We start from the raw sequence: 57,671 nt of genomic DNA on the forward strand, positions 1-57,671 counted from the left end.
ACGGCGAGATCAACACGCTGCGCGGCAACTACAACTGGATGCGCGCGCGCGAAAAGGGGACGTCGTCGCCCTTGCTGGGCAGTGACCTCGACAAAATCTGGCCGCTGATGTACCCGGGGCAGTCGGATACCGCTTCGTTCGACAATGCGCTCGAACTTCTGGTGATGGGCGGCTATTCGCTGGCCCACGCGATGATGATGTTGATTCCCGAGGCCTGGGAAGCGCATACCCTGATGGACGAGAAGCGTCGCGCCTTCTACGAATACCATGCGGCGATGATGGAGCCGTGGGATGGCCCCGCTGCCGTGGCCTTCACCGACGGGCGTCAGATCGGGGCCACCCTGGACCGCAACGGGCTGCGTCCGGCACGCTACCTCGTCACCGACGACGACATGGTGGTGATGTCCTCCGAGGCCGGAGTGCTGCCGATCCCTGACGAAAAGATCGTCAAGAAGTGGCGCCTGCAGCCGGGCAAGATGTTCCTCATCGATCTCGATCAGGGCCGCATCATCGACGACCTCGAACTCAAGGAAACCTTGGCGCGGCAGAAGCCCTACCAAGAGTGGATCTCGCGCATCAACATCAAGATCGACGAACTGCCGGCGCCGGCCGACGTGCAGTCGCCCGAACTGGCGACCACCGTGCTCGATCGGCAGCAGGCCTTCGGCTATACCCAGGAAGACCTCAAGACCATCCTTGATCCGCTGGCCAAGACGGGCGAGGAAGCGACCGGCTCGATGGGCAACGACTCGCCGCTCGCCGTCCTCTCGAGCAAGGATAAGACCTTGTTCAACTACTTCCGCCAGCTCTTTGCGCAGGTCACCAACCCGCCGATCGACCCGATCCGCGAACAGCTGGTGATGTCGCTCGTCTCGTTCATCGGCCCGAAACCCAATCTGCTCGGGATCAACGAGATCAATCCGCCGTATCGTCTGGAAATCTCGCAACCGGTGCTGTCGCAGGCCGACATGGCCAAGCTGCGCAACATCGAGACTTACACCGACGAGAAATTCCGCTCGGCCGAACTCAACATCTGCTACCCCTTGGCCTGGGGCAAGGAAGGCGTCGAAGCGCGCCTGGCTTCGCTGTGCGCCGAGGCGCAGGACGCCGTCGAGCGTGGTTGTGGCTTGCTGATCGTCTCCGACCGCCTGCTCGACAAGGATCACGTCGCCATCCCGGCGCTGCTGGCCACTTCGGCGGTGCATCAGCACCTCGTTACGCAGGGGCTGCGTACCCGTGCCGGCCTCGTTGTCGAGACCGGTGCGGCGCGTGAAGTGCATCATTTCGCTACGCTCGCCGGCTACGGCGCCGAAGCCGTGCATCCTTATCTGGCGCTGGAAACCATCCAGCAATTGGCCGGAGAGGATGTCGAGGCGCGTGACAAGGCGGTCAAGCACTTCGTCAAGGGCATCGGCAAAGGCTTGCTCAAGGTCATGTCCAAGATGGGCATCTCGACCTACATGTCCTACACCGGGGCGCAAATCTTCGAGGCCATCGGCTTGCAGAAGAGGATGGTCGACAAATACTTCACCGGCACCTCGTCGCAGGTCGAGGGGATTGGCGTCTTCGAAGTCATGGAAGAGGCGATCCGTCTGCACAAGAAGGCCTTCGGTGACGATCAGGTGCTGGCCGGCATGCTCGAAACGGGCGGCGATTACGCCTTCCGTATTCGCGGCGACGAGCACATGTGGACGCCGGATGCGATCGCCAAGCTGCAGCATTCGACCCGTTCCGGCAAGTACGACACCTACAAGGAATACGCGCGCATCATCAACGACCAGTCGCAGCGCCACATGACTTTGCGCGGTTTGTTCGAACTCAAGCCGCTCGGTCCGGCGGTGCCGCTCGATGAGGTCGAGTCGGCTAAGGAGATCGTCAAGCGCTTCGTCACTGGCGCAATGTCGCTCGGTTCGATCTCGACCGAGGCGCATACCACGCTGGCCATCGCCATGAACCGCATCGGCGGCAAGTCGAACACCGGCGAAGGTGGCGAGGATCCGGCGCGCTTCAAGCCGGTCAAGGCCGGTCAACTGGTCTCCGAGGTGCTGGGCAAGGGGCGCATTGAGCGCGATTACGCGCTTCAGGATGGCGACAGTCTGCGTTCTGCGATCAAACAGGTCGCTTCCGGTCGTTTCGGCGTTACGAGTGAGTATCTGGTCAATGCTGACCAGCTGCAGATCAAGATGGCGCAAGGCGCCAAGCCGGGCGAAGGCGGTCAGCTGCCGGGCCACAAGGTCAGCGAGTACATCGGCTTCCTGCGCCATTCCGTCCCCGGGGTCGGCTTGATCTCGCCGCCGCCGCACCACGACATCTACTCGATCGAGGATTTGGCGCAACTGATCCACGACCTGAAGAACGCCAACAGCAAGGCCTCGATCTCGGTCAAGCTGGTCTCCGAAGTCGGCGTCGGCACGGTGGCCGCCGGGGTGACCAAGGCCAAGGCCGACCACCTGGTGATCGCTGGCCACGACGGCGGCACCGGTGCGAGCCCGCTGTCGTCGATCAAGCACGCCGGTTCACCCTGGGAGCTGGGGCTGGCGGAAACGCAGCAGACGCTGGTCCTCAACCGTTTGCGCGGTCGTGTTCGGGTGCAGGTCGACGGGCAGATCAAGACCGGTCGCGACGTGTTCATCGGCGCCCTGCTCGGGGCCGACGAGTTCGGCTTTGCCACCGCGCCCTTGGTGGTTCAGGGTTGCATCATGATGCGCAAGTGCCACCTCAACACCTGCCCAGTCGGCGTCGCGACGCAGGACCCGGAGTTGCGTCGCAAGTTCACCGGCCAGCCCGAACATGTCGTCAATTACTTCTTCTTCGTCGCCGAGGAGTTGCGCGAACTGATGGCGCAGTTGGGCGTGCGTCGCGTCGACGAAATCATCGGGCGCAGCGACCTGCTCGACATGAAGAAGGGCATCGCGCACTGGAAGGCCAAGGGGCTGGACTACGCCCGCATCTTCCATCGTCCGGCCAATCCCTCGGGCGAACCGTTGCTGCACAGCGGTACCCAGGACCACGGTCTCGACAAGGCGCTGGACAACCAGCTCATCGACCTTGCCAAACCGGCGCTGGAGAAGGGCAAGGCGGTGCGCATCAACCTGCCGATCCGCAACGCCAACCGGACCGTCGGTGCCATGCTGTCGTCGCGCGTGGCCGAGAAATACGGCTTCGCCGGCCTGCCGGACGACACCATCCACGTGACCTTGAACGGCACGGCCGGACAGAGTTTTGGCGCCTTCCTGGCGCATGGCGTGACCATGGACCTCGTCGGTGAAGGCAACGACTATGTCGGCAAGGGGCTTTCCGGTGGGCGCATCGTGGTGCGTCCGAACCCCGATTTCTCGGGCGAGACGACCCGGAACATCATTGTCGGCAACACCGTGCTTTACGGCGCGATCCAGGGTGAGGCCTATTTCTCGGGCGTTGCTGGCGAGCGCTTCGCGGTGCGCAACTCGGGCGCCACGGTGGTGGTCGAGGGCGTCGGCGATCACGGTTGCGAGTACATGACGGGCGGCACGGTGGTGGTGCTGGGCATGACCGGGCGCAACTTCGCGGCCGGGATGTCAGGCGGTGTGGCCTACGTTCTCGACGAGGAAGGCAGCTTCGCCTCGCGTTGCAACATGGCCCAGGTGGCGCTCGAGCCGGTCGAAGAGGAAATTGCCGCACGCAAGGGCAGCGCTTCGGGCGACGAGCTCGAAAGCCACGGCAAGGTCGACGTGCGTCACCTCGGAATGGCCGACGAAGCCCTGCTCAAGGGCTTGATCGAGAAGCACGCCGAGCTGACCGCCAGCCCGCAGGCGCGCCGGATCCTCGACGACTGGGCGACGTTCCGCGCTCGTTTCGTCAAGGTGATGCCGCATGAATACCGCCGCGCGCTCAGCGAAATGGCCGCGCAAAAGCAATTGGAGACCGCATAAATGGGAAAGCCGACTGGATTCATGGAGTTTGAGCGCCTCTCCGAGGCCTACGAGCCGCCGAAGGCGCGCCTGAAGCATTACCGCGAGTTCGTCGCCACGCTCAACGACGACCAGGCCAAAATTCAGGGCGCGCGCTGCATGGACTGCGGCGTGCCGTTCTGCAACAACGGCTGTCCGGTGAATAACGTCATCCCCGACTGGAACGACCTCGTTTATCGCGGGCAGTGGAAACAGGCGCTCGAAGTGCTGCATTCGACCAACAATTTCCCCGACTTCACCGGCCGGATCTGCCCGGCGCCCTGCGAGGCGGCCTGCACGTTGAACATCAACACCGAGGCCGTGGGCATCAAGTCGATCGAGCACGCCATTGTCGACAAGGGCTGGCAGATGGGCTGGATCCTGCCACAGCCGCCCAAGGTCAAGACCGGCAAGACGGTGGCCGTCGTCGGCTCGGGGCCGGCGGGCCTCGCCGCCGCGCAGCAACTGGCGCGCGTCGGGCACAGCGTGACCGTGTTCGAGAAGAACGACCGTCCCGGTGGACTGCTGGGCTACGGCATTCCCGACTTCAAGCTGGACAAGGCGTTGATTGCGCGCCGTGTCGAACAGATGGAAGCCGAGGGCGTGGTCTTCAAGACCAAGACCATGGTCGGCTGCAAGGCGCTTCCGGCCGGAGTGGCCTTTGATGCGACCGAGTTCGTCGCCGCCGAGCAATTGCTGAAGGACTTCGACGCGGTGGTTGTCGCCGCCGGTTCGGAAGTGCCGCGCGACTTGCCGGTGCCGGGGCGCGAGCTCAAGGGCGTCTATGCCGCCCTTGAGTTCCTGATCCCGCAGAACAAGCAGGTGGCGGGCGGCAAGGCCAACCCAATCAACGCCAAGGGCAAACACGTGGTGGTGATCGGCGGCGGCGATACCGGTTCTGACTGTGTTGGCACCAGCTATCGCCACGGTGCGGCCTCGGTGACTCAGCTCGAGCTGATGCCGCAGCCGCCGGATGAGGAGAACCGGCCGCTGACCTGGCCGTACTGGCCGCTCAAGCTGCGTACCTCCTCCTCGCACCTTGAAGGCGACACGCAGCGCCGCTTTGCCGTTGCCACCAAGGAGTTCATCGGCGAGAAGGGCGTGCTCAAGGCGCTCAAGACCGTGAGCGTCGAGTGGCAGGGCGGGCAAATGGTCGAAGTGCCGGGCAGTGAGCAGACGCTCAAGGCCGACCTGGTGTTCCTGGCCATGGGCTTTCTCAACCCGGTGGCCGGTCTGCTCGACGCTTTCGGCATCGAAAAGGACGCGCGTGGTAACGCCAAGGCGACGACCGACGGCCCCGGTTGTTACGCGACCAGCGTGCCGCGGGTTTTTGCTGCGGGCGACGCCCGTCGCGGCCAGTCCTTGGTCGTCTGGGCGATCCGCGAAGGCCGCCAGTGCGCGCGCGAGGTGGATGCCTTCCTGATGGGCGAGAGCGCATTGCCGCGCTGAGTCGTTGATTCGCTGACGCAGGCTTCTCTTCCGGAAGGTCTTGACGCCGGGCTTTGCCCGGCGTTTTTTCGTCCGAAATCCGTGGCTTGCCACGTCCCGTCGCTTTGGCTTGGCGCCCGGCTATGGCATAGTAGCGGCTGTTCAGCGGGGGGATAACAATGAATCCGGAATTGCAGAAGTCGATGCAGGTGACGGCGCTGTCGACCACGCTGGACGGTCACATGCTGATCATTCTGTTGATCATGCTCCTGGCCGGCGTGCTCGGCGGTGTGGCCAATTACTTCCTCAGTGACCGCCCCGAGCGCATGCGTGATGGCCGCGATTGGGCGCGCTATCCGGTGCTCGGTGTGATTTCCGCGCTGACCGTGCCGCTGTTCCTGAACATGATTTCGAGCAACCTGCTTGAAGCGCCGCGCACCCGGCCGGTGGATTTTTTTGTTTTCGCCGGTTTCTGCCTGTGCTACGTCGTCGCCTCGCGCCGCCTGTTCGAGAACGTCGCCAACCGCCTGCTTGGTCAGGTGGATCAGGTGCGGCGCGAAGTCGCGGCACTCAAGCAGGCGCGCAGCGAGGCCGTGCCGGTCGCCGAGCCGTTCGCCGCCTCGGAAACGTCGAACGGCCGGGCCGAGGCGACGAAAGAAACCCTGGCGTACAACGACGTCGAGATTTTGCGCGCCCTGGCGGCCGAGCCTTACGTTTACGGCAACCTCGCCGGCCTGACCGAGAAAACGGGTCTGGCGCGGGAAACCGTCAGCAGTCGTCTGGCCCTGCTCAAGAGCCTGGGCATCATCGAAACCCGCATCAACGACAAGAACATCCTGCACTGGTGCGTTTCGCCCCGCGGCAAGCAATTGCTGGGCGAAATCCTGTCGGGGCAGGAGGAGCGTGCCTGAACGTTCCGAGCTTGAGTCGTTCCATCTTTTCTTTACCGCTTATCACATGAATATCGTCATCCTCGCCGCCGGCCAGGGCAAGCGCATGCACTCCAACCTGCCCAAAGTGTTGCATCCGATCGCTGGAAAATCTCTGCTCGGGCATGTCATCGACACCGCGCGCAGCTTGCGCCCGAGTTCGCTCAGCGTGGTCTACGGCCACGGTGGCGACGCCGTGCGCGCGGCCTTCCCTGATGCCGACCTCAACTGGGCGCTGCAAGCGCCGCAGCTCGGTACCGGCCATGCGCTGCAACAGGCGATGCCGCACGTCGTTCCGGGGGGGGCGACGCTGATGCTCTACGGCGATGTGCCTCTGATCCGGGCAGAGACGCTCCAGCGCCTGTTGCATGCGGCGCAGGACGCGCTCGCCATCCTCACCGTCGAGCTCGACGATCCGAGCGGCTACGGTCGCATCGTGCGCCAGGCCGATGGAACGGTGGCGCGCATCGTCGAGCAGAAAGATGCGACGCCCGACGAGCGCGCGATCCGCGAGATCAACACCGGCATCATGGCCTTCCCGACCGCACGCCTGGCCGACTGGCTGGCGCGCCTGTCGAACGACAACGCACAAGGTGAGTATTACGTCACCGACCTCGTCGCCATGGCTGTCGCCGACGGGGTGCCGGTGCGCACCGCGCAGCCCGACGCCGAATGGGAAGTCCTCGGCGTCAATAGCAAGGTGCAGTTGGCCGAACTCGAGCGCGTGGCCCAGTTGAACACCGCTGGACGCTTGCTTGAGCAGGGGGTGCGTCTGGCCGATCCGGCCCGCCTCGACGTACGCGGCGAACTCGCCTGTGGGCGCGATGTGTTCATCGACGTCGGCTGCGTCTTCGAAGGCTCGGTCGAATTGGCTGAAGCGGTCGAGGTCGGCCCCTACTGCGTCATCAAGAACGCGCGCATTGCCGCCGGTGCGCGGATCGCAGCCTACACCCACATTGAGGACGCGGTCGTCGGCCCGGACGGGCGCATCGGCCCCTTCGCCCGCCTGCGTCCGGGAACGGTGCTGGCCGAAGACGTGCACATCGGCAACTTCGTTGAAGTGAAGAAGAGCACGATCGCCGCGCACTCCAAGGCCAATCATCTCGCCTACCTCGGCGATGCCGAGATCGGCGCGCGGGTGAACGTCGGTGCCGGAACGATTACCTGCAACTACGATGGTGCAAACAAACACAAGACGGTGATCGAGGACGACGTTTTCATCGGCTCGGACACCCAGCTCGTGGCGCCGGTCACCGTCCGTCGCGGCGCGACGCTCGGTGCCGGGACGACGCTGACCAAGGAGGCGCCCGCCGATACGCTGACCTTGTCGCGAGCCAAACAAATGTCGATTCCGGGCTGGACGCGCCCGGTGAAAACCAAGAAATAACTCAAGGAATTCTCGTATGTGTGGCATCGTCGCCGCGGTCGCCGACCGCAATATCGTTCCCCAACTCCTCGAAGGCCTGCGCAAGCTCGAATACCGAGGCTATGATTCGGCCGGTCTGGCCTTGATCGATGCTTCCGGGCTGCGCCGCCTGCGCGCGGTCGGGCGTGTCGCCGAACTGACGGCGCAGGTCGACGAGACCCAGGCCGCCGGTGCGACCGGCATTGCCCATACGCGTTGGGCGACGCATGGCGTGCCGTGTGAGCGCAACGCCCATCCGCACATCTCCGATTGTCTGGCCGTGGTGCATAACGGAATCATCGAGAACCACGAGGAGCTGCGCACCCGCCTGCAGGCGGCGGGCTACGTGTTCACCTCGGACACCGACACCGAAGTCGTCGCTCACCTGATCGCGCTGGAATTGCGCACGCAAAACGACCTGTTCACCGCGGTGCGGGCCGCCATTGCACAGCTGCAAGGCGCTTACGCGATCGCCGTGCTGCGCGAGGATGACCCCGAGCGCATCGTCGTCGCCCGCGAAGGTTCGCCCTTGCTGCTCGGCATCGCCGAGCACGGGCATTACGCAGCATCCGACGCCTCGGCGCTGATCCAGGTCACGCGGCGCATCGTCTACCTCGACAACGGCGACTGTGCCGAACTCACCCGCAGCGGCTATCGCATCACCCGTGTCGACGGCACGCCGGTCGAGCGCCCGGTGAGTGAGTCGCACCTCTCGGCCGATGCCGTCGAGCTCGGCCAGTACCGTCACTACATGCAGAAGGAAATCTTCGAGCAGCCGGTGGCGCTGTCCAACACGCTGGAGATGCTGGCCGCCGCGCGCAGCATCCAGCCCGGACTGTTTGGCGCCGACTGCGCCGAGGTGCTCGATGGTGTGCGCCAGGTGCTGATCATCGCTTGCGGAACGAGCTACCATGCCGGACTTGTCGCTCGCTACTGGCTTGAAGAGATCGCCGGGGTGCCGTGTTCGGTCGAAGTGGCGAGCGAGTATCGCTACCGCGAATCGGTCGCCGATCCCGATACCCTGGTCGTTACCCTGTCGCAGTCGGGCGAGACCGCCGACACGCTGGCGGCGCTGCAGCACGCCAAGGCGCGCGGTATGACGCGCACGCTGTGCATCTGCAACGTGCCCGAGTCCTCGCTGGTGCGCGAGAACCGCCTGCGCTTCGTCACCCGTGCCGGCCCCGAGATCGGCGTAGCCTCGACCAAGGCCTTCACCACCCAGCTCGCTTCGCTCTACTTGTTGACGCTGATCTTCGCCAAGCTGCGCGGCCGCCTCACCGAAGCGCGCGAGGCGGCAGAGCTTCAGGCCCTGCGCCATTTGCCGGTGGCAGTGGGCAAGATCCTCGAACTCGAACCGCAGATTCAAGCCTGGGCCGAACACTTCGCGATGAAGCGTGACGCGCTCTTCCTCGGCCGTGGTCGGCACTACCCGATCGCCCTCGAAGGCGCCCTGAAGCTCAAGGAAATCTCCTACATCCACGCCGAGGCTTACCCGGCGGGTGAACTCAAGCATGGCCCGCTGGCGCTGGTCGACAAGGACATGCCGGTGATTGCCGTGGCGCCCAACGATGCGCTGCTCGAAAAGCTCAAGTCCAACCTGCAGGAAGTGCGGGCGCGCGGCGGCGAGCTCTACGTCTTCGCAGACGCCGACAGTTCGATGGAAGCCTCGCAGGGCGTGCATCTGATGCACCTGCCCGAGCATTACGGCCAGCTTTCGGCGCTGCTGCATGTCGTCCCCTTGCAACTGCTGGCCTATCATGTGGCGCTGGTGCGTGGAACCGACGTCGACAAGCCGCGCAACCTCGCGAAATCGGTGACCGTCGAGTAAATCCGCGTCGTCCGGGGGCGCACCGTGCTTCTTGTCTGAGCGTGAACTGAAATGCGGATGATCAGGCGTTTATTGGGAGGCATGCTGTTCATGACGTCGTTTGCCGCATTTTCGGCCGACGAGGCGCCGCCTTCGGTTCCGGCCTATGGTCTGCTGCCCGCGGCGGATTTCCGCCTAGTGCGCGGCGACTGCGCCGATTGCGCCGGGCTGCCGCAGGCGATGTGGTTCTTCCGCAAGGAAACCATCGCCATTCCGCGCGAAGGTTTGCCGCAAGCCAGCTATGCGCGGGAACTGCGCGCGGTCGACGATCTGCGCAGCTGGCATGCGGCGACGCCGCTTGGGCAGGTGCCCGATTATCCGAGCCTGGTCTGGGCTGCCTCACCGGATTCTCTGCCGAAGGCGCGTCTCGATCCCGAGGGGCGCCACTGGCAAACGCCGACCGCGACGCTGGACTTCGCCTTGGCCCCGCAGTTGGCATCCAACCGTTCGTATTACAACGCCGCGAGCACGCGCTACTTCGCCGGACGCGAGTTGCGCCTGCGCGGAACGTTTGGCGACGATGGCCGGCGTTTCGTTGCCCGCAGCCTCTGGCCGGCCGACTACCGCTTGCCGCTGGCGCCTGCGCTAGCCCCTTTGCCTGGTGCAGCGGAAACCCTGCCGGCGGCCTTGCGCGATGCCGTGCGCAGCGAAGCGCATGGGGGCTTCGACGCCCGTCTGCTCTGGCAGCGCTCGCCGGAAGCGGCGTCGCCACGCCCCGGGCAAGCCGTTCTAGGGCTGATGCTCAATGGCGCTCAGGGCGATGACGACGAGGCGCACGGCGGGCATTTCGCGCTGCTCACCGGTCGCGTCGGGGCTCAGGGCGAGATGCACGATTGGCTCGTCGCCAACTACTACACGCTCGACTCCGAGAGCGAAAAAGGCATCATCGCGGCCTTGCAGCCGCTCGACGGCTACCTCGGCGACCTCAACAGCGGCCAGTCCTGGTATCGGCCATCGTGGATGCTGGTCGTCACCCTGCGCGAATCGCGCACAGCCGACCACCTGCACTCAGCCCTGGCGCGCGTCTTCAACCAGTTTTACCGGCACCAGTTCGTCTATCAGCATGCGGTCGCCAACTGCACCGGAATTAGCGTCTCGACGCTGCGCAGCCTCGACTGGCAGGTTCCGGCGCAGGGCGCCACGAGCTGGTGGAAAGCCGCGCTGGCCTTGCCCGGCGGAGCGTTGGCCACTGGCAGCCTGGAAAAGGGCAAGGCGCTGTTCGACTACCTGACCGAAGACCAGACACGGCTCTTTCCGGCGCAAGCCTTCGAGCAGGCCGGTGCTGACCTGCTGCGTCTGGCCAGCGGCCAGACGGGGCGTACGCTGTCGCCGTTCGAGCGCGCCTTGGCCGAGGACATCGAGGCCATCCACCTTGTCCGTGTACCGCAGTTTCCCTCCAGCCGTGCCTTTGGGACCTATCCCGTGGCCGGAGTCGACGAGTACCGTGCGCGTCTGCCACAAGATCCGGCGCAGCGGCAGATCGTCCCGGTCGGGCCGCGTCCCTTCCCTGTCGAGCTTAAGGATCCTCTGACGCCCGAACGCCGCTTGTTGCGTTCGGATTACGCGTTGGCGGTCGGCAGTGTCCTGCTTGCCGGGCTGGCGGCGTGGGCGCTGCGCGCCTGGCGCCGTCGCCGACCGGGATCGCCGCGCCCCTGAGCGCCATGGAAACCCGCAGCGTCTTCGCCTACCCGGGCCTGCTGATCGAGTTGATCGATCGCCACTGGGAGCTGTTGTACACCCTCCTGGTCGTCGTTGGCCTGGTCATTTACGTTGTGGCGTCGCACAGCCTGCATCAGCGCCGTCACCCCGCGGCGGCGATCGCCTGGGTGCTCGGCATCCTGCTCATGCCCATCGTCGTGCTGCCGCTTTACCTCGCTTTCGGCAGCCGTAAGGTGCACCTGCGCCAGGCCAACCACGGGGCAGTGCGCAAGGCCGCCGCTGCGGTCGCGCCGCATTACGCCAACTCGCGCCAAACGACCGCCAACCGCTCGCAGCAGCTCGGAGTGGCGATGGGGCTCCCGCCAGCCGTCGCCTACGACGCGCTGCAGGTCCATGCCGACGGCGAGCAAGCCCTTGCCGCATTGCACCGGGTCATCGACGGGGCGCAGCAAACGCTGGAAGTGAGTACGTTCATTTTTTCCCGCGACGCGCTTGGCGAAGCCGTGGCCGAACACCTCAAGCGCAAGGCCCTGGCCGGCGTGCGGGTGCGGCTGTTGATCGACGGGATCGGCATTTACCTCGGGGGGCTGCCGGACATCGCCGGTTTGAGCGCCGCCGGCGTTGAAGTGGTCCGCTTCGTCCCGCCTTTCCGTTCGCCCAAGCGCGGCCGCACCAACCTGCGCAACCACCGCAAGCTGGTCGTCGCCGATCGCCAGATCCTCTGGTGCGGCGGGCGCAACCTCGCCGGCGAATACTTCACCGCCGACCTGCGCCCGCTGATCGGCGGGCAAGCCTGGCTCGACCTCAGCTTCGACTTGAGCGGCGAACTCGCCGCCCAGGCCGCGCTGCAGTTCGAGGAGGACTGGGCCTTTGCCACCGAGCGCCTGCTGCCCGAGATTCCGCTCGCGCCGCCGCTCCCGCCCGCCGAGAACACCTCAGCCCTGGCGCAGTTGGTGCCGAGCGGTCCCGACCGGGTCGATGACACAATCCTGACGCTGCTGGTTTCGGCCGGCTTCACCTCGCGCCGACGTATCCTGGCCGTGACCCCGTACTTCGTTCCGGATCCCTCGCTGATCAGTTCGCTGGCCCTGGCGGCCCGACGTGGCGTGCAGGTCGACCTCGTCCTGCCGCGACGCTCGAACCACCGTTTGGCCGACTTCGCGCGTCACCGGGGCTTGCGCGAGCTGGTGGCGGCTGGCGCGCGTGTCTGGTTGCACCCCCGGATGGTGCATGCCAAGGCGGTGGTGGTCGACGAGGAGTTGGCGCTGGTCGGTTCGGCCAATCTCGACGGGCGTAGCCTCTTCCTCAATTACGAGTTGATGGTGGCGTTCTACGACCGTCGCGCGGTGCGCGATTTTTCCCGCTGGATCGATGAACGGCGGCGCGAATCGACGGTCTATCACGCCGAGCGGCCCGGGGTTCTGCGTGAACTGGCCGAGGGCCTGCTCCTGTGGCTGGCGTTCCAGCTTTGATGTCGGGCCGCAAAGACGAATGTGGATGTGAGCGGCAGCAGGGTAGCCGCTTTCAGGAACCGTTTACTTCAGGAAATCTTCCATGCTGACCATAGACGATAAAGCCCTGGCCATGATCCAGGCGAAGAACCAGCCGCTGTCGATCGACCCGGTGCGCGAATTCAGCGGCTGCTGCATCTCGGTGACCGAATCGCCGGGTGTGCATTTCGGCGCCCCCAAGGTCGATCCCGACAAGTACGCCCAGCATTCGGTCCAGGGGGTGACGGTCTATGTTCCGAACTGCTTTCCAGACGGAAATTACGTGATCAAACTGCGCAACCTGTTCGGCTTCCGCCAGCTGTTCATCGACGGCTGGAAGCTCTGCTGAGTACCCCCTCCGGCTGACGGGCGCGGCGGCTTGCTCGATTCAACGGGTGGCGGCGGTTAAGCCGCCTCCTGGACAGGGGCGGAGCGACGGGCTATTGGGGCGCGGCGTTGCCCCCCGGCGCCGCGTTCGGGCGCGACTCCCCAGTGGTCGATGCGGTTGACGTCCCTTCCGGCCAGCCTCCGCCCATTGCCTTGTACAGGTCGATCATGGCCTGCAGCAGTTTCTGCTGTGTCTGCGCGTACTGCAATTGCGCCTGGAACAACCCGCGTTCGGCGTCCAGCACTTCCAGATAGCTGGTGTACCCGTTGTCGTAGCGCAGGCGGGCGGTGTCGGTGTACTCCTGCAGCGACTTGACTTGCTGACCTTGTGCTTCGAGTTGGGCGCGGGTTCGATCCTGTGCGATGAGCGCATCGTTAACCTCGCGGAAAGCGGTCTGGATCGCCTTCTGATAACTGAACAGTGCCTGCTGTTGTTGCGCTTCGGCGATTTCGACCTGGCTGCCGATCTTGCCGGCAGTGAAAATCGGGAGATTGACCGCGCCGGCGTATTGCCAGACCTTCGATGCGCCCGAGAACAGGTTCGACAGGCTGCCGCTGGCGACGCCGAATACGCCGGTCAGCGAAATGCTCGGGTAATAGGCGGCGCGCGCTGCGCCGATCAAAGCGTTGGCGGCGATCAACTGCTGTTCTGCAGCGCGCAGGTCGGGGCGGCGTTCGAGCAACGTCGATGGCAAGCCCTCCGGGATGACCGGTGGTGTGAGCTCGTCGATGTTCTTGCCGCGTGCGATAGGGCCTGGGTTCCGTCCGAGCAGGGCGCTGAGCGCGTTTTCCTGCAAGGCGATGGACTGTTCGAGGGCCGGGATGCGCGCCAGCGCTTCGTCGTATTGCGACTTGTTCTGGCTCAGTTCGAGGATCGAAATCAAGCCGCCGGCATAGCGATCCTGGAACAGACGGTACGAGGCTTCGCGGGTGCGGGCGGTATCGCTGGCGATCTCGAGTTGCCGGTCGAGGTCGCGCAGGTTGACGTAAGCCCCGGCAACGCCGGAAACCAGCGTGAGCAGCACCCCGCGTCGCCCCTCTTCGCTGGCGATCAGCTGCGCACGTGCGGCTTCGTCCTGGCGGCGCAGTTTGCCCCACAGGTCGATTTCCCAGCTGGCACTGAGCAAGGTGTCGTAACTGTTGTAGATCCCCTTGGTCGTCGTGCCGGGTAGGGTGTTTCTCTGCCGGGCGACGTCATAGCCGAGCCCGATCTGAGGAAACAGGTCGGCGCGGGTAACGCCCAAGCGTCCGGCGTATTCGTCGATGCGCGCCGAGGCGATGAGGAGGTCCTTATTCTCGCGCACGGCCTCGTCGATCAACGTGTTGAGCAGCGGATCGCCGAACTGCGACCACCAGGCGGTATTGGCCGTGTCGCGCGCCTCGCTTTCGTTGATGCGCCAGGTGGGCGGCGTGTCGACGACCGGCCGGACATAATCCGGGCCGACCATGCAGCCCGTGACGAGCAACGCCAGCGTGCAGGCGGTGAGCGTCTCACGCATGCTGATCTCCTTTATCTCCGGGGACTTCCGCCGGCGAATCCGCTGGCGGCGCCTGGCGGTGCGCAAATTTTTCGACCACGAAGAAGGTGACCGGAATGATGAAGATCGCGACGAAAGAGGCCGCCAGCATGCCGCCGATCACCGTGCTGCCCATCACCTGCCGCGAGATCGACCCGGCCCCCGAGGCGATGGCGAGCGGCACGCAGCCGAGGATGAAGGCGAAGGACGTCATCAGGATCGGGCGCAGGCGCAGGCGCGCACCTTCGAGCGTGGCTTCCAGCAAAGGTTTGCCCTTGTCGTATTCCATCTTGGCGAATTCGACGATCAGGATGGCGTTCTTGGCCGCCAAGCCGATCAGCATGACCAGGCCGATCTGCGCGTAAATGTTGTTTTCCTGCCCACGTAGGAACAGGGCACCAAAGGCTCCGGCAACCGCAATCGGAGTACCGAGCAGTACCGAGAACGGTAGCGCCCAGCTTTCGTACTGCGCGGCCAGGATGAGGAAAACGCAAAGCAGCGAGAAGGCGAAGATGACCATCGGCGAAATGCCCTGCTGGGCGCGCCATTCCTGATAGGACATGCCCATGTAGTCGTAGCCCATGTCTTTGGGCATCGTTTCGGCGAACACCTCTTCGAGTGCGCGCATGACCTGTGCCGAGCTGTAGCCGGGGGCGCCGGAGGCGTTGATCTGCGCCGAACGGTAGAGGTTGTAGCGCATCGTGAACTCGGGGCCGGTGATGTTGCGGATGCTGGTCAGCGCGGAGAGCGGAACGGACTCGCCTTTGGCGTTGCGCACGTAAAACTGGCCGATGTTCTCGATGTTCGTCCGATAGTCGCCTTCGGCCTGGATATAGACCTGCCATTGGCGGCCGAAGCGGTTGAAGTAGTTGACGAAGCCGCTGCCGAGAAAACTCTGCAAGGTCTTGTAGACGTCGTTGATGTTGACCCCTTGCTTGAGCACTTTGTCGCGGTCGACATCGACGAAAATCTGCGGCACGGTTGGGCGGAAGGTCGTCGTCACGCTGGCCAGTTCTGGCCGTTTGCGCGCCGCCTCGACGAATTTATTGGTGTTGACCGCGAGGAAGTCGATGTCCTTGCCGGCGCGATCCTCAAGAATGAAGGTCGCCCCGCCCGAGGTGCCGACGCCAGGAATCGCTGGAGGCGGGAAAGCGAAACCGATGGCGCCGCTCAGGCTACCGAGCTTTCGCGTCAGGCTCGTCTTGATCGCCTCGTACTTTTCTTCCGGAGCCTTGCGGTCCTTCCAGTCCTTGAGGGTGACGAAAAAGAAGGCGCTGTAAGTGTTCTGCACCTGGCTCAGCATGCTGTAGCCGATGACGGCGGTCACGTGCTCGATCCCCGGCGTGGCCTTGATCATTTCCTCGGCCTGGCGGGCGATTTCGCTCGTGCGCTGCAGCGAGGCGGCGTCAGGCAGCTGGATGCCGGCGAAGACGTAGCCCTGATCCTCTTCGGGCAGAAAGCCGGTCGGCACATGCTTGCCAAAGAAGCCCGTGGCAACGGTCACCCCGACCAGGAACAGCAGGCTGAGCAGCGTCTTGTGGATGGCGAAGCGGCAGACGCCAACATACGTTTGGGTGGCCCGGCCGAAGGCGCGGTTGAAGGCGTCGTAGAAGGCTTGCAACGGCCCGCGCTTCTGGCCCTTGGGCTTGAGCAGCAGTGCGCACAGGGCAGGGCTCAAGGTCAGGGCATTGAAGGCCGAGAGAATGACCGAGATGGCGATGGTCACCGCGAACTGTTGATAAAGCTGACCGGTGATGCCGGGGATGAACGCGGTTGGAACGAAGACCGCTGAAAGGATGACGGCGATGGCAATGACCGGCCCGGTGACTTCCTCCATGGCTTTCAGTGTTGCCTCGCGCGGCGACAGTCCATGTTCCATGTGGTGCTCAACGGCTTCGACCACGACGATGGCATCATCGACCACGAGGCCGATGGCCAGAACCAGGCCAAACAGCGACAGGGTGTTGATCGAGAATCCGAAAGCCGGGAAAAAGATGAAGGTCCCGACCAGTGAAACAGGCACCGCCAGCAAGGGAATCAAGGTCGCGCGCCAGCCTTGCAGGAACACGAAGACGACGATGATGACCAGCACCAGCGCTTCGATCAGGGTCTGCTGGATTTCCTTGATCCCTTCGGTGACGGCCTTGGTGGTGTCGAGGGCGATGACGTAATCGAGATCAGGAGGGAAACTTTCCTTCAGCTCGGCCATCAGTTTTTTGGCGCCGGCGGCCGATTCGAGGGCGTTGGCGCCTGGCATTTGGTACAGCGCCAGCACTGCCGCCGGTTTGCCGTTCAGGCGGCCTTCCATGCTGTAGGTCTGGGCGCCGAGTTCGATGCGCGCGACGTCGCGTACCCGCACCATCGAGCCGTCTGGATTGGCGCGTACGACGATGGCACCGAATTCCTCAGGCGTTTGCAGCCGGCCTTGGGCGCGGACGGCGTAAGTGAATTCCTGCCCGCGCGGTACCGGCTCGGCGCCGACCGTGCCGGCCGGATTGACGGTGTTCTGCGCGTTGACCGCGTTGACGATCTCGGGAATCGTGATGTTGAGTTTGGCCAGTTGGTCCGGATTGACCCACAGGCGCATGGCGTACTGGCCGGCACCGAAGATGGTGACGCTGGCGATGCCCTTGACCCGGGTGAGTTGATCGTTGAGGTTGATGTAGGCGTAGTTGGCGAGAAAAACGTTGTCATAGGTGTTGTTCGGCGAGTAAATGCCGAACAGGAGGAGCGGCGAGGCGGTTGATTTCTGCACCGTGACGCCGAGGTTGCGCACGTCCGCAGGCAGTTGCGCCTCGGCCTGGCCCTTGCGCATTTGCGCCAGCAGCTGATCGGTGTTCGGATCGGTGGCGATGTCGAAGTTGACGGTCAGTGTCGATTGCCCGTTGTTGGCGTTGATCGAGTACATGTAGTTCATGTTGTCGACGCCGGACATCTGCTGTTCGATCGGGGTGGCCACGGCCTGTTCGACCGTCTGCGCATCGGCGCCGGTGTAGGTGCTGTTGACCTTGATTTCCGGCGGCACGATGTTCGGGTACTGGGCGATGGGCAAGCCGCTCATCGCCACCAGGCCGACGATGGTCATCAGGATCGAGATGACCATCGCCACGATCGGGCGGTTGATGAAAAACTTGGACATGGTCGCTTACCCTTTCGCTTCGGGGGCGGGCTTTTCCGTCGGCGCTGCGGCAGGAGGGGCGTCCTTCGGCGTCGCATCGCCCGTTGCAGCCCCCGGCTGGGCCGGGGCGGGGTGGCGCGGAACGACCGGAGAACCCGGGCGAACTTTCTGCGTGCCTTCGACGACGATCACTTCACCCGCTTTCAGCCCTTTCATGATCACCCACTCGCTGCCGATGCGCTCGCCCGGGACGACCGGGCGCAACTCGACCTTGTTGTCTGCGCCGACGACGGCGATCAGGTAGCGCCCCTGGATTTCGGTGACGGCGCGTTGCGGCACCAGCAGCGCGTCCTGCAGCGTGCCGACCGTGGCCCGCACCTTGCCGAACAATCCCGGCCGGAGAAGCAGGTGCGGGTTGGGGAAGATCGCGCCGATCTTGAAGGTGCCGGTGGTCGTGTCGACCTGTCGGTCAAGCAGCAGGAAGCGCCCTTTTTCGCCATGGACACTGCCGTCGGCGAGAATCAATTCGAGCGGGACGTCCTCGGCCTTGGCGTTGGGCGCGCTGCGGATGTGGCGCAGGTATTCCTGTTCGCTCAAGCTGAAATAGACCTTGACCGGGTGATGCGTGAAACCGTCGTCAGCTCGGTCTGCGCCGAAGGACTGAGCAGGTCGCCGATCTGGGCCTTGGCGATGCCAGCGATTCCGTCGATCGGCGAGCTGATTCTGGTGAACTCGAGGTTCAGTCTGGCTGTCTCGAGCGCGGCCGTCGCCTGTTCCAAGGCGGCGCGGGCCGACAACTCGCTGCCGACGGCATCGTCGAGGTCCTTGCGGCTGACCGCGTTCTTGGCGGCCAGCGGTTTGATGCGCGCCAGATTCGCGGCGGCGGTGGCGTGCAAGGCCTGCTGCTGAGAGCGGACGGCTTTGGCCTGGTCCACGGCGGCCTGGAAGGTGCGCGGGTCGATCTCGAAAAGCACCTGCCCCTTCTTGACGAGGTCGCCCTCGCGGTAGTTCTGCTTGACGAGGTAGCCAGTGACCTGCGGTCGGATGGTGGCGTTGATTTCGCCGTCCAGCGTCCCGACCCATTCGCGGTGAATGGGGACGTCGCGCGGGGCGACGGTCAGAACGTCGACGGTCGGCACTGGCGGGGGCGGGGGCGCGGCCGTTTCGCGGCAGCCGCCGAGGAGAAGGGCGAGACCGAGAACGGCATAACGCAGTGAAAGGGGGGCGAGTGCGGTCGCCGGCGCTTTGTGTTCCATCCAGGTTCCCCCGAACTTTATGGATCAGTCAGAATGTCAGCATAGGCACCCGGAATGACTTTCATCAAGCCTCTCATGCCGAACGCAAGCAGACTTTGTGCCGCCCTGTTGCGCAAAGGCCAGAGGCCTTCTGTTACGATGCGCAGCGCCGTGCCTTCGTGCGGCGTCCCATTTCTCGACCATGTGGTGTCCCATGATTTCGATGCGTGCGTTGTCGCTGCTCGCGCTGGCATGTCTTAACTTCGTCCTGCAGCCGCTGGCGGCCGAGGAGGTGGTTCGACCAAAAGTCGGCCTGGTGCTCGGCGGTGGTGGCGCGCGCGGTGCGGCGCACATCGGGGTGCTGGAAGTGTTGCGCGAATTGCGCGTTCCGGTCGATTGCATCGCCGGAACCAGCATGGGCGCGCTGATCAGCGGCGCCTACGCAGCCGGCTTGGCGCCGAGCGAGATGCGCTCGGCCATGGCGGCGGCCGACTGGAACGACATGTTCCTCGACAACCCGCCGTATTCCGAGATCAATTACCGCAACAAGGCGGTGTCGCGGCGCTTCATGCCGGGGTCCGAAACCGGCGTCACGGAGGCCGGCGTTTCCTACAAGGGTGGGGTCGTGGCGGGGCAGAAGATCAAGCTCTTCTTCAACCGCCTGGTGCATTCGGATCAGGGCGAACGCTATCTCGAGGACCTGCCCTTGCCGGTGGCGATGATCGCCACCGACATCGGCAACGGCGAGCGGGTGGTGCTGCGCGAGGGCAGCCTGACCATGGCCATGCGCGCCAGCATGTCGGTCCCGGGGCTGCTGGCGCCGGTCGATCACCAGGGGCGCAAGCTGGTCGACGGCGGCCTGGTGGATAACGTGCCGATCCAGGAGGTGAAGCGGCTGTGCAATGCCGACGTGGTGATCGCGGTCAACGTCGGTTCGCCGCTGCTCAAGGCCGAGTCGGTCGGCTCCCTGCTGACCGTGACCGCGCAGATGGTCAACATCCTGACCGAGCAGAACGTCAGCCAGTCGCTGGCGCAGCTGACGGCACAGGACATCTACATCAAGCCCGACCTGACGGGCATCACCGCAGGCGATTTCCAGAAGAACGGCGAGGCCGCCGACCGCGGTCGGGTCGCGGCAGCGGCTCAGACCGAGCGTCTGCAGGCCTTGTCGGTCGATGAGGCGACGTACGCGGCCTGGGAAGGGAAGCTACGTTATGCGCGCGGCAAGGCCAGGCAGGTCGACGAAATCCAGATCGCGGGGCTGCGGCGCGTCAATCCCGAGGCGGTGCGCCGCCACCTGAGCCTCAATCCCGGCGACGAAGTGAATGCCGAGCAGCTCAACCGGGACATGCTGCGCATGTACGGCGACGGCTGGTACGAGACCGTCGATTACACCCTGCTCTCGGCGCGCGACCGGAACATCCTCCGGGTTTCGCCGGTCGAGAAGCGCTGGGGGCCGGACTACCTGCGCTTCGGCATCAACCTCGACACCAATTTCAAGGCCGATTCGTCCTACACCCTGCGCGGCGCCTACGACAAAACCTGGATCAATAATCTGGGCGGGCAATTCCTGATCGGTGGCGAGATCGGCCGGCAGAACCGGCTCGGGGTCGATTACTACCAGCCGCTCGATTCGCGGCAGCGCTATTTCTTCGAGTCCTCCCTGTCGTACAGCAAGGAAAACCAGGGTATCTATCAGGATGGGCACCGGCAGGCCGAGTACGCCAAGACGACGCGCGAAATGTCCTTCGGGGCCGGCGTCAATGTCGGTGTACTCGGGCACGTGCGTACCGGCTGGCGTTATCAGTGGCTGGAGTCTCAGATCCGCACCGGATCAGCGACCGGCCTCCTGCCGGCCGAGGCGAAGGAAGCCTATGGGGGGGCGTACGTCGCCTTCGATTTCGACCAGATGGACCGCCTCTATTTCGCCACGCGCGGCTGGTCGAGCCGGATCGCCTACTTCAACGCGCCGACGCGCGATTACAGCAAGTTGTTCGTCGACCTGCGCGGGGCGCATGCCATCGGCGACTACGTGATGAACGCCAAACTCAGCTATCAGGGGTCGCCGCGCGGCAGTCTGCCGACCTACGACGCCGGGGCGCTGGGCGGTTTCCTCAACCTGTCGGGCTTCGCCAGCGGGCAATTGATCGGCGACGACATCCGTTACGGCAGCCTGCGTTTCGAGAAGATCATCGGCCGTCTGCCCTTGGGTTTGCGCGGCGATATGCGGGCCGGCTTGGCGCTCGAAGCGGGCAAGGTCGGGACGCCCTATACTGAGACCAACCGGACCGGATGGCTCAAATCGACGACCGTGTATCTCGGCGGCGAAACGCCCATCGGCCCGGTGTACCTCGGCTATGGTCGTTCCGATGCCAGTTCGTCCAACCTTTACCTGTTCATCGGAACCCCGTGACGCGTCATCTTTGAATGGAGGTGGTGAATGGCTTGGCTGAAACCCTGGCTCGCCCTGTTGTGCTCCGCGTTGCTCTGCCTGGCCGTGCCGACGGTGGCCGCGGCCGAGGCGGACAAGGCCACGAAACAGGCCGAGATCCGCAAGAACAGCGAACGCATCCTCGACGCCCTGTACAAGGCCCACCCGTCGGCGCGCGCCACCATCAAGTCGGCGGCAGGCTACGCGGTGTTCAGCAATGTCGGGGTGAAGATTCTCGTCGCCGGGGGCGGTAAAGGCGCCGGCATGGCCGTCGAGCGGGCGAGCGGGCGCGAAACCTTCATGAAGATGGTCGAGGTGCAGGCCGGCCTGGGGTTCGGGGTCAAGAAATTCCGGCAGGTCTTCGTTTTCGAAACGCAGGCGGCCTTGCGCGGCTTCGTCGAGTCGGGCTGGGAGTTCGGCGGCCAGGCCACGGCGGCGGCGACCGATGGGCAGCGGGGCGGCGCCTATCAAGGCGCGCTTCTGGTCTCGCCCGGTGTCTGGGTCTATCAACTGACCGAAAAGGGACTCGCGCTCGAACTGACGGGCAAGGGAACGAAGTATTACAAGGATGAGGCGCTGAACTAGGTCGGTGCCCGGAGGAGGCGCGATGAACGAACCCGGCTTGGATCGGACGCAGACGGGCTTGGCGACGGTGATCGTCGAGCGGCTCGAACAGCAGCGCCTGCCGCGCGCGCTTGATCTGCAGGAAAAGGTCGAGCGCGGGGAACGGCTCGACGACCTGGACATCGCCTTCCTCGAGCAGGTGCTCGACGATGCCCAGTCCCTGCGCCCGTTCCTGGAGACGCATCCCGCATATCAGACGCTGGCGGCGCGAACCTTTGCGCTGTACAAGGCGATCGTTGCGCGGGCGGCCGAGAACGAGGCCGCGGCGCGCGGCTGAAGGTACGCCGGGCTGAACACAGCGCACAAAAAAGCCGCCTGGAGCCTCGCTCCGGCGGCTTTTGCGCGGCGCTTGCCGCTTAAGGCTTAGCGTTGCCCAGTTGTTCGAGCTTCTTTTCGATCTGCGCCAGCGGCACCGCGCCCGGGATGCGTTCGCCGTCGATGAAGAACAGCGTCGGCGTGCCGTTGATCCCGAGTTGATGGCCGAGTTCGACGGTGCGCCGCACCGCCGTCGTGTCGCAGTCGCTGCGCCCTTCGGGCTCCTTGCTGTCCAGCATCCAGTCGTTCCAGCTCTTGGCCTTGTTGGCCGAGCACCAGATGCGGTTCGACTTCTCGAGTGAGTCGGGCGAGAGGATGGGGTAGAGGAAGGTGTAGACCGTCACGTTATCGAGCTTCTGCAAATCTTTGGCGAGCTTCTTGCAGAAACCGCAGTTGGGGTCCTCGAAGCTGGCGATGATGCGCTTGCCGTTGCCGCGCACCTGCTTCACCGCGAGGTCGAGCGGCAGATCGGAGAATTTGATCGCGGTGAGTTTCTGCATCCGCTCGGAGGTCACGTTCTTCATCGTCTTGGCGTCGAAGAGCGGGCCGCCGACGATGGCTGTGACCTTCTCGTCGGTGTAGACGATCTGGCCTTCGGCGTAGACTTCGTAGAGGCCGAGGTAGCCGCTCTTGGCGACGCTGCTGACTTTGACGCCGAGCTTGCTTTCGATGGCCTTGCGGACGGCGGCTTCGTCGGCGCGCGCCGGCTGGCTGAACGAAACGGCCAGCAACGCGGTGGCGGCCAACGGAAGGAGCAGTTTCTGCATGGGATGACTCCGGGAACGGTGTAAGACAGAAAACGAAATCGGGCTGCCGGGCGCAGGGGCTAGACGAGGCCCATCGCGTAGCGCGCGAGCCGGTTCTTGAGCGGAGGCAAGGCGTTGGTGAGCGACAGGCCAGCGTTGCGCAGGGTCGGCAAAAACGGGAGTCTCTCACGAAACAGACGGCGCAGCATATCTGTCGTCTCCTGCATCAGAACCGTCTCCTCGCGTCGGGCGCGCTGGTAGGCCTGCAGCCGGCGCAGCTGGCCGACGTCCTCCCAGGCCGGTGTTTCGGCGAGAAGACCGGCGAGGACACGGGCATCCTGAAAGCCGAGGTTGATGCCGTGTCCGGAGAGCGGGTGGATGCCGTGCGCGGCGTCGCCGATCAGCGCGAGACGCGGTGCGACGACCTGCGGCACCTGCATCAGGCGCAGGGGGAAGGCCGCCGCCGGCGTGAGCGGCTCGAAGTCGCCGAGCACGCCGCCGCCGGCCGCGGCGACCCGCGCGCACAGTTCTTCGGGCGGCAAGGCGAGCAGTTCGGCGGCGTGCGCGTCGGGCGTCGACCAGACGATCGAAATCCGGTTGATGCCGTCGGCATCGGAGAGCGGCAGCCAGGCGAGAACGCCGTCGGCGCGGAACCACTGGCGGGCGATGCCACGGTGCGGGCGGGCGCAGGTGAAGTTGGCGACGACGCCCATTTCGCCGTAAGGCGCGTTGCGGGCGACGAGCCCGGCCTCGCGGCGCACCCAGGAATCGCGGCCGTCGGCGCCGACCAGAAGGCTGGCGCTCACCCGGCGGCCGTCGGCGAGCGTCAGCTCGGCAGCTTCAGGACTGAAAGCAAGGGCCTGCGGGGCGCTTGGCGAGAGCAGGGTGAGGCGGTCCTGACGGCGCACGCTTTCCCATAACTCGCAGGCCATCAGTGAGGCTTCGAGGATCCAGCCGAGTTCGCTGACGCCGCATTCGTAGGCCGAGAATTCGAGTTCGCCGCCGGCGTCGCCGCGCACCTGCATGGCCCGCAACGGGGCGATGCGGTTCGCGTCGAGGTGCGCCCAGGCGCCCAGCTCGGCGAGAAAGGCCGCGTTGGCCGGGGTCAGCGCGTAGACGCGCGCGTCCCAGCCTGCCGGGGGGCGTGGCGGGTGGTTTTCGATCAGGGCGACCGAGAGGCGGGTGTCGCGCAGGGCTCGGGCCAGCGAAAGGCCCGCCAGACCGCCGCCGACGATGATCACGTCAAAATGCATGCTTTGGCTCCACGAAGCCGCGATTGTGCCGTGCCGCCCCCGGCTTGTGCAAACCGGTGCCCAAGGTGTGCGGTGCCGTGGGCGAGCCCCGGGGGCGATGGTAGGATGCCGTTTTGATGTCCGCTGCGGCGCGAGGTTCAGGCCGTGCGGAAAAATGCCGTTGCGATCATCCCATGAAAAAAATCCTCATTGTCCTGCTCGCCGTGGTGGCCACCAGTCTCGGCCCCCTGGCTGCGCCCGCGCGGGCCCAGATCGCGCTGCCCGGGTTGAGTGCCGGTGGCGACGCGAAAAAAGCGCCAGCGGCCGAGCAAGTGCCCAAGCGCGAACGCATCCTGGCGCAGATCGAGGAGGCCGAGCGGCGGCGCAACGAGGCCCTGCGCCTGCGTCCGACCTACACCGGCGAAGACGCGGTGCATGCCACCGAGGTGCAGCATCTGCTCGACCGGTTGACCGTCGTCGAGCGCGACAAATTGAAGCGTCTCAACGAACTGGAGATGGCGCAGAAGGCGATGCCGCCGTCGATCGAGACCTGGCCGGTGGTGCGCGAGCTGAGCGGGCCGCCGCCGTATTCGGCGTTGCGCGTCGATGCGCTGCGCGATGCGCTCGACAGCCAGAATGACAAGCTGCAAGCCATGAGCGCGCGCTGGCAGTCGCTGGAGGCGGAGAAGATCGACCTGACACGAAGCCGCCAGCGTTCAGCCGAAGCCGTGCGCCTGGCCGAGGACCGGCTGGCGCGCAGCACCGAGAGCGAAGGTGAGCACCAGCAGGCGCGCCGGGCGCGCGAGTTGGCGGCCCTGCAGCAGCAGGTCTCCGACGCCGAACTGGTGGCGCAGAGCATGGGCCAGGAGGCGCTCAAGCTGCAGATGGCGGCGCAGCGGCGGCTGATCGATGAGCTTGACCGCGTGGTCGAACGGGTGCTGCCGCATCAGCGCCTGAGCGAAGCCGACATGGCTTTCGTGCGGGCGCGCGCCAAGGCTGGCGCCGAGAAGCTCAAGGCCGAGATCGACGCCTCGGTGAGCGCCCACAACAAACGTCTCGCCGAGCGCGACCGCCTGGTGCGCGACGGGGCCAAGAACGCCGCGGGTAGCGAAGAGCGCAACCTGCGCCTGCGCTTCCTCGACGACGCGCTGGAAACCGACCTCGTGGTGTTGCGTGGATTGTCCTGGCTGCAGCTGATCGGCCAGCAGTGGAGCGAGGCGATCGAATTGCGCTTTCTTTCGCTCGGCGGCGATGCGCAGGCGCGTGAAGCCGCGCTGCCGGCGCTGCAGAAGATCAAGAGCGGGCTCGACGACCGTCTGAAAATCGCCAAGGAACAGCGGCGGGCCTTGAACCTCTCGATCCGCGAACAGGAAGGGCGTCTGGCCAGCGCCGTGCCGGGTTCGATCGAGTACCGCTACACCAACGAGATGCTCGGCCTGCTGCAGAAACGCAACCTGATGTTCGATCGCGTCGAGGCCTTCGTCGCCAACTTCGAGCGCCAGATCGGGCGCTGGGAGCGTGATCTGGGCGGCGGCGGGGCCAGCTCGCTCGGCGAGCGCCTGACCGCCGGCTGGCGTGCCGCAACGCGCTGGCTGAGCGTGCTCTGGCACTACGAGCTGTTCTCGGTCGAGGACAGCGTCGAGGTTGACGGCAGCCGGGTGCCGGTCAGCTACGGCGTCACCGTCGACAAGAGCGTCGGCGCGCTGTTGCTCTTCGTTCTCGGCTACTGGGCGCTGGCGCGCCTGTCGCGCGTCGCGCAGCGGGTGCTGGTGACCCGTTTCGGGATCGAGGCGCAGCTGGCGCAGGTGATCCGGCGCTGGCTGGTGATCCTGTTCACCCTCGGGCTCGTCGTCTTCGTCCTCAACCTCGCGCGCATCCCGCTCACCGTTTTCGCCTTCCTCGGCGGTGCGCTGGCGATCGGCGTCGGTTTCGGGACCCAGACCATCATCAAAAATCTGATCAGCGGCATCATCATCCTCTTCGAGCGCAAGATCCGCGTCGGCGACATCGTCAACATCGGCGAGACCACCGGCAACGTCGTCGCCGTCGACCTGCGCGCGACGACGATCAGCGGCTTCGATGGCGTCGAGGCGCTGGTGCCCAACTCGACCTTCCTCGAAAACACGGTGACCAACTGGACGTACTCGAGCCCGTCGATCCGGCGCGAACTGCGCATCGGCGTCGCCTACGGCTCGGACACCCGGCTGGCGGCCAGCCTGCTCGCGCAGTGCGCGCGCGAACACGCGCACGTGCTGCGCGACCCGATCCCCGAGGTTTTCTTCGAAGACTACGGCGACAGCGCACTGCAGTTCGTCCTCGTCTATTGGGTCCAGCTCGGATTGCAAGTCGGCCCGCGCCGCGTGGACAGCGACCTGCGCCATGCCATCGGCGACCGCTTCGCTGAGGCCGGCATCGGCGTGCCCTTCCCGCAACGCGACATCCGCCTCGAAGTGAATGGCCCGCTGCCGGTGCAGGTCTCGCACGGCGAACCGGGGCGATGAGCCTGCGCTACCTGCCGGTCGTCGTCTGCAGTGAGCACGACTCGCCGCTCGATGCGCTGCTGGCGCTGCACGTGGCGCAGGACGACGCGGCCGACGCCGTCGCCGCCGCGCTGCATGCCTGCGATGGCGACTTCGCGCCGGGTTTTGCCGTGCTCGCCGAGACCGACGGCGGTCGCCCGGTCGCTGCAGTGCGCAGCGAAACCGGCCGCTGGGTCGCGGGCAACGCCTTCCCCGACAAAGCCTGTGCCACGGCCGCCGGCGCCGAGCGCGAACTGACGCGCCTCGTCAAACGCGGTCGACGCGGCCTCGTCGCGCAGATTTAGGTCGGCCTGCCGGCCCCATTCGGCGGCCTCTGCAGCCGGCCTGGAGGGCGCATCCAGGCGCCCTTTCCGGCCTGCATCGAAGGCGCGCGGCGGGCAGCCGGTATAATCCCGGCTGACCTTCCGAGATGCTCCCGATGTCCGACTTGCTTGCCCACCTCAACCCGCAACAACACGCCGCCATCACCCTGCCGCCGCAGCATGCGCTGATCCTCGCCGGCGCGGGCAGCGGCAAGACGCGCGTGCTGACCACGCGCATCGCCTGGCTGATCTCCACCGGCCAGGTCGGGCCGCAGGGCGTCCTCGCCGTGACCTTCACCAACAAGGCGGCCAAGGAGATGCAGACGCGGCTCGCCGCGCTCCTGCCGATCAACACCCGCGGGATGTGGATCGGCACCTTCCACGGCCTGTGCAATCGCCTGCTGCGTGCGCACCACCGCGAGGCCGGCTTGCCGGCGTTGTTTCAGATTCTCGACTCGGCCGACCAGCTGGCGGCGATCAAGCGCCTGCTGAAAAACCTCAACGTCGACGACGAGAAATTCCCGCCGCGCGAGCTGGCCCACTTCATCAACGCGCACAAGGAGCAAGGTATTCGCGCCGCGCAGGCCGAGGCCTACGACGACTTTACCGCGCGCCGCGTCAGCCTCTACGCCGAATACGAAGCGCAGTGCCAGCGCGAAGGCGTGGTCGATTTTGCCGAACTGCTGCTGCGCTGTTACGAACTCCTGCAACGCAACGAACCGCTGCGCCGCCACTACCAGGCGCGCTTCCGTCACATCCTGGTCGACGAGTTCCAGGACACCAACCGCCTGCAGTACGCCTGGCTCAAGCTGCTCGCCGGTTACGGCGAGGCCGCCGCCGACGGTGGGCCGGGCGTGCCGATGGGCTGCATCTTTGCCGTCGGCGACGATGACCAGAGCATCTACGCCTTCCGCGGTGCCGAGGTTGGCAACATGCGCGACCTCGAGCGCGAGTTCGGCATCAGCGAAGTCATCCGCCTCGAACAGAACTACCGCTCGCACGGCAACATCCTCGACGCCGCCAACGCGCTGATCCAGAACAACCGCGGCCGCTTGGGCAAGAACCTGTGGACCGACGCCGGGGCGGGCGAGCCGATCCGCGTCTTCGAAGGGTTCTCCGACCTCGACGAAGCGCGCTTCATCGTCGACGAAGTGCGCGAGTTGATCCGCGACGGCGTCGAGCGCACCCAGCTCGCCATCCTCTACCGCTCCAACGCCCAGTCGCGCGTGCTCGAACACCAGTTGTTCACTGCCGGCGTGCCTTACCGCGTCTATGGCGGGCAACGCTTCTTCGACCGCCAGGAAATCAAGCACGCTCTTGCTTATTTACGCCTCCTCGCCAACCCCGACGACGACACGGCGTTCGCGCGGGTGGTGAACTTCCCCACCCGCGGCATCGGCGCGCGCAGCGTCGAAGCCTTGCAGGAGGCCGCGCACCGCGCCAATTCCAGCCTCTACAACGCGGCCGCGAGCCTGGGTGGCAAGCCCGGCGCGGCGGTCGGCAATTTCGTACGCCTGATCGAAACCCTGCGCACGGATTGCGCGCCGCTGTCGCTACCCGAGAAGATCGAGCTGATCCTCGAGCAGAGCGGCCTGCGCGCCCATTATCTCGGCGAGAAGGAAGGCCAGGAGCGGCTGGAAAACCTGGACGAACTCATCAACGCCGGCGTCGCCTTCCAGCAGGAGGCGATCGATAATCCCGGCGACATTCCATTGGCCGACGACGAACTCGCCGCCTTCCTCGCCCATGCCGCGCTCGAATCGGGCGAGCACCAGGCCGGCGAAGGCCAGGACGCGGTGCAGATGATGACCGTGCATGCCGCCAAGGGCCTCGAGTTTGACGTGGTCTTCATCTCCGGCCTCGAGCACGGCCTCTTCCCGCACGAGAACGCGACGCAGGAGCGCGACGGCGTCGAGGAAGAACGGCGGCTGATGTACGTGGCCGTGACGCGGGCGCGCAAACGCTTGTACCTCTCGCACGCGCAGACGCGCATGTTGCATGGCCAGACGCGCTACTGCGTGCCCTCGCAGTTTCTCGAGGAACTGCCCGAAACCCTGCTGCGCAAGGTCGGCGGCGGCGCGGCGAGCACGTCGCAGCGCGCTTACGCGGGCAGCGGCTATGCTGGGAATGCCGGGGGCTACTCGGGCGGCTATTCCAGCACCGGCTACGGCGGGCAGGCTGCGGCCCCCGCCGCGGCGCGCAGCGCGGCCTCCGGCGGCGCCGAGAGCGCCATCCCGGGCGGGCTGCGCATCGGCCAGAACGTCGAACACGCCAAGTTCGGGCAAGGCGTCATCGTCGGCGCCGAAGGGCGCGGCAACGAGGCTCGGGTGCAGGTGAACTTCCGCGGCCACGGCATGAAGTGGCTGGCTTTGCAGTACGCCAAACTGACGCCGGTCTGAGCGGCGACGGGGAACGCCGGGCGTCGGCCGCGGTCTGTTTTCCGGGTTTGTTGATCTTTGCCGAGAACGAAAGGAAGCGATGAAAGCAGGCGTGCACGCCATCCACTGGACCACTCTCGCGCCCTTCGTCGGCGCCGGCCTTCTGCTCGCCGCCGTGCATCACGCTGAAGTCGTCGCCCACCGCGTCGGCGAACCCTTCGGCACCCTGCTCCTGGCCGTCGCGGTGACGGTCATCGAAGTCGCGCTGGTCGTCTCGATGATGCTCGGCGGCGGCCCCGAGAAAGCCTCACTGGCGCGCGACACGGTTTTCTCGGCGATCATGATCGTCTGCAACGGCATCGTCGGTCTCTGCCTCTTGCTCGGCGGCCTGCGCCATCGCGTGCAGGGCTTCCAGCTGCACGGTGCCAACGCCGCGCTCGGCGTGCTGGTGCCGCTCGCAGTGCTCACCCTGATCCTGCCCAACTACATGCTCAGCGCCCCCGGCCCGGCGCTGGACACCACCCAACTCGCCTTCGTCGGCCTCGTCTCGCTCGCCTTCTACGGCGTTTTCGTCTTCGTCCAGACGGTGCGCCACCGCGACTACTTCCTCGTTCCGGGCAGCGATGAAGACGAGCACGCCGCCCCGCCCAGCGGCTGGGCGGCACTGGCCAGCGCCATGCTGCTGATGCTGGCGCTGGTGGCCGTGGTCGGCCTGGCCAAGCTGCTCTCGCCCACCGTTGAAGCCGGCGTGGCGCAGATCGGCGCGCCGGCCTCGGTGGTCGGCATCGTCATCGCCGCGCTGGTGCTGATGCCCGAAGGGCTGGCCGCGGTGCGCGCGGCGCGCGCCGACCGCCTGCAAACGAGCCTCAATCTGGCTTTGGGTTCAGTCCTCGCCAGCATCGGCCTGACCATCCCCGTGCTCGCCGCGATCCATGTCGCACTCGGCGAAATGCTCGTGCTCGGGCTGACCGAACGCGACGCTATCCTGCTCGTGCTGACCCTCTTCGTCAGCACCATGACCTTGGCCACCGGGCGCACCACCGTGCTGCAAGGCATGGTGCACCTGCTGCTCTTCGCCGTCTTCCTCTTCCTCTCGGTCCTGCCATGAGCGCTCAAGACGCCGCCCTCGCCGAATCCGCTCACCGCACCCCGGTCTTCCAGCAACTCTGCGCGCGGCTCGACGCCGCTGGCGCGCGCTACCGCGTCGTCCGCCACCCGGCGGCAGGAACCTCGGAAAGCGTCGCCCAGGTGCGCGGCACCGAGGTGGGGCAGGGCGCCAAGGCCATGCTCTGCCGCGTGGGCGGAAAAGGGGGAAAGGGCGGCCACGCGGGCGCCTTCGTGCTCGGCGTCCTGCCCGGCGATCAGCGCCTCGACTTCAAGAAGCTCGGCGCCGCGCTCGGCGGCGGCAAGGCCAGCCTCGTCTCCGCCGAAGACGCGCAGGCACTCACCGGCTGCGTGATCGGGGCTATCCCGCCCTTCGCCCCCTCGCCCGAGGTGACGCTGATCCTCGACCCGCAACTGACCGAGCGCTACGCCGAGATCGCCTTCAACGCCGGCAGCCTCGAAGCCTCGATCGTCCTCGACGCCGCCGACTACCTGCGCATCGCGCAGCCGCGGGTGGTGGAGATTGTGGCGGGGTGAGCCGAATTAGGGGGGCTGGGAGGTGTGGTTTATCGGCCTGAGCTGTCGTTGATCTGCCACGTTGTCTCGCTCCGCAACGTTCCAACCAATGGCCATTTGGACTAAAACCACACGGAAGGACAGTCGCAGTAATCTATAAGCCGAAAGGGAGGTTGTGCAGAGCACAACAATCTACGCTTAAGCAGTGATCTGAATCATCCGATTCGCCTTGAAAATTGGCAACGCAACCCTGTCTTACCGTTCTTCAGAGGGTCTGAACTGGGGGGGGCAGCGCCAGCCAGACTGAAGTCATGCCCTGTTTGATGGCGAAAGCCCATTTCACCACGATGTTGCCGCCTCTTTCCCCGTCTATGAAAACCGACCGCCACCTCTTGATCCGCTCACTTTTCGACGAATACATCCAAATGTATGCGACCCGAGACGACCGGCTGACATCGAGGTTCAGCAAGAATTTCAGTGGCTTTGCGGGCGGTGGTACTCGCTTGGTGAAAGACGTTGGGCAATGGATCGATATCACCCGTCAAGATTTTGCCCAGATTACCGAGCCTCTGCGGATTGAAATGCTGGACGTGAGTCTCCAGGATCTGTGTGAACAGATCGTTGCCGTTACGGCCTTTTTCCACATTCATCTGCCAATCCCTGACCACATCCTCTCTCGGGAGGTTGCGCGGTTAACCCTGATTTTTCGGCTGGAAGGCAACGACTGGATGATTGTCTACAGCGGGATATCCATTCCCTATCATCTTGTTCAGGAAGGTGAGGTCTATCCGCTCAAAAGTCTTGTCGAGAGAAACGCTGCGCTTGAAAGAGAGGTCGCTGATCGAACCTTCGAATTACGAGAAGCCAACTTTAAGCTGGAACTTCTGAGCAATACAGATGGTTTGACCGGTGCTGCGAATCGGCGCTGCTTTGATCGCGTGCTGAGCGAAGAGTGGAACCGCGCGCAACGGTCTGGATTACCGTTAGCGCTGATCTTGATCGATGTCGACCATTTCAAGGCATTCAACGACGGTTATGGACACCTGGCGGGCGACGATTGCCTCAGAGCGGTCGCCATGTCGATGTTGAAGGAAGTACGGCGTGCGGCAGAGATCGTCGCGCGCTTTGGCGGAGAAGAATTTGTCATCTTGATGCCAGATAACAGTGAAGAGCAGGTGTTGGCGACCGCCAAACGTATTCAAGACGCGGTGGCCAAACTATCCATCAAGCATTCATGGTCGCCGACCGGACAGGTCACCCTGAGCTTCGGCGTGGCTTGCTCTGTCCCAGCCTTTGGACGCTCTCCGGAAGGTCTGATTGCAAGCGCTGATGCGGCGCTATATCGAGCTAAATCACTGGGGCGTAATCGTATCGAAGTTGCTGCCTTGGCCTAGCAACATAAAGCGACTACCGGCCAAACCGTGCGGCCGCTTCCTGTCATTATGACAAAGGCGTGATTCCGGAAGAGGCCACAGGCAACAGCCGAGAGATAATTCGCCATTCAGAACCAATCCCTGGATTGGTCGATCAACGGCCTTCACCCGTGCTCTCCCTTGGTTCTTGCTTTGTTCGCAACAGTTCCATATTATTGGAATTATGGAAAATAAAGATGCCATCACCGCCTTTGCCGCGCTGGCGCAGGAGAGCCGTCTGGCGGTCTTGCGTCTGCTGGTCAGGCACGCGCCGGACGGGCTGACGCCCGGCATGATGAGCGAGACGCTGGCGATGCCGGCGCCGACGCTTTCGTTTCACCTCAAGACGCTGGCGCACGCCGGTCTGGTGGTCTCGGTGCAGGAAGGGCGCTTCGTGCGCTATCGCGCCGAGATGCCGGCCATTCGCGCGCTTGCGTCGTTTCTCACCGAGGACTGCTGCCAAGGGCAGGCCGCGCGGTGTTTGACCGATGAGGACAATTCATGACCGCAACGCAGATCAAGGTGCTGGTGCTGTGCACCGGCAATTCGGCCCGCTCGATTCTCGGCGAGGCGCTGTTCAACCATCTCGGGCAGGGGCGGGTGCGCGCCTATTCCGCCGGCAGCCGGCCGTCGGGCCAAGTCAATCCGGTGGCGCTCGAGACGCTGGAAAAGCACGGTGTGCCGCTGCCCGCCGAGGTGCGCAGCAAGTCGTGGGAAGAATTTTCCGCGCCCGGTGCGCCGCATTTCGATTACCTCTTCACCGTCTGCGCCAGTGCCGCCGGTGAGACTTGCCCGGTGTGGCTGGGGCATCCGGTGACGGCACACTGGGGCATCGCCGATCCGGCCCATGTCGAGCCGATCGAGGCCCGGCGTGCGGCGTTCGAGCAGGCGTTCATCGCGCTGGAGAAACGCATCCGCGCCTTCCTCGCGCTCGACCTCGCGGCGCTTTCGGCGCAGGAGGTGGCGACCGCGGCCCAGTTGATTCATGTCGCCGCCCAGGAGGGTGAGCAATGAGCGCGCAGTGCGAAGTCACGGCCAAGGCCGCAGGCGGGGCCTCGATGAGCGTCTTCGAGCGGTACCTGAGCCTGTGGGTGTTCCTGTGCATCGTCGCCGGCGTCGGGCTGGGCCAGCTCTGGCCGGGCGCTTTCCAGGCGGTGGCGCGGTTGGAGTATGCGCAGGTCAATCTGCCGGTCGGGCTGCTGATCTGGGTGATGATCATCCCGATGCTGGTCAAGGTCGATTTCGGCGCGCTGCACGAGGTGCGCCAGCATGTGCGCGGCATCGGCGTCACGCTGTTCATCAACTGGCTGGTCAAGCCCTTCTCGATGGCCTTCCTCGGCTGGCTGTTCGTGCGCCAGTTGTTTGCGCCCTACCTGCCGGCCGACCAGCTCGACAGCTACATCGCGGGGCTGATCCTGCTGGCGGCGGCGCCGTGTACGGCGATGGTTTTCGTCTGGAGCCGGCTGACCAAGGGCGACCCCTTGTTCACGCTGTCGCAGGTGGCGCTCAACGACACCATCATGATCTTCGCCTTCGCCCCGCTGGTGGCCTTCCTGCTCGGCCTCTCGGCGATCACCGTGCCGTGGGACACCCTCTTCGCTTCGGTGGTGCTGTACATCGTCATCCCGGTGATCCTCGCCCAGCTCTGGCGCCGGCACCTGCTCAAGGGCGGGCCGGCGGCCTTCGACGCGGCGATGGAAAAGATCGGCCCCTGGTCGATCGGCGCGCTGCTGGCGACGCTGGTGCTGCTCTTCGCTTTCCAGGGCAAGGCCATCCTCGAGCAGCCGCTGGTCATCGCGCTCCTGGCGGTGCCGATCCTGATCCAGGTGCTCTTCACCTCCTCGCTGGCCTACTGGCTCAACCGCAGGTGCGGCGAAAAGCATGCCGTGGCCTGCCCGTCGGCGCTGATCGGAGCATCCAATTTCTTCGAGCTGGCGGTCGCCGCGGCGATCAGCCTGTTCGGTTTCGAGTCGGGGGCGGCATTGGCGACCGTGGTCGGCGTGCTGATCGAGGTTCCGGTGATGCTCCTGGTGGTCAAGGTGGTTAACACGAGCAAGGGGTGGTATGAACGCAAGGAACATTGAGTTGCGCCGGGCCTGTGGCGCTGACCTGCCGGCCATCGTGGCGCTGCTGGACCGTTGTGCGCTGCCGACCGGCGACCTGGATGCGCCGCTGCTGGCGGGCTTCTGCGTGGCTGAAGGGCGCACCGATTCTGGCCCCCAGCTGGTCGGGGTGATCGGCTGGGAGCGCCTCGGCGACGGCGCGCTGTTGCGTTCGCTCGCCGTGGCCGTCGAGCAGCGCGGCGCCGGCTTGGCGGCGCGCCTCGTCGAGTGGAGCGAAGCGGCGGCACGCGCGCAGGGGGCGGCCACCGCCTACCTGCTGACCACCACGGCCGCCGATTACTTCCTGCGCCGCGGCTACGCCGAGGTGGCGCGTGCCGACGTTCCGCCCAGCGTGGCGGGGCACGCGCAGTTCCGCAGCCTGTGTCCGGCGAGCGCCCGCTGTCTGGCGCGGCCGCTGGCGTAGCCGCGGCGCATCCGAGTCGGCGATGCCGACCTACGATTGCCACCTGCGCGCCTGGCGGCAGCATCGGGACGAGCTGAAGCGCTTTCTCGCGCACCGCTCCGGCAACGCCGCCGAGGCCGACGACCTCTTGCAGGAGGTGTTCCTGCGCGTTGTGGCGCAGGCCGGCGCGTTCTGCCGCGTCGAGCATCCGCGCGCCTGGCTGTTCCATGTGGCGCGCAACCTGCTGCTCGATCGTTTGCGGATGACCCAGGCGCACGTCCCGCTGCCCGACGATCTGGTGGCTGAGCCCTCGCCGGAGGTCGATCCGGTCGAGCGCCTGAGCCAGTGCCTGCCGCGCGTCCTCGCCGAACTGGCGGTGGAGGATCGTACGGCGATCGTGACGTGTGACCTCGAGGGCGCCTCGCAAAAAGACTACGCCGCACGCAGCGGGCTCACGCTCGCCGCTGCCAAGTCGCGCCTCCTGCGGGCGCGGCAGCGCCTGCGCGCCCGCCTCGCGGAGGCCTGTCAGCTCAAGTACGGCGAGGACGGGAAGATCTGCTGCTTTACCCCGCGCGCGCCGTCGGCGGGCGAGCCGGAGCCCTCCGCTTAAAGTCGTCGCGGCGCCGCGGCATCGTGGCGGTGCATCCTTTTGACTCCGCTTTCGTCTTCTGCAGAGAGGGGCAACGGCCGGAATCCCTCCGGCCGCCCCTGAATCCAACTGCGGGAGTGCGACGTGTCTTTTTCAACTTCATCTCAATCGCCCTCGGTCTCCCCTTTGCGGCGCTGGCTGCTCGGGCTGGCCGTGGCCGCCGGAGCCTGGTTCCTGGCCTACAGCCAGTTGTCGGCCTTTGCCGATGCCGTCGTACTGGCCTTGGGCGTGTCGCGCGACACTCGCCTGGGCGAGGCGGTGCATTTCTTCGTCTACGACACGCCCAAGGTCGCCCTGCTGCTCGTCGGCGTCGTTTTCATCGTCGGTGTCGTGCAAACCTTCTTCGCCCCCGAGCGCACCCGCGCGCTGCTTTCCGGGCGGCGCGCCGGGGTGGGCAATGGGCTGGCCGCGCTGCTGGGCATTGTCACCCCCTTCTGCTCGTGCTCGGCCGTGCCCCTGTTCATCGGCTTTCTCTCGGCCGGCGTGCCGCTGGGGGTGACCTTCTCCTTCCTGATCTCGGCGCCGATGGTCAATGAAGTCGCGCTGGCGCTGCTCTTCGGCATGTTCGGCTGGCAGGTCGCGGCGCTCTATCTCGCGCTGGGCCTCGCGGTGGCCGTCGTCGCCGGCTTCGTGATCGGCAAGCTCGACATGGAGCCGCACCTCGAGGACTGGGTGCGGCAGATCCAGGCCGGGCAGGCGGCGCCGACGGTCGGCGTGCGCCTGGGCTGGGTCGAGCGCTTCGAGGTCGGTGTGCGCCACGTGCGGACGATCTTTGCCCGGGTGTGGCCCTACCTCCTGCTCGGGATCGGGCTCGGCGCCGGCATTCACGGCTACGTGCCGGAGGACTTCATGGCGCAGTTCATGGGCAAGGAGGCGTGGTGGGCGGTGCCGGCCGCTGTGGCGCTGGGCGTGCCGATGTACGCCAATGCCGCCGGCATCATCCCGGTCGTCGAGGCGCTGATCGGCAAGGGCGCCGCGCTGGGGACGGTGCTGGCGTTCATGATGGCGGTGATCGCCCTCTCGGCGCCGGAGATGATCCTGCTGCGGCAGGCGCTCAAGCCGAGACTCATCGCCACCTTCGCCGGCGTGGTGGCGCTCGGCATCATGCTGGTCGGGTATGTGTTCAACGCGGTGATCTGAGAAGGTAAGGAGAGAACGATGTTCGACACGGTCGGTTTTATCGGTTCAGGACGGATCGCCCGCATCATGGTCGGCGGCTGGAAGAAAGCCGGCGCCATGCCAGCGACGATTTTTGCTTACGATGCTAACCCCGCTGCCGTGGCGGCTTTGCGGGAAGACGATCCGGGCGTGAAGGTGGCTCGACTCGATGAGGCCGCCGGCGCCGATCTGGTGTTCGGCGCGCTGCATCCGCCGGCCTTGCTCGAGGTGCTGCCCGCGGTCGCCGGTTTGCTGAAGGACGACGCGCTGTTCTGCTCGCTGGCGCCGAAGGTCAAACTGGCGGCGCTCACGGCGACGCTGGGCGGGTTTTCCCGCGTGGCGCGGATGAATCCGAACTCGCCCAGCATCATCGGCCAGGGCTTCAACCCCCTCGTGTTTGGCGCTGACCTGCCTTCCGCCGCGCGCGAAGCCCTGCTGCGCGTGCTGGCGCCGCTCGGGCAGTCGCCGCAGGTCGACGAGCGCTGGCTGGAAACCTACGCCGTGATCAGCGCCATGGGGCCGACCTATTTCGGCTTCCAGTTTGCCGAAGTCGAGCGACTGGCCGAGTCCTTCGGCCTGACGCCGGACGCTGCGCGAGCGGCCTTGCGGCAGATGTTGCACGGCACGGTCGATCTGCTGTTCGTCAGCGACCTGCCGCGGCGCCAGGCCCTCGATCTCGTTCCGGTACGGCCTTTGGCCGAACAGGAGGCCGAGATCGTCGGCATGCTGCAAAAGCAGATCGGCGGCATGCACGCCAAACTGACGGGGTGATTGAGTCCCGGGCGGGGCTCGGAATCGACCGGACAGCGATCCGCCAGCGATGACGACATTGCGATTTTTCGCCCACTGGACGCGCGGTGGGCCAAGACGAGGAGTACAGATGAAACAGGTGAAAATTCTCGGGACGGGCTGCGCCAATTGCCGCCATACGCTGGCGCTGGTCGAGCAGGTGGCGCGCGAGAAAGGCGTGCCGATTGAACTGGAGAAGGTCGAGACGCTGCCGGAAATCCTGCGTTACGGCGTGATGTCGACGCCCGGCGTGGTCATCGATGGCCAGGTCGTGCATGCCGGCGGCGTGCCGGCGCGGGCGGCGGTCGAGGCCTGGTTCTAAGGCGTGCGGGCGGGCTGCGGCGCCGAATCTTCGGACAGGCAGGTGCGGTTGCGGCCGCTGCTCTTGGCACGGTAGAGCTGGGCGTCGGCGAGTTCGAGCAGGGCGTCGGCATGGTTGTCGTCGACCGGCGTGGTGATTGCCGCGCCGATGCTGATGGTGACGACCGGGGTCGTGGCCGAGGCTTCGTGCGTGATCGCCAGCGCCTGCACGGCCAGGCGCAGCTCTTCGGCCTTGGCGAACGCGCCCTTGGCGTCGCAGTCGGGCAGGAGGCAGACGAACTCCTCGCCGCCGTAGCGCGCCACCAGGTCGTGCGAGCGCCCCAGGCAGGCTTTGATCGTTGTCGCCACCGCGCGCAGGCATTCGTCGCCGGCGTGATGGCCGTAGCGGTCGTTGAACTGCTTGAAGTGGTCGACGTCGATCATCAGCAGGGTCAGCGGCACGCCGTCGCGGCGGCAGGCCCGCCATTCGAGCGGCAGCATCTCGTCGAAGCGACGCCGGTTGGCGACCTGGGTCAGGCCGTCGATGAAGGCCATCTGCCGCAATTGTGCCTGTTGCCGGAGCAGCTGTCGGTTGGCGCGATAGACGAGCCAGGAGAGGGCAAAGGTGCTCAGCGAGAAGATCGCCATCAGGCCCGACAGCTCGAGCACCTGGCTGCGCCAGGGGGCCAGGTACTCGTCTTTCGCCAGGCCGACAAAAACGTAGAAGGGCTCGTTCTCGAACTTGCGGAACGAAAATTTGCGCTGCACGCCGTCGATCACGGTGATCGCGTCGTAGGTGCCGACGCTGACGCCGGTCTTTGCAAGATCGAGGAAGGTTTGCGACAGCCGTTTGCTGCCGATTTCGGCGCTGCTGGCCAGCGGCTGGCTCACCACCAGGCCCAGCTCGGCGTCGCGCAGGGTGACGACGCCTCGTGCCCCGATGCTGATCGAGGAAAAGAGGGCGGAGAAGCGCTCCAGCGTGATGGGGGTAAACACGACGCCGGCAAACGTTCCGTCCGGCAGGCTCACGCGTCGGGCGAGGACGACGATCCACTGGCCGCTCAAGCGGCCGCGCACCGGTTGGGAAATGATCGTCGATGTTTCCGGGTGGTCGCGCAGGCGGATGAAGTAGTCGCGGTCCCGGATGCTGATGTTCGTCTCGGCGTCGACGCCGGTGCCGTAGGCGACGCTGCCATCGGCCTTGGCGATGCGCAGGCTGTCGTTGAACGAAAGCTGCGTAAATTCGGCCTCGATGTGCCGATTGAGCGCCCGCAAATCGAAGCGCGGGGCGGTGAGCTGCCTCAGGTACTCGTGCGCCGTCGATGCGAGGACGGCATTGGAGGTGGTGAGCGTGCCGCTGATGGCACTCTCCAGAACCAGGGCCAGGTTCTGGCTGGTCTTGGCGGCACTTGCCTCGTATTGCGCACGGCTTTGCACGAGCGAAACGCCAAGCAACGCCGCCACCAGGGCGTTGATTACCAGGACGGTCAGAAGCAGATAGGTTCTCGGGCGCATCGGTCATCCACTGTCGTGGGGGCGCCGTTCATGGCCCGTCGTCTTGGGGCGGTGTCGTGCTCGGGCGCGGTCGGTGTTTACTGGCCATAGTAGGCCTCCATGATCTGCTGCCGGGTGCCGTCGGCGTGCATCTTGCGCAAGGCGGCGTTGAGGCGCTTTACCGTTTCGTCGGGCGTTGCCCGGTTGCACGCGGCGTAGGAGTCCTGGTTCTCGCGGAAGACGAAGACCTGGCGGATTTTGATGCCGAGCTGGCGAGCGTTCCAGGGGCCGGAGACGGAGGTTGCCGACCACAGGTCGACGCGCCCGGCGGCGAGTTTTTTGAGGCTTTGCTGTTCAGTGTGAGCCTCGTCGACGGTGAGGCCCTTGGTCTTGAGGTAGAGCGTGCGTGCGTCGCCCTGGTAGCCGCCGATCACATAGGGCTTGAGTTCTTCGAGCGTGTGCACGGGCGGGATGCGGCTGTCGGCGCGGGCGAAGAGCACCCATTTGCCGTCCGAAAGCGGCCCGATCCATTTGAACAGCGGCTCGCGTTCCGGAGTGCGCGAGGCGGAGAAGACGCAGGTGTCGGCGTCGTCGAGTGCCCGTTTGTAAGCGTTACGCCAGGGCATGAGGGCGATTGTCGCGGGCGTTTCGGTGCGTGCCAGCGCCTCGCGCATGAGGTCGACCGAAATTCCGACGACGGTTTCCCCGCCGTCGGGGGAGTAGCTGAGCGGGGGAAAGTCCTCGGTAAGCAGGGTCAGCGCTTGCGCCGGTAAGGCGAACAACAGCAGCAAAACGGAGAGAGGACGCATGACGGACTCCGGCGCGACAACGAAAACGCTTTTTTTCAGCCTAGTCTTCTCAGCGGCCGACTGCAAATGCCGTGGTGCTGAGACCCCGCCGGGCGGGCGAAAAAAACGTAAAATTCCCCGTCATCAATTTCATGTCACGGAGCCGATCATGCCTGCAGCCATCCGTTTTCACCGCACCGGCGGTCCCGAAGTGCTGTGCCTCGAAGAGGTTGAGATCGGCGCGCCGGCGCCGGGCGAGGCGCGTGTGCGTCATTACGCGATCGGCTTGAATTTCATCGACACCTACCACCGCAGCGGCCTTTATCCGTTGCCCTTGCCTTCGGGCATCGGCCTGGAAGGCGCAGGCGTCGTCGAGGCCGTGGGCGAGGGCGTGCGCGACCTGGCGGTGGGCGACCGCGTCGCCTATGCCGGCGGCCCGGTCGGTGCCTACAGCGAGGTGCGCTGCCTGCCGGCTGAACGCCTGCTGCGCCTGCCCGAGGCGCTGTCGTTCGAGACCGGCGCGGCGATGATGCTGCAGGGGCTGACCGCGGCCTACCTGCTGCGCCGTACCTACCGGGTGCAGCCGGGCGACGCGGTGCTGATCCACGCCGCGGCCGGCGGCGTCGGGCTGATCGCCTGCCAGTGGGCGAAGGCGCTCGGGGCGACGGTGATCGGCACGGTGTCGACCGAGATCAAGGCCGAGCTTGCGCGCCAGCACGGTTGCGATCATGTGATCCTCTACACCCGTGAGGACGTGGCCAAGCGTGTGCGCGAAATTACCGGCGGCGAAGGCGTGGCGGTGGTCTATGACGGCGTCGGCAAGGACACCTTCATGGCCTCGATCGACAGCCTGCGCGTGCGCGGCACGATGGTTTCCTTCGGCAACGCTTCGGGCCCGGTGCCGCCTTTCGAGCCGCTCCTGCTGTCGCAGAAAGGCTCGCTGTTTTTCACCCGGCCGATCCTTGCGCACCACACCGCCAAGCGCGACGAACTGCTCGACCTTGGCGGCGAACTCTTCGAGAAGGTGCTCGCCGGCCAGGTGAAGATCGAGGTCAATCAACGCTATGCCCTGGCTGAGGCGGCGCAGGCGCATCGCGATCTCGAAGCGCGCAAGACCACCGGTTCCACCGTCCTGGTGCCCTGATGCGGGCGCTGCGCGCCAAATTTGTCTCGCTGCGCGACTTGCTCGCGACGGCGTGGCCCATCGTTCTCGTTTCTGCGGTCGCGCTTTACGTCGCTTACCAGTTCGTCGAACCGGCGCCGCCCAAGCGGATGGTCGTCTCCACCGGCAGCGAGGACGGCGCCTACCATGCCTTCGCCACGCGCTACGCCGAACTGCTGGCGCACAACGGCATCGAGCTGGAGATCCGCAGTTCGAGCGGATCGAGCGAGAACCTTGAGTGCCTGCGCCGCGGCGAAGCCGATCTGGCCTTTGTCCAGGGCGGCATCGACGATCCGGCGCGGCCGGCGCCCTTTGCCAAGCTGGTGCCCGGCGAAGTGCGCCTCAAATCGCTGGGCAGCGTTGCTTACGAGCCGGTGTGGGTGTTCTATCGCCATGACCGGCGCATCGACACCCTGCACCCGCTGGCCGGCAAGCGGCTGGCGGTGGGCGAGCCGGGCAGCGGCGTGCGCGGGGTGGTGAATCAGTTGCTGGCGGCCAATGGTTTGCCGACGCACGGCCGCAACCTGCTGCCGCTCTCCGGGCTGGAGGCGGCCGAAGCGCTGCTGCGCGGCGAGGTTGACGTGGCCTTCATCGTTTCCGCGCCCGAGGCTGCGGTGGTGCAGGCGCTGCTGCATGCGGTCGGGGTGCGGGTGATGAGCTTCGGCCAGGCCGAAGCCTACGCCCGGCGCTTCCCCTTCCTCTCGCGCATCGTGCTGCCGCGCGGCGTCGTCGATCTGGAGCGCGATATTCCGCCGCGCGACACGGCGCTGCTGGCGACCACGGCCAACGTGGTGGTGCGCGAAACGCTGCACCCGGCGCTCGCCAGCCTGCTTCTGCAGGCGATGAGCGAAGTGAACGGGCAGACCGGTTTCTTCCAGCGCGCCGGCGAGTTCCCGGCCTACAAGGACCGCAGTTACGAGCTTTCGGACGACGCGCAGCGTTATTTCAAGTCCGGCCCGCCCTTCCTGCAGCGCTACCTGCCGTTCTGGCTGGCGGTGCTGGTCGAGCGGCTGCTGGTGCTGATCGTGCCGGTGCTGGTGCTGATCGTTCCATTGCTGCGCATGGCGCCGTCGATCTACAGCTGGCGCGTACGTTCGAAGATCTTTCGCTGCTACGGCGACCTCAAGTTCCTCGAGAACGAGCTGCGCGAGAATTACGACGGGCTGCGGCACGGCGAGTACCTCGAACGGCTCGACCGGATCGAGGACGAAGCCTACGCGCGCAGCATCCCGCTCGCCTTCAGCGACCTGCTCTACACCCTGCGGCAGCACATCGATCTGGTGCGCGACCGCCTGCGCCAGCTCGAACGCCGCCATTTGCCGGAGCGCACGCGATGAAATCCTTCCTGGTCGCCAATCCCAAAGGCGGGGCCGGCAAGTCGACGCTGGCCACCAACCTCGCCGGTTATTTCGCCCGCCGCGGCGGGCGGGTGATGCTCGGCGACGTCGACCGGCAACAGTCCTCGCGCGCCTGGCTCGACATCCGGCCGGCGGGGCTACCGCCGATTTCCGGCTGGGAGATCAAGGCCGGCGACCCGGCCCGGCCGCCGGCCGGGACAACGCACGTCGTCCTCGACACCCCGGCCGGACTGCACGGCAAACTGCTCGAACGCGTGCTCAAGCCCGTGCGGCGGGTCATCGTGCCGGTGCAGCCGTCGCTTTTCGACATCCTGGCGACGCGCAGCTTCCTCGCCGAATTGCTGGCCGAGAAGGCCGTGCGCAAGGAAAAGACCTTCGTCGCCGTGGTCGGCATGCGCGTCGACGCGCGCACCCGCGCCGCTGGCGAGCTCGAACGTTTCCTTGAACAGTACGAGTTGCCGGTGCTCGCCTACCTGCGCGACACCCAAGCCTATGTGCAGGCCGCCGCGCACGGGCTGACGCTGTTCGATCTTCCGGCCGCGCGGGTCGAGAAAGACCTGGCCCAGTGGCAACCCATCCTCGATTGGGTCGAGGCCGACTGACGCTGCGGCTCTGGCCATGGCCGCTTCGTGCAGCGGGCGCGGCAGGGAGCTGAAATCCCGCATGCTTTCGTCCTGAACGCGGTCTTCTCGCGGCGGACGGTCGAGCGCCGGGGCGCTCGCCGGGGTAAAATTCACCCCCTATGTCCGATCCCCGTTTTGTCCATCTTCGCCTGCACAGCGAATACTCCGTCACCGACGGCATCGTGCGCATCGACGACGCCGTCGAGCGCGCCGTCGAGCTCGGCATGCCGGCGCTGGCGCTCACCGACCTCGCCAACCTCTTCGGCCTCGTCAAGTTCTACAACGCCACCCGCGGCCAGGGCGTCAAACCCGTCTTCGGCTGCGACATCCACCTCGCCAACGAGACCGATCCCGACCGGCCGTACCGGCTGCTGCTGCTCTGCCGTTCGCGCCAGGGCTACCTGCAGCTGTGCGAAATCCTCTCCCGCGCCTACCTCGCGCCGCGCGTGCGCGGTCGCGCCGAGGTCACGCGCCAGATGCTCGACGACGTCGGTGTCGACGGGCTGGTCGCCCTCTCCGGCGCCGGCCTGGGCGACGTCGGCGAAGCGCTGGCGCAAGGCAACGCGGTGCAGGCCGCGGCGCGCGCGCGCTATTGGGCCGAGCGTTTCCCGGACGCGTTTTATCTCGAAGTGCAGCGTACCCACCCCCGAGGCACCGCCGGATACGGTGCGCAGGAGGCCCTGATCGCAGGCACGGTGGCGCTTGCCGGCGAGCTCGACCTGCCGCTCGTCGCCACCCACCCGATCCAGTTCCTCGCGCCTGACGACTTCAAGGCGCACGAGGCGCGGGTGTGCATCGCCGAAGGCTACATGCTCGGCGATACCCGCCGGCCGCGGCTGTACACCGAAGAACAGTACTTCAAGTCGGGCGAGGAGATGGTCGAGCTGTTCGCCGACCTGCCCTCGGCGCTGGTCAATTCGGTCGAGATCGCCAAGCGCTGCTCGATGACCATCACCCTCGGCAAGAGCTACCTGCCGAACTTCCCGACCCCGGAAGGCATCACCCTCGACGAATTTCTGGTGCTGGAGGCCGAGCGCGGCCTTGAGCGTCGCCTCGACCAGCTCTATCCCGATCCGGAGGAGAAGGCCCGGCGTCGCCCGGTCTACGACGACCGCCTGAAGACCGAGACGGCGACCATCATCCAGATGGGCTTCCCCGGCTACTTCCTGATCGTTGCCGACTTCATCAACTGGGGCAAGCACAACGGCGTTCCGGTTGGCCCGGGCCGGGGTTCCGGCGCGGGTTCGCTGGTCGCCTTTTCGCTCGGCATTACCGACCTCGATCCGCTGCAGTACGCGCTGCTTTTCGAACGCTTCCTCAACCCCGAGCGGGTGTCGATGCCCGACTTCGACATCGACTTCTGCCAGGACAACCGCGGCCGGGTGATCGAGTACGTGCGCGAGAAATACGGCAAGGACGCCGTGTCGCAGATCGCCACCTTCGGCACCATGTCGTCCAAGGCCGTGATCCGCGACGTCGGTCGCGTGCTCGACCTGCCGTACAACTTCTGCGATTCGCTCTCCAAGCTCATCCCGCTCGAGGCCAACAAGCCGCTGTCGCTGGCCAAGGCGATCGAAGCCGAGCCGCAGCTCAAGGAGAAGATCGAGACCGAAGAAGAGGTACGCGACCTCTTCGAACTCGCCGGCAAGCTCGAGGACTTGACCCGCAACATCGGCATGCACGCCGGCGGCGTGCTCATTGCGCCGGGCAAGCTCACCGATTTCTGCCCGCTCTATTCGGCCGACAACGGCGAGACCGTCGTCTCGCAGTACGACAAGGACGACGTCGAGAAGGTCGGCCTCGTCAAATTCGACTTCCTGGGCCTGCGCAACCTCACCATCATCGACCTCGCGGTGCGCTACGTCGAGCGCCTGACCGGCGAGAAGCCCGACCTCAACGCGCTGCCCTTCACCGACCCGGGCGCTTACCAGATCCTCAAGGACGCCAACACCACGGCGATCTTCCAGGTCGAATCGGAGGGCATGAAGAAGCTGCTCAAGAAGCTGGCGCCCGACCGCTTCGAAGACATCATCGCCGTGCTCGCCCTCTACCGTCCCGGCCCGCTCGGCTCGGGGATGGTGGACGACTTCATCCTGCGTAAAAAAGGGCAGCAGGCGATCGACTACTTCCACCCCGACCTCAAAGCCTGCCTGGAGCCGACCTACGGCGTCATCGTGTACCAGGAACAGGTGATGCAGATCTCGCAGATCATCGGCGGCTACACGCTCGGTGGCGCGGACATGCTGCGCCGGGCGATGGGCAAGAAGAAGGCCGAGGAGATGGCGCTGCACCGGGCGACGATCGCCGAGGGCGCAGCGAAGAAGGGCTACGACCCGGCGCTCGCCGAGCAGCTCTTCGACCTGATGACCAAGTTCGCGGAGTACGGCTTCAACAAGTCGCACACCGCCGCCTACGCCGTCGTCACCTACCACACGGCCTGGCTCAAGGCGCACCACTGCTCGGCCTTCATGGCCGCGACGCTGTCCTCGGACATGGACAACACCGATTCGGTGAAGATCTTCGTCGACGACGCGATCAAGAACCGCATCAAGATGCTCGGGCCGGACGTCAATGCCTCCGATTACCGCTTCGTTCCGGTCGACCGCGCAACCATCCGCTACGGGCTCGGCGCGGTCAAGGGCACCGGCCAGCAGGCCGTCGAGTGCATCCTCAAGGCGCGCGAGAGCGACGGCCCCTTCAAGGACCTCTTCGACTTCTGCCGCCGCGTCGACAAGCGCCTCGTCAATCGGCGCACCATCGAAGCGCTGATCCGTGCCGGTGCCTTCGATGCCCTCGACGACCACCGTCATCGTCTTCTGGCCTCGGTCGGCATCGCCATGGAGGCGGCCGAGCAGGCCGAGCGCAACGCCCTGCAGGTCAGCCTGTTCGACGTTTTCGACAGCGACGAGAGCGCCGCGCACGGGCCGCAGTACGTCGAGGTGCCGCGCTGGAAGGAGCGCGAGCAGCTCGCCGAGGAAAAGACCGCGCTCGGTTTCTTCTTCTCTGGCCACCCGTTCAGCGCGGTCAAGGCCGAGGTCTCGCGCTTCGTGCGCACCACGCTCGCCCAGTTGCAGCCGCGCAAGGAGCCACAGTTCATGGCCGGGCTGGTGCTCGGCATCCGGGTCAAGCTCACCGGGCGTGGCAAGGTCGCCTTCGTCACGCTCGACGATGGCACGGCGCAGCAGGAGGTCGCGGTCTACAGCGAAGTGCTCGACGCCGAGCGCGACAAGCTGCGCGAGGACGAGGTGCTGATCGTCGAAGGCAAGGTGTCGAAGGACGACTTTGCGGGCGAGGGCAAGGTGCGGGTCAGCGTCGAACGTTTGTTGACCATTCCCGAGGCGCGCGGCCGTTTCGCCCGCCACCTGCGTCTGACGCTGAGCGGCGACCCGGCCGCCAAGCCTGGCGCCAAACAGGCCGTGGCGCAGCGCCTGCGCGAGTTGCTGGCGCCGTTCTCGCCCGGCAACTGCCCGGTGCGCATCGTCTACAGCAACGGTGTCGCGCGTTGCGAACTGCAGCTCGCGGACGGCTACCGGGTGCGCCTCGAAGACGACCTGCTCGGCGTGCTCGGCGACTGGCTGGGCGCCGAACGCGTGCGCATCGAGTATTCCTGAAGCCGGGGACGGTGCGATGGGGCGCCGGGACGGTCCGGGCGCCCGCCGAAGGGCTTAGCGCAGGGCGGCGAGAATGGCGCCGTTGATCGTGCCGAGCGCCAGCGCGGCAATCATCAGGATGGCGGTGTAGCTCAGCGTGCGTTCGGGATTCGAGCGCATCAGCACCGGGATGCCGCGCGCCAGGATGAGCGCCGAATACAGCGTGGGGGCGAGGCCCAGCCCGGCCCAGGTCGGGACCGTGGCGAAAACGCCGCCGAGCAGGGCGGCGCTGCTGCTGTAGGCGATCAGGCGCAGGGCGGCGAGGCGGTCGGACTGGCCGCCGAAATTGGGCGCCAGACGGTCGGCGAAGCGCGCGAGCAGGTGGATGGCCACCAGGCTGAGAACGAGGCTGGTGGCGGCGTTGAGCAGGCCGCCGAGCGGCGAGAGATGGACCGCGGCGCCATCGACGGTATACCCGACGACGGAAAGGCCGAACCAGGCGGCGAGCGCCGCGAGCGTGGCGAGCGGCAGCAAAAAAGCGGTGTAGAGCGTGCGGGCGTCAGTCGTTTCCTCGGCGACCTGGAGCCAGGTGGCCGAGGGCGCGAGGAGGATGTCGCGCAGGCGACGGAAGGGAAACATGGAGCGATCCTCGGAGGATGGGTTGCGAAAAAAAGACGAAAAGCGGTGACGAAAAAAAAGCGACGTGACGTCGGCGCAGGGCGCCATTGTAGCGGCTTCCCCGTTGTTCACGTCGTTCGCGGGCAACGCGGGGCGAAGCTTTGCGGCCCGGATGCGAGGAAGCGACTGGCTTCGCGGCGAGGTTTTCATTATCCTGAAGGTAGCCTGATCCACGGAGATGCACGATGAGCGAGCAGCCCCCGCACGACGACGACCTCTTCTTCGCCGAGGAGGGCGAGGAGGTCGGCAAGGTGCCGCTGCATCCGTGGCGCATTCTGGTCGTCGATGACGATCAGGACGTCCACGAAGCGACCGTCCTGGCCTTGCGCGGGCTGGAAGTGCTCGACCGCCCGATGCAGCTCCTGCACGCCCACTCGGCGAACGAAGCGCTCGATTGCCTGCGCCGCGAAACCGACATCGCCGTCATCCTCCTCGATGTGGTGATGGAGACGCTGACCGCCGGGCTGGACATCGTGGCGACGATCCGGGGCGAACTGGGACTCGTCAATCTGCGCATCGTGCTGCGCACCGGTCAGCCCGGCTATGCGCCGGAAATCGAGACCATCCGCCGCTACGACATCAACGACTACAAGGCCAAGAGCGAGCTGACGCGCAACAAGCTGTTCACCGTGCTCTCCTCGGCCTGCCGGACCTACGACCAGCTTTGCCGCGGCGAGGCCAGCCGGCATGGGCTCGAGCGCATCGTGACGGCCAGCCGCCAGTTGATGCGCGAGCGCGAGATGTCGCAGTACGCCGAACGCGCGCTGGAGCAGCTCGCGGCCTACCTGAAAGTGCCGAACGACGGCTTCATCTGCATGGGCGAGACGGCGGAGGTGCGTCGTGCCGGGCTGTTCATGCTGCGCGCCGCCAGCGGCCGCTATGCCCGCGCCAGCGGCAAGCCCCTGGCCCTGACCGCGCCCGAACTCCTGCTGCAGGTCGAGCACTGCCTGGAAACCCAGGCGTCCAGCGTGACCCCCGACGGGGTGTTCTTCTACTTCGGCGGCAGCGAAGGGCGGCGCGGGGCGGGGTTTCTCCATGTCGCGCAGATGCACGCGCCCGACCTCCAGCAGCTGGAAGTCTTTTGCGCCAACATCGCGCTGGGCAGCGACAACGTCGTGCTCTTCGAGCGTCTGCGCAAGGCGGCCTACACCGATTCCCTGACCGGTCTTGTCAATCGAACGGCGCTGATCGACGCCATCGACCAGCGCCTGATCGTCGAAGGCGGCGCGGGGCAGGCGCTGGCGCTGATCGACATCGACCAGTTCTCGGCCTTCAACGATCTTTTTGGGCACCGCTACGGCGACCGCCTGTTGCAGGCCGTTGCCCGGCGCGTCGAGGAGACCTTCGGTCAGGCGATGCAGTGCCTGGTGGCGCGAGTGAGCAACGACACCTTTGCGGTCCTCGGGCCCGACAGCCTGATTGTTCCGGCGGCCTTGCAGTCCGTGTTCTCCACGCCGTTCGCGTTTGACGAAGGTGAGCAGGCCTTGAGCGTTTCGCTCGGATTGCTGCATCTCGTCGATTCGAGCGGCACGGGCGGGGCGGATTGCCTGAAGGACGCCTGGATCGGCATCCGCCGCGCCAAGGCGCTCGGTCAGGGGCAGCATGTCTGGTATTCGCGCGCCATCGGCACCGAGACGCGCGAGCGCACGCGCCTGCTCAATGCCCTGCGCCAGGAATTCGAGAGCAATCGGCTGTACATCGTCTATCAGCCGCAGGTGACCTTGACCGACCAACGGGTGATCGGCGTCGAAGCTTTGCTGCGCTGGCGGGCCGAGGACGGTACTTTCATTTCGCCGGCGAGCTTCATCCCGGTCGCCGAAAGCTCGGGCTTGATCGTCAGCCTCGGCGAATGGGTCCTGCGGCGCTCGCTCAGCGTGCCCGGCGAACTGCGCGCGCTCGGCCATACCGACCTGGTGATGGCGGTGAATGTCTCGGCGATGCAGTTCCGGCGCAGCGATTTCATCGACGTCGTCGAGTGGGCGCTGGCCGACACCGGCATGCCGGCCGATCGCCTTGAACTGGAAATCACCGAGTCGGCGGCCATTCTCGGGGCCGGGCTCGTCGAGCAATACCTGCATGAACTCAAAAAGCGGGGGGTCGGCATCGCCATCGACGACTTCGGCACCGGCTTTTCCTCGCTGTCCTACCTCGACCGCCTGCCGGCGGACCGGATCAAGATCGACCGCGCCTTCGTCAATGCGCTCGATAACGGCGATCCGGGCGCGCGTGGCGCACGCATCGCCGAAATGGTCGTGCCGCTGGGGCGGAAGCTGGGAATGAAGGTCCTGGCCGAAGGCATCGAGACCGAAGCGCAGGCCCGGCGCCTGGGCGAACTGGGCTGCGACGACGGGCAGGGGTTCCTGTACGCCCGGCCGATGCCGATCGAAGAACTCAAGCTCTGGCTGGCCGGACGCGCCTCGACATGAGCGGCCGTCGGCGCTTCGGCGCCCTGCTCGTGGCCCTCGCGGGGCTGCTGTGCGTGGCCTGCATTCCCTCCAAGCCTTTGCGTCTCGGCTTCATCGGCGGGCTTTCCGGGCCGGTGGCCGACCTCGGCGAATCCGGACGCGACGGTGCGCTGCTCGCGGTCGAGGAAATCAACGCGGCGGGAGGCATCGGCGGGCGCCGCGTCGAATTGCATCTGATCGATGACGGCCAGGACGAGGAGCAGGCGGCGGCGGCCGTCGAAACCCTGGCACGCGAAGGCGTCGAGCTCATCATCGGGCCGCTGACCAGTGCCATGGGGGTGGCGGCGTTGCCGGTTGCCGAGCGTCTGGGCGTCCTGCTCTTGAGCCCGACGATCACCGCCAGCCGTTTCGTCGGCCGCGACGACCAGCTGCTGCTGGTCTCCCCGCATGTCGGCGAGATCACCCGCCGTTTTGCCGTCCATCTCCACGCCCAAGGGGTGCGCCGTCTGGCACTGGCCTACGACACACGTAACCTGGCCTTCTCCGCCGACTGGGCCTTGCACCTGCGTGAAGCCTTGCGCGCGCTCGGGACGGAGGTGGTTGCCGAAGTGCCTTTCGTCTCCGGGGAGTTTGCGAGCTACGAGACAAGCTTGCGCGAGCTGCTCGCGGCGCATCCCGATGCCTTGCATTTCGTGGCCAGCGCTGTCGATACCGTGCGTCTGCTGCAAGTGGTCCGGCTGTTGCACGTGGATCTGCCGAGCAGCGCCGCGGCCTGGGCGGCGACCGAGCACCTGATCCAGCTCGGCGGGCGCAGCGTCGAGGGTTTGGTGGTCAGCCAGCTTTTCGCGCGCGACGACGCGCGGCCGCGCTTCCAAGCTTTCCGTACCGCGTTTCGGGCCCGCTTCAACCAGGAGCCGGGCTTCGTCGCGGTGGCGGCCTACGACGCGACGTGCGCTGCGTTGACCGCCTACGCGAAACGGGCGCCAGGGGCCTCGCTCAAAGCGACCCTTCTGTCCATTCCCGCCTTCGAAGGGGTGCAGCAGACCTGGTCATTCGACGCGCAGGGCGATGCGACGCGCCAGGTGAGCGTCGCGCGAGTGCATGACGGGCGCTTCGTGGCGCTTGAGGATCGTTTTCCGTGAAGGCGCTCCCGCGGCTGTTGAGTCTGCGCACCTGGGTGGCGCTGTTGCTGGTGACGGCGGTGCTGCTGACCCTGCTCGGGGTGAGCGCGGTGCTCATGCTCTATCGCCTGCCGCAGATCGAGGCTTTGCAGCGGGGCGAGATCGCCGAGCGTGCCGCCAGCGTGGCCGGCTTGCTCGACCATTACTCGGCGAGTCTGGAAGCGCAGCTGATGGCGCTGGCAGCGATGCCGCGCCAGCGCGACGGGCGCGAACTCGAGGATTACCTTGAGGCCACCGTCGGCGACGGACGCCTGTTCGAGGTCGCCTTCCTGCTCGACCATTCCGGCCGGGTGCGCGGCGTCGGCTTGCCGCCGGCATCTCGCCAGGCCGCGCCAATCCTGCGTGGCGTTGATTTCGCCTTCAATCCGCTGTTCCATGAGGCCCACGCCGCGCTGAACAAGGCCGGCGGGAAGACCGTCACCGTCTGGAGCGACCGTTACCTCTCGGTGCTGACCGGCAAAAATACCGTCAGCGTGGCGGTGGCCAGCGAACAGCGCATCGTGGTCGGCGAGGTGGCCCTCGAGCGCCTGCTCGAACTCTTGTCGTCCGCCTCCCCTGGGGACGAGGCGCTGGTCACCATCGTCGACCGGCGCGGGCAGTGGCTGTCGTCGTCGAGTTCGCAGGCGCCGGGGCGGCACCTGAACTACGCCTCCTTACCGGTATTCCCGGCCATCCTGCGCGGCGAGGCGCCGCTCGGGCGGGTCGATTTCCTGGGGCGCTCCCAGATGCTCTTCGGCGTCGTCTCCGAACGTCTACACTGGGTAATTCTCGCGGCCAAGCCCGCCGGGCTGGGCGATCCGCGCATGCGGCTGGCCGTCGAAACCGTGGTCTCGGCGCTGCTCGTCGCGCTGCTGCTGAGCATGGCGCTGGCTCGGCTGATTGCCCCGCTGGTCGGCCGCGGGGTTCAGCCGCTGATCGAGAACAGCCGCTGCATCGCCAGCGGCACCTATCCGGAACACTGGCCCAGCGGCGGGCACATCCGCGAGTTGTCCGAGCTTGCGGGCGACCTGCAGCGCATGGCGGGCGCCCTGCGCGCACGCGAGGAAGCGGTGCGCCAGAACGAGGAGAAGCTGGAAACGGTGTTCCAGGCCTCGCCCACGCCCATGCTGGTGGCCGAATACCGCCAGGAGGCACCGGTAATCGTCGACGTCAATGCCGCCTGGGAGCGGCTGTTCGGGCTGGCGCGCGCGGCGGTGGTCGGGCTCGAGGCCGTTCGCCTCGAACTGTGGTGTGACCTCCAAGACGGCGAACGTTTTAGCGACAGCGTGCGCGCGCTGGGCTGTGTCGAGGGGCAGGAATCCTGGTTGCACTGTGCCAACGGGCAGCGCGGCTTGATCCGCATCGCCGCGCGCAAGGTGCGCATCGGCGACGCGGTGTTGCTGATCGTGACCCTCAACGACATGACTGCGCAACGGCGCATCGAACGCGAAATCCTGGAGCTGAACGCCGAACTCGAACAGCGCGTGCAGCGGCGTACCGAGGAGCTCTCGCAAGCCAATGCCGACCTTGCCGCCTCGCTCGAACATCAGCGGACGATGCAGGAACAACTGGTGCAGTCGGAGAAAAGCGCGGCACTCGGCGGCATGGTGGCGGGCGTGGCGCACGAACTCAACACCCCGGTCGGCAATGCGCTGATGGCGGCGACGACCATGCAGCAAAGGGCGCAGGATTTCCGTGCCCGTCTGGCGCGCGGGGTGCGCCGCAGCGAATTCGAAACCTTCCTCGAAGTGATCGGCGAGGCCAGCGATCTGGCCGAGCGTAACCTGCGCCGCGCGGCCGACCTGATCGGCAGCTTCAAGCAGGTGGCCGTCGATCAGGCCAGCGACCAGCGCCGCCGTTTCGACCTCTCCGAGGTTGCGCGCGAAATCCTGCTCACCCTGCAGCCCTCGTTGCGCCTCACGCCCTACGAAGTGCGCAACGAGATCGAACCGGGGTTTGGCTTCGAGAGCTATCCCGGCCCACTTGGGCAGGTGCTGACCAACCTGATCAGCAACGCCGTGCTGCACGCTTTTCCCGGTCGCGAGCGGGGACTGGTCCGCCTCACGGCGCGCGATTCAGGCGATTGCGTCGAGGTGGCGGTGAGCGACGACGGTTGCGGCATGCCGCCGGAGGTGCTGCGCCGGATCTTCGAACCCTTTTTCACCTCGCGCCGGGGGCGCGGTGGAACGGGCCTCGGCCTGCACATCTGCGAGAGCGTCGTCAGCCGCGTCCTGGGCGGGACGATCACGGTGCTGAGCCGGGTCGGCGAGGGCAGCGTCTTCACCCTCCGTCTGCCGCGCGTGGCGCCCCGCCGCGACGAAGCGGCGGAAAACCACGCTGTGGCCGCGGCTCAGCGCCCGGCTTCGGGGGTGTAGCCGAGGGCGCGCGAGATGTCCTCGGCGGTGCGCTTGAGCAGGGGGACCCAGTTGGGGTTGTGACGTTCGGTCGGGGCCGAGATCGAGAGGCCGGCGATCAGCCCGCCTTCGTCGTTTCGGATCGGCGATGCGACGCAGCGCAGGCCGATCTCCGCTTCCTCGTTGTCGTACGCGAGGTCGTGGCGACGGATCTTGTCGAGCTCGCGCTCGAGCTGGGCCGGATCGGTCAGCGAATGCGGCGTCTTGCCCGGCAGGCCGGTGCGCTTGGCGTAGGTGCGTACGGCGTCGTGGTCGTCCGCGGCGAGGAAGAGCTTGCCCAGCGAGGTGAGGTGCAGGGGCGCCCGGCCGCCGACGAGATAGACGACGCGCACCAGCGCGCGGCCGCTCGAAGTGCGTTCGACGTAGACGATTTCGTCACCGTCGCGCACGCCGAGGTTGATCGCCTCGCCGATGGTTTCGTGCAGGTGCTGCATGAACGGCAGGGCGACTTCGCGGATGTTGAGCCGCGCCTTGACGATGTTGCCGAGCTCGAGCAGACGGATGCCGAGGGCGTAGGTGCCGGCGTCGTGGCGTTCGACGAGGCGGGCGTTGGTCATGACCGCCAGGATGCGGTGCGCGGTCGAAGGATGCAGGCCGGTGGTCAGAGACAAGGTTTTCAGCGGCGCCGCGCCGGGCGCATCGGCCAGCGCGTCGAGCAGCGACATCATACGTTCGATGACCTGGATCGAGCCTTTGGCTTCTGTATGTTCGGCCATAGTTTTCCCGTTATGAGCTTTTGTTTTTTCCCCTGGCGGAATACTATTGCGACTCCGCCCATATGGCGCGCGCCGCTTGTTAACCGCGGCGTTTTGTCATCTGATGGAATGCCATTCTAGCACCATGCGCAAGAGGTGTCCGTCACGTCCCGCTTTGCCTGTCCATGCGCGTCCGGCCGCTTTTGCGGTTTTTGACGCCACTCCGCCACACCCCGTTTGGCGCTTGCGGGTGTCGTTTGTCTTCGAATTCTAAGTTTCTGAGTTCTGAATCCATGTTTGCCCTTTCGCCCGATGCCCCGCCCGCGTTGCCGTTCTGGATCGACGGGCGCGCCGTTCTCTCCCTTGGCGAGCGCCTCGTCGATGTCCAAAATCCTCGTCAAGAACCCGTCCTGCGGCGTGTTCCGGTGTGCGGTGCGGCCGTGGCGCAGCGCGCCGTCGCTGCGGCCTGCGCGGCACAGCCGGCCTGGGCCGCGCTTGACCCGGCCTTGCGGCAGGGCGTGCTGGCGGCGCTGGCAACCGCACTCGCCGGTTACGCACCGCACTTCGCGCGCTTGCTCGGGGAGGACGCCGGCCTGACCGCCACGGCGGCGGCCGAGGACGTCGCCCGCGCCGAGCAGGCCCTGTTGGCGCTGCCGGCGCAAGCGCCGCTGTCGCCGGTCTGCGCGCTGCTGCCGGCGGCGGACGACCCGGCGCCCTTCAGCGATGCGGTACGGCGTCTGGCGATGGCCCTGAACGCGGGCAGTGCGGTGCTGCTGCTCTCGTCGCCCTGCGTCGCCGCGCCGCTGCTGGCGCTGGCCGAGCTGGCGGCGCGCAGCGGAGTTCCGGCCGGAGTGTTCAATCTGGTGCATGGCGATGCGATGAGCGCGCGTGCGCTGCAGGCGGCCATCGGCGACAGCGCGGGTTGAAAGGACACGGCATGGAATTGCGGCGCAAGCATGACCTCGGGCCGGCCTCCCACACCCTGCTCGGCCGGAATCCGACCGAGCACGAGGGGGCGGGCGCGCCTGCGCACGACGACGCGCATGCCCACGATCATGCACCTCCCCATCGCCATATCCACGACCATTCGCATGCTCATTCGCACGGACACCCGCATGCGCACGGCGCCGATTCCGGGCCGCGTCTCGTCTGGGCGCTGGCGCTGACCCTCGGTTTTGCGCTGATCGAGGCCGTGGCCGGCTTCTGGTCGGGCTCGCTGGCCCTGCTCGGCGATGCCGGACACATGGTCACCGACAGCGCCTCGCTCGGGCTTGCCGCCTTCGCCGCCTGGCTGGCGCGGCGGCCGCCGTCGTTGCGCCACACTTACGGCCTCGGTCGGGTCGAGACGCTGGCGGCGCTGGTCAACGTGGTGTTCATGGTCGGCGTGGTGGTGGCCCTTTCCGTGGCGGCGATCCGCCGCCTGCAGGCCCCTCTGCCAGTCGACGGCGCGACGGTGACCGCGGTCGCCATCTGCGGCCTGCTGGTCAATGTCGGTGTGGCCTGGCTGCTGATGCGCGGTGAGCAGACGATGAACACCCGCGGCGCCCTGCTGCACGTGATCGGCGACCTGCTCGGTTCGGTCGGTGCGCTGGTCGCCGGCGTCGGCGTGATGTACACGGGCTGGCTGCCGATCGATCCGCTGCTGTCGATGCTGATCAGCTTGCTGGTGCTGATCTCCAGCGTCCGTCTGCTGCGCGAAGTGATGCAGGCGCTGCTCGAAGGCGTGCCGGAACACCTGTCGACCGAGGAGATCGGGCACGCGCTGGCGGCGCTGCCGGGCGTGCGCTCGGTGCATGATTTGCACATCTGGACACTGTCCTCGAACCGTATTGCGCTGTCCGCGCACCTCGTCGTCGAGAGCCTGGTGCTGTGGCCGGAGACGCTCGCCGAGGCACGCCAGACCTTGCGTCTGCGCGGCATCGTGCATGTCACCCTGCAGCCTGAACCGGCGGCGCAGCCCGTGCTCTGGCAGCCGCTCCGTTCGGCGGTCGGCGACGATAGCCCGCTTTGACGGGATCTCGAAACTCAAGGAAAAAAGGAGAGCAGTTTTGCGTGTGGTGATACAGCGCGTGACCTCGGCGCAGGTCGACGTGGGGGGCGCGACGGTGGGCGCGATCGGGCACGGGCTCTTGCTTCTGGTCGGCTTCGAGGCCGAGGACGGCATGGCTGACCTCGACTGGATGTGCGGCAAGCTGACCCGGCTGCGTATCTTCGATGACGCCGACGGGGTGATGAACCTCAGCGTGCAGGAGATCGGCGGCGAGGTGCTGGCGGTCAGCCAGTTCACCCTCTACGCCGCAGTGAAGAAAGGCAATCGCCCGTCGTGGAGCCGCGCGGCGCGGCCCGAGGTGGCCGAGCCGCTGTTCGCCGAGTTCGTGCGCCGCCTGAGCGCAGCCCTTGGCAAGCCGGTGCCGACCGGCGTTTTCGGCGCCGACATGCAGGTGGCGCTGGTCAACGACGGGCCGGTGACCCTGTGCGTCGATAGCCGGGCGCCGGAGTGATCGGGCGGGACCGTTTCGTCGTATGTCGACGCGTTGCCGCAGTTTTCATGCCGTATGCCTAGAGGTATAATTTTTTTCGAACTTGGGCCACCCCTTTCATCTTGATGTCGGTCCCGCCAGCAGGGCGGAAGCGGCGGGAGTGTACGGTCGTGTACGAACTGGTCGGCAGCGCTGATCTCAACGTGCCTGGACGCGGCGGCGGATGTTTCCGGCCGCCTGGCGGCGGCGACGTTGACCGGGCGCCGGAACGGACCGTCGTCCCGCCTGCGGTGGTGCCCCTTTCCCCGCCAGCGTATTTGGATTGCGAACGCGCAAGGATTACGAAGCGCCGTGCTCAGCGAGCCGGCGCTTTTTTGTTTTCTTCATTGCCATTCAGGAGTAGCCAGCATGAGCTTTCCCTTTCCGATCCTGACCCCCGAGGAGGCCGCGGAACTCATCAACCACGGCCAGAACATCGGTTTTAGCGGATTTACCGCGGCCGGCGCGGCCAAGGCGGTGCCCGCCGCGCTGGCGCGCAAGGCCAAGCGCGAACATGAGGCCGGGCGGCCGTTCAAGGTCGGCGTGCTGACCGGCGCGTCGACCGGCCCCTCGCTTGACGGCGCGCTGGCCGAAGCCGAGGCTATCGCCTTCCGCGCGCCGTATCAGTCCAACGGCACGCTGCGCAAACAGATCAACGCCGGCCAGGTGCGCTTCGTCGACATGCACCTGTCGATGGTGCCGCAGCACGTGCGCTACGGCCACCTCGGGCCGATCCACTGGGCCGTGGTCGAAGCCTGCGACCTGACCGCCGGCGGCGGCGTGGTGCTGTCGACCTCGGTCGGCGCCTCGAACACCTACA

General features: G+C 66.1%; 43 protein-coding genes and 2 pseudogenes (1 of these 45 running past the window's edge). 36 read left to right on the forward strand and 9 right to left on the reverse strand.

The window, feature by feature from the left end; genetic code table 11:
- The 8 genes from gltB to QMB55_RS11635 all read left to right on the forward strand — a co-directional run.
- Nucleotides 1-3,911, forward strand: a 3,911-nt coding sequence (gene gltB / locus QMB55_RS11600; protein ID WP_497588871.1) for a glutamate synthase large subunit, incomplete at its 5' end; no start/stop codon positions are given.
- Nucleotides 3,912-5,378, forward strand: coding sequence for a glutamate synthase subunit beta (locus tag QMB55_RS11605; protein WP_497588872.1), 1,467 nt, complete (start codon nucleotides 3,912-3,914; stop codon nucleotides 5,376-5,378). It begins immediately after the preceding gene.
- 158 nt (nucleotides 5,379-5,536) lie between these two features.
- A complete protein-coding gene (locus tag QMB55_RS11610; RefSeq protein WP_497588873.1) occupies nucleotides 5,537-6,268 on the forward strand; it encodes a YEATS-associated helix-containing protein in 732 nt (243 codons plus the stop codon).
- A 46-nt stretch (nucleotides 6,269-6,314) separates the two neighbouring features.
- A complete protein-coding gene (gene glmU / locus QMB55_RS11615; protein WP_497588911.1) occupies nucleotides 6,315-7,673 on the forward strand; it encodes a bifunctional UDP-N-acetylglucosamine diphosphorylase/glucosamine-1-phosphate N-acetyltransferase GlmU in 1,359 nt (452 codons plus the stop codon).
- 16 nt (nucleotides 7,674-7,689) lie between these two features.
- Nucleotides 7,690-9,519 carry a glutamine--fructose-6-phosphate transaminase (isomerizing) gene (glmS, locus tag QMB55_RS11620; RefSeq protein ID WP_497588874.1) on the forward strand — a complete coding sequence of 610 codons (1,830 nt, stop codon included), beginning with the start codon at nucleotides 7,690-7,692 and terminating at the stop codon, nucleotides 9,517-9,519.
- A 90-nt stretch (nucleotides 9,520-9,609) separates the two neighbouring features.
- Nucleotides 9,610-11,214 (forward strand): hypothetical protein, encoded by a 1,605-nt coding sequence (locus tag QMB55_RS11625; protein ID WP_497588875.1) that lies wholly within the window; start codon nucleotides 9,610-9,612, stop codon nucleotides 11,212-11,214.
- Between the two features lie 5 nt (nucleotides 11,215-11,219).
- Nucleotides 11,220-12,689: a phospholipase D-like domain-containing protein gene (locus QMB55_RS11630; RefSeq protein WP_497588876.1), complete on the forward strand. Its 1,470-nt coding sequence runs from the start codon at nucleotides 11,220-11,222 to the stop codon at nucleotides 12,687-12,689.
- A gap of 82 nt (nucleotides 12,690-12,771) precedes the next feature.
- On the forward strand, nucleotides 12,772-13,056 hold the full coding sequence (locus QMB55_RS11635; RefSeq protein ID WP_497588877.1) for a CC/Se motif family (seleno)protein: 285 nt from the start codon (nucleotides 12,772-12,774) through the stop codon (nucleotides 13,054-13,056).
- A gap of 91 nt (nucleotides 13,057-13,147) precedes the next feature.
- On the opposite strand, the gene QMB55_RS11640 is transcribed toward QMB55_RS11635, so the two are convergent.
- From QMB55_RS11640 to QMB55_RS11650, 3 genes and pseudogenes are all read right to left on the reverse strand, one after another.
- A complete protein-coding gene (locus QMB55_RS11640; protein ID WP_497588878.1) occupies nucleotides 13,148-14,593 on the reverse strand; it encodes an efflux transporter outer membrane subunit in 1,446 nt (481 codons plus the stop codon).
- Nucleotides 14,586-17,750, reverse strand: a complete 3,165-nt coding sequence (locus QMB55_RS11645) for an efflux RND transporter permease subunit (protein ID WP_497588879.1) — start codon at nucleotides 17,748-17,750, stop codon at nucleotides 14,586-14,588. Before QMB55_RS11645 ends, QMB55_RS11640 begins: the two co-directional genes overlap by 8 nt.
- Before the next feature lie 6 nt (nucleotides 17,751-17,756).
- Nucleotides 17,757-18,985, reverse strand: a pseudogene (locus tag QMB55_RS11650) (efflux RND transporter periplasmic adaptor subunit).
- A gap of 193 nt (nucleotides 18,986-19,178) precedes the next feature.
- Here QMB55_RS11650 and QMB55_RS11655 point away from each other — a divergent pair.
- From QMB55_RS11655 to QMB55_RS11665, 3 genes are read left to right on the forward strand one after another with little or no spacing between them, the layout of a single operon-like run.
- Complete coding sequence (locus tag QMB55_RS11655) at nucleotides 19,179-21,377, forward strand: patatin-like phospholipase family protein (protein ID WP_497588880.1); 2,199 nt, start codon at nucleotides 19,179-19,181, stop codon at nucleotides 21,375-21,377.
- A gap of 27 nt (nucleotides 21,378-21,404) precedes the next feature.
- On the forward strand, nucleotides 21,405-21,980 hold the full coding sequence (locus QMB55_RS11660; RefSeq protein WP_497588881.1) for a lipid-binding SYLF domain-containing protein: 576 nt from the start codon (nucleotides 21,405-21,407) through the stop codon (nucleotides 21,978-21,980).
- Nucleotides 21,981-22,002: 22 nt separating this feature from the next.
- Nucleotides 22,003-22,296: a hypothetical protein gene (locus tag QMB55_RS11665; protein ID WP_497588882.1), complete on the forward strand. Its 294-nt coding sequence runs from the start codon at nucleotides 22,003-22,005 to the stop codon at nucleotides 22,294-22,296.
- A gap of 79 nt (nucleotides 22,297-22,375) precedes the next feature.
- On the opposite strand, the gene QMB55_RS11670 is transcribed toward QMB55_RS11665, so the two are convergent.
- On the reverse strand, nucleotides 22,376-23,101 hold the full coding sequence (locus QMB55_RS11670) for a DsbC family protein (RefSeq protein ID WP_497588883.1): 726 nt from the start codon (nucleotides 23,099-23,101) through the stop codon (nucleotides 22,376-22,378).
- 59 nt (nucleotides 23,102-23,160) lie between these two features.
- Nucleotides 23,161-24,333 (reverse strand): UbiH/UbiF family hydroxylase, encoded by a 1,173-nt coding sequence (locus tag QMB55_RS11675; RefSeq protein ID WP_497588884.1) that lies wholly within the window; start codon nucleotides 24,331-24,333, stop codon nucleotides 23,161-23,163.
- A gap of 173 nt (nucleotides 24,334-24,506) precedes the next feature.
- Here QMB55_RS11675 and QMB55_RS11680 point away from each other — a divergent pair, with 173 nt between their 5' ends.
- From QMB55_RS11680 to QMB55_RS11745, 14 genes are all read left to right on the forward strand, one after another.
- Nucleotides 24,507-26,813 (forward strand): mechanosensitive ion channel domain-containing protein, encoded by a 2,307-nt coding sequence (locus QMB55_RS11680; RefSeq protein WP_497588885.1) that lies wholly within the window; start codon nucleotides 24,507-24,509, stop codon nucleotides 26,811-26,813.
- Nucleotides 26,810-27,136 (forward strand): hypothetical protein, encoded by a 327-nt coding sequence (locus QMB55_RS11685; RefSeq protein WP_497588886.1) that lies wholly within the window; start codon nucleotides 26,810-26,812, stop codon nucleotides 27,134-27,136. The genes QMB55_RS11680 and QMB55_RS11685 overlap by 4 nt, the downstream gene beginning before the upstream one ends.
- 134 nt (nucleotides 27,137-27,270) lie before the next feature.
- Nucleotides 27,271-29,553, forward strand: coding sequence for a UvrD-helicase domain-containing protein (locus tag QMB55_RS11690; protein ID WP_497588887.1), 2,283 nt, complete (start codon nucleotides 27,271-27,273; stop codon nucleotides 29,551-29,553).
- A gap of 79 nt (nucleotides 29,554-29,632) precedes the next feature.
- The gene (locus QMB55_RS11695; protein WP_497588888.1) at nucleotides 29,633-30,640 is read left to right on the forward strand and encodes a calcium:cation antiporter; all 1,008 of its coding nucleotides are present in this window, start codon (nucleotides 29,633-29,635) and stop codon (nucleotides 30,638-30,640) included.
- The gene (locus tag QMB55_RS11700) at nucleotides 30,637-31,173 is read left to right on the forward strand and encodes a YbaK/prolyl-tRNA synthetase associated domain-containing protein (RefSeq protein ID WP_497588889.1); all 537 of its coding nucleotides are present in this window, start codon (nucleotides 30,637-30,639) and stop codon (nucleotides 31,171-31,173) included. Before QMB55_RS11695 ends, QMB55_RS11700 begins: the two co-directional genes overlap by 4 nt.
- Nucleotides 31,174-31,475: 302 nt before the next feature.
- The gene (locus QMB55_RS11705; RefSeq protein ID WP_497588912.1) at nucleotides 31,476-32,546 is read left to right on the forward strand and encodes a GGDEF domain-containing protein; all 1,071 of its coding nucleotides are present in this window, start codon (nucleotides 31,476-31,478) and stop codon (nucleotides 32,544-32,546) included.
- A gap of 202 nt (nucleotides 32,547-32,748) precedes the next feature.
- Nucleotides 32,749-33,069, forward strand: a complete 321-nt coding sequence (locus QMB55_RS11710) for an ArsR/SmtB family transcription factor (RefSeq protein WP_497588890.1) — start codon at nucleotides 32,749-32,751, stop codon at nucleotides 33,067-33,069.
- Nucleotides 33,066-33,578 (forward strand): arsenate reductase ArsC, encoded by a 513-nt coding sequence (locus QMB55_RS11715; protein ID WP_497588891.1) that lies wholly within the window; start codon nucleotides 33,066-33,068, stop codon nucleotides 33,576-33,578. Before QMB55_RS11710 ends, QMB55_RS11715 begins: the two co-directional genes overlap by 4 nt.
- Nucleotides 33,575-34,648: an ACR3 family arsenite efflux transporter gene (gene arsB / locus QMB55_RS11720; protein ID WP_497588892.1), complete on the forward strand. Its 1,074-nt coding sequence runs from the start codon at nucleotides 33,575-33,577 to the stop codon at nucleotides 34,646-34,648. Before QMB55_RS11715 ends, arsB begins: the two co-directional genes overlap by 4 nt.
- Nucleotides 34,629-35,090, forward strand: a complete 462-nt coding sequence (arsN2, locus tag QMB55_RS11725) for an arsenic resistance N-acetyltransferase ArsN2 (protein WP_497588893.1) — start codon at nucleotides 34,629-34,631, stop codon at nucleotides 35,088-35,090. The genes arsB and arsN2 overlap by 20 nt, the downstream gene beginning before the upstream one ends.
- A 22-nt stretch (nucleotides 35,091-35,112) precedes the next feature.
- Entirely contained in the window at nucleotides 35,113-35,679 is a 567-nt protein-coding gene (locus QMB55_RS11730; RefSeq protein ID WP_497588894.1) for a sigma-70 family RNA polymerase sigma factor, read from the forward strand.
- Between the two features lie 123 nt (nucleotides 35,680-35,802).
- Complete coding sequence (locus QMB55_RS11735) at nucleotides 35,803-36,858, forward strand: permease (protein WP_497588895.1); 1,056 nt, start codon at nucleotides 35,803-35,805, stop codon at nucleotides 36,856-36,858.
- 18 nt (nucleotides 36,859-36,876) lie between these two features.
- A complete protein-coding gene (locus QMB55_RS11740; protein WP_497588896.1) occupies nucleotides 36,877-37,647 on the forward strand; it encodes a pyrroline-5-carboxylate reductase family protein in 771 nt (256 codons plus the stop codon).
- 109 nt (nucleotides 37,648-37,756) lie between these two features.
- Nucleotides 37,757-37,987, forward strand: a complete 231-nt coding sequence (locus tag QMB55_RS11745; RefSeq protein WP_497588897.1) for a thioredoxin family protein — start codon at nucleotides 37,757-37,759, stop codon at nucleotides 37,985-37,987.
- Here QMB55_RS11745 and QMB55_RS11750 read toward each other — a convergent pair.
- Both QMB55_RS11750 and QMB55_RS11755 read right to left on the reverse strand, forming a co-directional pair.
- Complete coding sequence (locus QMB55_RS11750; RefSeq protein WP_497588898.1) at nucleotides 37,984-39,480, reverse strand: sensor domain-containing diguanylate cyclase; 1,497 nt, start codon at nucleotides 39,478-39,480, stop codon at nucleotides 37,984-37,986. The genes QMB55_RS11745 and QMB55_RS11750 overlap by 4 nt on opposite strands.
- Before the next feature lie 77 nt (nucleotides 39,481-39,557).
- Nucleotides 39,558-40,268, reverse strand: coding sequence for a substrate-binding periplasmic protein (locus QMB55_RS11755; protein WP_497588899.1), 711 nt, complete (start codon nucleotides 40,266-40,268; stop codon nucleotides 39,558-39,560).
- A gap of 148 nt (nucleotides 40,269-40,416) precedes the next feature.
- On the opposite strand from QMB55_RS11755, the gene QMB55_RS11760 reads away from it, so the two are divergent.
- The 4 genes from QMB55_RS11760 (at nucleotide 40,417) to dnaE (ending at nucleotide 47,001) form a co-directional block, all read left to right on the forward strand.
- On the forward strand, nucleotides 40,417-41,391 hold the full coding sequence (locus tag QMB55_RS11760) for a quinone oxidoreductase family protein (RefSeq protein ID WP_497588900.1): 975 nt from the start codon (nucleotides 40,417-40,419) through the stop codon (nucleotides 41,389-41,391).
- Nucleotides 41,391-42,746: a TAXI family TRAP transporter solute-binding subunit gene (locus QMB55_RS11765; RefSeq protein WP_497588901.1), complete on the forward strand. Its 1,356-nt coding sequence runs from the start codon at nucleotides 41,391-41,393 to the stop codon at nucleotides 42,744-42,746. Before QMB55_RS11760 ends, QMB55_RS11765 begins: the two co-directional genes overlap by 1 nt.
- The gene (locus tag QMB55_RS11770; RefSeq protein WP_497588902.1) at nucleotides 42,743-43,369 is read left to right on the forward strand and encodes a nucleotide-binding protein; all 627 of its coding nucleotides are present in this window, start codon (nucleotides 42,743-42,745) and stop codon (nucleotides 43,367-43,369) included. The genes QMB55_RS11765 and QMB55_RS11770 overlap by 4 nt, the downstream gene beginning before the upstream one ends.
- A gap of 140 nt (nucleotides 43,370-43,509) precedes the next feature.
- Nucleotides 43,510-47,001 carry a DNA polymerase III subunit alpha gene (gene dnaE / locus QMB55_RS11775; protein ID WP_497588903.1) on the forward strand — a complete coding sequence of 1,164 codons (3,492 nt, stop codon included), beginning with the start codon at nucleotides 43,510-43,512 and terminating at the stop codon, nucleotides 46,999-47,001.
- Nucleotides 47,002-47,055: 54 nt separating this feature from the next.
- On the opposite strand, the gene QMB55_RS11780 is transcribed toward dnaE, so the two are convergent.
- Nucleotides 47,056-47,619 carry a Yip1 family protein gene (locus tag QMB55_RS11780; RefSeq protein ID WP_497588904.1) on the reverse strand — a complete coding sequence of 188 codons (564 nt, stop codon included), beginning with the start codon at nucleotides 47,617-47,619 and terminating at the stop codon, nucleotides 47,056-47,058.
- Between the two features lie 224 nt (nucleotides 47,620-47,843).
- On the opposite strand from QMB55_RS11780, the gene QMB55_RS11785 reads away from it, so the two are divergent.
- From QMB55_RS11785 to QMB55_RS11795, 3 genes are read left to right on the forward strand one after another with little or no spacing between them, the layout of a single operon-like run.
- On the forward strand, nucleotides 47,844-50,084 hold the full coding sequence (locus tag QMB55_RS11785) for a putative bifunctional diguanylate cyclase/phosphodiesterase (protein WP_497588905.1): 2,241 nt from the start codon (nucleotides 47,844-47,846) through the stop codon (nucleotides 50,082-50,084).
- The gene (locus QMB55_RS11790) at nucleotides 50,081-51,205 is read left to right on the forward strand and encodes an ABC transporter substrate-binding protein (protein WP_497588906.1); all 1,125 of its coding nucleotides are present in this window, start codon (nucleotides 50,081-50,083) and stop codon (nucleotides 51,203-51,205) included. Before QMB55_RS11785 ends, QMB55_RS11790 begins: the two co-directional genes overlap by 4 nt.
- A complete protein-coding gene (locus QMB55_RS11795; RefSeq protein ID WP_497588907.1) occupies nucleotides 51,202-53,598 on the forward strand; it encodes a sensor histidine kinase in 2,397 nt (798 codons plus the stop codon). Before QMB55_RS11790 ends, QMB55_RS11795 begins: the two co-directional genes overlap by 4 nt.
- Here the strand turns inward: QMB55_RS11795 and QMB55_RS11800 are convergent.
- Nucleotides 53,574-54,353 (reverse strand): IclR family transcriptional regulator, encoded by a 780-nt coding sequence (locus QMB55_RS11800; RefSeq protein ID WP_497588908.1) that lies wholly within the window; start codon nucleotides 54,351-54,353, stop codon nucleotides 53,574-53,576. The genes QMB55_RS11795 and QMB55_RS11800 overlap by 25 nt on opposite strands.
- Nucleotides 54,354-54,625: 272 nt before the next feature.
- On the opposite strand from QMB55_RS11800, the gene QMB55_RS11805 reads away from it, so the two are divergent.
- The 4 genes and pseudogenes from QMB55_RS11805 to QMB55_RS11820 form a co-directional block, all read left to right on the forward strand.
- Complete coding sequence (locus QMB55_RS11805) at nucleotides 54,626-55,258, forward strand: aldehyde dehydrogenase family protein (protein ID WP_497588909.1); 633 nt, start codon at nucleotides 54,626-54,628, stop codon at nucleotides 55,256-55,258.
- Nucleotides 55,259-55,269: 11 nt separating this feature from the next.
- Nucleotides 55,270-56,343 (forward strand): cation diffusion facilitator family transporter, encoded by a 1,074-nt coding sequence (locus QMB55_RS11810; protein ID WP_497588910.1) that lies wholly within the window; start codon nucleotides 55,270-55,272, stop codon nucleotides 56,341-56,343.
- A 43-nt stretch (nucleotides 56,344-56,386) separates the two neighbouring features.
- Nucleotides 56,387-56,833: a D-aminoacyl-tRNA deacylase gene (dtd, locus tag QMB55_RS11815; protein WP_497588913.1), complete on the forward strand. Its 447-nt coding sequence runs from the start codon at nucleotides 56,387-56,389 to the stop codon at nucleotides 56,831-56,833.
- 387 nt (nucleotides 56,834-57,220) lie between these two features.
- A pseudogene (locus tag QMB55_RS11820) lies at nucleotides 57,221-57,671 on the forward strand (propionyl-CoA--succinate CoA transferase) (its annotated part continues 444 nt past the right edge of the window); the annotation flags it as partial.

Source organism: Propionivibrio sp., assembly GCF_041441355.1.
Lineage (GTDB): Bacteria > Pseudomonadota > Gammaproteobacteria > Burkholderiales > Rhodocyclaceae > Propionivibrio.

Coding starts and splice junctions, on each gene's coding strand:
- arsB (WP_497588892.1), top strand. CDS start 33,575: ATGAGCGCGCAGTGCGAAGTCACGGCCAAGGCCGCAGGCGGGGCCTCG.
- QMB55_RS11805 (WP_497588909.1), top strand. CDS start 54,626: ATGTTTGCCCTTTCGCCCGATGCCCCGCCCGCGTTGCCGTTCTGGATC.
- QMB55_RS11800 (WP_497588908.1), bottom strand. CDS start 54,353: ATGGCCGAACATACAGAAGCCAAAGGCTCGATCCAGGTCATCGAACGT.
- QMB55_RS11695 (WP_497588888.1), top strand. CDS start 29,633: ATGAAAGCAGGCGTGCACGCCATCCACTGGACCACTCTCGCGCCCTTC.
- QMB55_RS11690 (WP_497588887.1), top strand. CDS start 27,271: ATGTCCGACTTGCTTGCCCACCTCAACCCGCAACAACACGCCGCCATC.
- QMB55_RS11655 (WP_497588880.1), top strand. CDS start 19,179: ATGATTTCGATGCGTGCGTTGTCGCTGCTCGCGCTGGCATGTCTTAAC.
- QMB55_RS11765 (WP_497588901.1), top strand. CDS start 41,391: ATGCGGGCGCTGCGCGCCAAATTTGTCTCGCTGCGCGACTTGCTCGCG.
- QMB55_RS11665 (WP_497588882.1), top strand. CDS start 22,003: ATGAACGAACCCGGCTTGGATCGGACGCAGACGGGCTTGGCGACGGTG.
- QMB55_RS11730 (WP_497588894.1), top strand. CDS start 35,113: ATGCCGACCTACGATTGCCACCTGCGCGCCTGGCGGCAGCATCGGGAC.
- dnaE (WP_497588903.1), top strand. CDS start 43,510: ATGTCCGATCCCCGTTTTGTCCATCTTCGCCTGCACAGCGAATACTCC.
- glmU (WP_497588911.1), top strand. CDS start 6,315: ATGAATATCGTCATCCTCGCCGCCGGCCAGGGCAAGCGCATGCACTCC.
- QMB55_RS11790 (WP_497588906.1), top strand. CDS start 50,081: ATGAGCGGCCGTCGGCGCTTCGGCGCCCTGCTCGTGGCCCTCGCGGGG.
- QMB55_RS11610 (WP_497588873.1), top strand. CDS start 5,537: ATGAATCCGGAATTGCAGAAGTCGATGCAGGTGACGGCGCTGTCGACC.
- QMB55_RS11780 (WP_497588904.1), bottom strand. CDS start 47,619: ATGTTTCCCTTCCGTCGCCTGCGCGACATCCTCCTCGCGCCCTCGGCC.
- QMB55_RS11745 (WP_497588897.1), top strand. CDS start 37,757: ATGAAACAGGTGAAAATTCTCGGGACGGGCTGCGCCAATTGCCGCCAT.
- QMB55_RS11640 (WP_497588878.1), bottom strand. CDS start 14,593: ATGCGTGAGACGCTCACCGCCTGCACGCTGGCGTTGCTCGTCACGGGC.
- QMB55_RS11605 (WP_497588872.1), top strand. CDS start 3,912: ATGGGAAAGCCGACTGGATTCATGGAGTTTGAGCGCCTCTCCGAGGCC.
- QMB55_RS11740 (WP_497588896.1), top strand. CDS start 36,877: ATGTTCGACACGGTCGGTTTTATCGGTTCAGGACGGATCGCCCGCATC.
- QMB55_RS11635 (WP_497588877.1), top strand. CDS start 12,772: ATGCTGACCATAGACGATAAAGCCCTGGCCATGATCCAGGCGAAGAAC.
- QMB55_RS11625 (WP_497588875.1), top strand. CDS start 9,610: ATGACGTCGTTTGCCGCATTTTCGGCCGACGAGGCGCCGCCTTCGGTT.
- QMB55_RS11810 (WP_497588910.1), top strand. CDS start 55,270: ATGGAATTGCGGCGCAAGCATGACCTCGGGCCGGCCTCCCACACCCTG.
- QMB55_RS11750 (WP_497588898.1), bottom strand. CDS start 39,480: ATGCGCCCGAGAACCTATCTGCTTCTGACCGTCCTGGTAATCAACGCC.
- QMB55_RS11700 (WP_497588889.1), top strand. CDS start 30,637: ATGAGCGCTCAAGACGCCGCCCTCGCCGAATCCGCTCACCGCACCCCG.
- QMB55_RS11710 (WP_497588890.1), top strand. CDS start 32,749: ATGGAAAATAAAGATGCCATCACCGCCTTTGCCGCGCTGGCGCAGGAG.
- QMB55_RS11675 (WP_497588884.1), bottom strand. CDS start 24,333: ATGCATTTTGACGTGATCATCGTCGGCGGCGGTCTGGCGGGCCTTTCG.
- QMB55_RS11645 (WP_497588879.1), bottom strand. CDS start 17,750: ATGTCCAAGTTTTTCATCAACCGCCCGATCGTGGCGATGGTCATCTCG.
- QMB55_RS11685 (WP_497588886.1), top strand. CDS start 26,810: ATGAGCCTGCGCTACCTGCCGGTCGTCGTCTGCAGTGAGCACGACTCG.
- QMB55_RS11755 (WP_497588899.1), bottom strand. CDS start 40,268: ATGCGTCCTCTCTCCGTTTTGCTGCTGTTGTTCGCCTTACCGGCGCAA.
- QMB55_RS11705 (WP_497588912.1), top strand. CDS start 31,476: ATGGCGAAAGCCCATTTCACCACGATGTTGCCGCCTCTTTCCCCGTCT.
- glmS (WP_497588874.1), top strand. CDS start 7,690: ATGTGTGGCATCGTCGCCGCGGTCGCCGACCGCAATATCGTTCCCCAA.
- QMB55_RS11770 (WP_497588902.1), top strand. CDS start 42,743: ATGAAATCCTTCCTGGTCGCCAATCCCAAAGGCGGGGCCGGCAAGTCG.
- QMB55_RS11630 (WP_497588876.1), top strand. CDS start 11,220: ATGGAAACCCGCAGCGTCTTCGCCTACCCGGGCCTGCTGATCGAGTTG.
- QMB55_RS11760 (WP_497588900.1), top strand. CDS start 40,417: ATGCCTGCAGCCATCCGTTTTCACCGCACCGGCGGTCCCGAAGTGCTG.
- QMB55_RS11670 (WP_497588883.1), bottom strand. CDS start 23,101: ATGCAGAAACTGCTCCTTCCGTTGGCCGCCACCGCGTTGCTGGCCGTT.
- QMB55_RS11660 (WP_497588881.1), top strand. CDS start 21,405: ATGGCTTGGCTGAAACCCTGGCTCGCCCTGTTGTGCTCCGCGTTGCTC.
- QMB55_RS11785 (WP_497588905.1), top strand. CDS start 47,844: ATGAGCGAGCAGCCCCCGCACGACGACGACCTCTTCTTCGCCGAGGAG.
- arsN2 (WP_497588893.1), top strand. CDS start 34,629: ATGAACGCAAGGAACATTGAGTTGCGCCGGGCCTGTGGCGCTGACCTG.
- QMB55_RS11680 (WP_497588885.1), top strand. CDS start 24,507: ATGAAAAAAATCCTCATTGTCCTGCTCGCCGTGGTGGCCACCAGTCTC.
- QMB55_RS11715 (WP_497588891.1), top strand. CDS start 33,066: ATGACCGCAACGCAGATCAAGGTGCTGGTGCTGTGCACCGGCAATTCG.